The sequence below is a fragment of the Erwinia sp. L03-1 genome, assembly GCF_058686115.1.
This window is the reverse complement of the sequence record NZ_CM178762.1, coordinates 4,363,874-4,421,544: the sequence shown is the minus strand read 5'-3', so window position 1 is coordinate 4,421,544 and position 57,671 is coordinate 4,363,874. Positions and strand designations below refer to the sequence as shown.

General features: G+C 59.1%; 34 protein-coding genes and 1 pseudogene (2 of these 35 running past the window's edge). 14 read left to right on the top strand and 21 right to left on the bottom strand.

Annotated elements, in window-relative coordinates; genetic code table 11:
- The 3 genes in view from AC4PCC_RS20155 to AC4PCC_RS20145 are tightly spaced (at most 50 nt apart) and all read left to right on the top strand, a layout consistent with a single transcriptional unit that may run on beyond the window.
- Positions 1 to 967 carry the 3' portion of a type IV secretory system conjugative DNA transfer family protein gene (locus AC4PCC_RS20155; protein ID WP_492125711.1) on the top strand. It extends 779 nt beyond the left edge of the window, so only the last 967 of its 1,746 coding nucleotides appear in the window; its start codon lies off the left edge, out of view; the stop codon is at positions 965 to 967.
- Between the two features lie 8 nt (positions 968 to 975).
- A complete protein-coding gene (gene mobC, locus AC4PCC_RS20150) occupies positions 976 to 1,728 on the top strand; it encodes a MobC family replication-relaxation protein (protein ID WP_492125710.1) in 753 nt (250 codons plus the stop codon).
- Positions 1,729 to 1,778: 50 nt separating this feature from the next.
- A complete protein-coding gene (locus AC4PCC_RS20145; RefSeq protein WP_492125709.1) occupies positions 1,779 to 2,261 on the top strand; it encodes a thermonuclease family protein in 483 nt (160 codons plus the stop codon).
- Positions 2,262 to 2,279: 18 nt separating this feature from the next.
- Here the strand turns inward: AC4PCC_RS20145 and AC4PCC_RS20140 are convergent, their stop codons facing one another.
- From AC4PCC_RS20140 to AC4PCC_RS20130, 3 genes are all read right to left on the bottom strand, one after another.
- The gene (locus AC4PCC_RS20140; RefSeq protein WP_492125708.1) at positions 2,280 to 2,543 is read right to left on the bottom strand and encodes a hypothetical protein; all 264 of its coding nucleotides are present in this window, start codon (positions 2,541 to 2,543) and stop codon (positions 2,280 to 2,282) included.
- The gene (locus tag AC4PCC_RS20135) at positions 2,540 to 3,169 is read right to left on the bottom strand and encodes a nucleotide-binding protein (protein ID WP_191924919.1); all 630 of its coding nucleotides are present in this window, start codon (positions 3,167 to 3,169) and stop codon (positions 2,540 to 2,542) included. The genes AC4PCC_RS20140 and AC4PCC_RS20135 overlap by 4 nt, the downstream gene beginning before the upstream one ends.
- A 105-nt stretch (positions 3,170 to 3,274) precedes the next feature.
- Positions 3,275 to 4,057 (bottom strand): SprT-like domain-containing protein, encoded by a 783-nt coding sequence (locus tag AC4PCC_RS20130; protein WP_492125707.1) that lies wholly within the window; start codon positions 4,055 to 4,057, stop codon positions 3,275 to 3,277.
- 705 nt (positions 4,058 to 4,762) lie between these two features.
- On the opposite strand from AC4PCC_RS20130, the gene AC4PCC_RS20125 reads away from it, so the two are divergent.
- From AC4PCC_RS20125 to AC4PCC_RS20110, 4 genes and pseudogenes are all read left to right on the top strand, one after another.
- Positions 4,763 to 7,720, top strand: a complete 2,958-nt coding sequence (locus AC4PCC_RS20125) for an RHS repeat domain-containing protein (protein ID WP_492125706.1) — start codon at positions 4,763 to 4,765, stop codon at positions 7,718 to 7,720.
- A 144-nt stretch (positions 7,721 to 7,864) separates the two neighbouring features.
- The gene (locus AC4PCC_RS20120) at positions 7,865 to 8,425 is read left to right on the top strand and encodes a recombinase family protein (protein ID WP_492125705.1); all 561 of its coding nucleotides are present in this window, start codon (positions 7,865 to 7,867) and stop codon (positions 8,423 to 8,425) included.
- Positions 8,409 to 9,814: pseudogene (locus AC4PCC_RS20115) on the top strand (transposase family protein). Before AC4PCC_RS20120 ends, AC4PCC_RS20115 begins: the two are co-directional and overlap by 17 nt.
- The gene (locus tag AC4PCC_RS20110) at positions 9,747 to 10,772 is read left to right on the top strand and encodes an ExeA family protein (protein ID WP_492125704.1); all 1,026 of its coding nucleotides are present in this window, start codon (positions 9,747 to 9,749) and stop codon (positions 10,770 to 10,772) included. Before AC4PCC_RS20115 ends, AC4PCC_RS20110 begins: the two are co-directional and overlap by 68 nt.
- A gap of 206 nt (positions 10,773 to 10,978) precedes the next feature.
- On the opposite strand, the gene AC4PCC_RS20105 is transcribed toward AC4PCC_RS20110, so the two are convergent.
- Both AC4PCC_RS20105 and AC4PCC_RS20100 read right to left on the bottom strand, forming a co-directional pair.
- Positions 10,979 to 11,278 (bottom strand): type II toxin-antitoxin system RelE/ParE family toxin, encoded by a 300-nt coding sequence (locus tag AC4PCC_RS20105; protein WP_492125703.1) that lies wholly within the window; start codon positions 11,276 to 11,278, stop codon positions 10,979 to 10,981.
- A complete protein-coding gene (locus AC4PCC_RS20100; RefSeq protein ID WP_492125702.1) occupies positions 11,268 to 11,531 on the bottom strand; it encodes a plasmid stabilization protein in 264 nt (87 codons plus the stop codon). Before AC4PCC_RS20100 ends, AC4PCC_RS20105 begins: the two co-directional genes overlap by 11 nt.
- An 81-nt stretch (positions 11,532 to 11,612) precedes the next feature.
- On the opposite strand from AC4PCC_RS20100, the gene AC4PCC_RS20095 reads away from it, so the two are divergent.
- The 3 genes from AC4PCC_RS20095 to AC4PCC_RS20085 all read left to right on the top strand — a co-directional run bounded on the left by AC4PCC_RS20095 (position 11,613) and on the right by AC4PCC_RS20085 (position 13,678).
- The gene (locus tag AC4PCC_RS20095) at positions 11,613 to 12,362 is read left to right on the top strand and encodes an SDR family NAD(P)-dependent oxidoreductase (protein ID WP_492125701.1); all 750 of its coding nucleotides are present in this window, start codon (positions 11,613 to 11,615) and stop codon (positions 12,360 to 12,362) included.
- Positions 12,363 to 12,365: 3 nt separating this feature from the next.
- Positions 12,366 to 12,596 carry a hypothetical protein gene (locus tag AC4PCC_RS20090; RefSeq protein WP_492125700.1) on the top strand — a complete coding sequence of 77 codons (231 nt, stop codon included), beginning with the start codon at positions 12,366 to 12,368 and terminating at the stop codon, positions 12,594 to 12,596.
- 752 nt (positions 12,597 to 13,348) lie between these two features.
- Positions 13,349 to 13,678 (top strand): hypothetical protein, encoded by a 330-nt coding sequence (locus AC4PCC_RS20085; protein ID WP_492125699.1) that lies wholly within the window; start codon positions 13,349 to 13,351, stop codon positions 13,676 to 13,678.
- Here the strand turns inward: AC4PCC_RS20085 and AC4PCC_RS20080 are convergent.
- The 3 genes from AC4PCC_RS20080 to AC4PCC_RS20070 all read right to left on the bottom strand — a co-directional run bounded on the left by AC4PCC_RS20080 (position 13,656) and on the right by AC4PCC_RS20070 (position 16,485).
- Complete coding sequence (locus AC4PCC_RS20080) at positions 13,656 to 14,474, bottom strand: DUF4225 domain-containing protein (RefSeq protein ID WP_492125698.1); 819 nt, start codon at positions 14,472 to 14,474, stop codon at positions 13,656 to 13,658. The genes AC4PCC_RS20085 and AC4PCC_RS20080 overlap by 23 nt on opposite strands.
- A gap of 18 nt (positions 14,475 to 14,492) precedes the next feature.
- Entirely contained in the window at positions 14,493 to 14,954 is a 462-nt protein-coding gene (locus AC4PCC_RS20075; RefSeq protein ID WP_492125697.1) for an Hcp family type VI secretion system effector, read from the bottom strand.
- Positions 14,955 to 15,900: 946 nt separating this feature from the next.
- Positions 15,901 to 16,485 (bottom strand): hypothetical protein, encoded by a 585-nt coding sequence (locus AC4PCC_RS20070; RefSeq protein WP_492125696.1) that lies wholly within the window; start codon positions 16,483 to 16,485, stop codon positions 15,901 to 15,903.
- A 1,076-nt stretch (positions 16,486 to 17,561) separates the two neighbouring features.
- Here AC4PCC_RS20070 and aceB point away from each other — a divergent pair.
- From aceB to aceK, 3 genes are all read left to right on the top strand, one after another.
- Complete coding sequence (aceB, locus tag AC4PCC_RS20065; protein ID WP_492125695.1) at positions 17,562 to 19,160, top strand: malate synthase A; 1,599 nt, start codon at positions 17,562 to 17,564, stop codon at positions 19,158 to 19,160.
- 32 nt (positions 19,161 to 19,192) lie between these two features.
- Entirely contained in the window at positions 19,193 to 20,497 is a 1,305-nt protein-coding gene (gene aceA, locus AC4PCC_RS20060) for an isocitrate lyase (RefSeq protein WP_492125694.1), read from the top strand.
- A 131-nt stretch (positions 20,498 to 20,628) separates the two neighbouring features.
- Entirely contained in the window at positions 20,629 to 22,386 is a 1,758-nt protein-coding gene (aceK, locus tag AC4PCC_RS20055) for a bifunctional isocitrate dehydrogenase kinase/phosphatase (RefSeq protein WP_492125693.1), read from the top strand.
- On the opposite strand, the gene AC4PCC_RS20050 is transcribed toward aceK, so the two are convergent.
- Together AC4PCC_RS20050 and edd are read right to left on the bottom strand one after the other, a co-directional pair.
- Complete coding sequence (locus tag AC4PCC_RS20050; protein ID WP_492125692.1) at positions 22,338 to 22,973, bottom strand: bifunctional 4-hydroxy-2-oxoglutarate aldolase/2-dehydro-3-deoxy-phosphogluconate aldolase; 636 nt, start codon at positions 22,971 to 22,973, stop codon at positions 22,338 to 22,340. The genes aceK and AC4PCC_RS20050 overlap by 49 nt on opposite strands.
- A gap of 12 nt (positions 22,974 to 22,985) precedes the next feature.
- Positions 22,986 to 24,806 carry a phosphogluconate dehydratase gene (gene edd, locus AC4PCC_RS20045; RefSeq protein WP_492125691.1) on the bottom strand — a complete coding sequence of 607 codons (1,821 nt, stop codon included), beginning with the start codon at positions 24,804 to 24,806 and terminating at the stop codon, positions 22,986 to 22,988.
- Between the two features lie 347 nt (positions 24,807 to 25,153).
- On the opposite strand from edd, the gene AC4PCC_RS20040 reads away from it, so the two are divergent.
- Entirely contained in the window at positions 25,154 to 26,548 is a 1,395-nt protein-coding gene (locus tag AC4PCC_RS20040) for an MATE family efflux transporter (protein ID WP_492125690.1), read from the top strand.
- Between the two features lie 66 nt (positions 26,549 to 26,614).
- Here AC4PCC_RS20040 and AC4PCC_RS20035 read toward each other — a convergent pair whose 3' ends face one another.
- From AC4PCC_RS20035 to AC4PCC_RS19985, 11 genes are all read right to left on the bottom strand, one after another.
- Complete coding sequence (locus AC4PCC_RS20035) at positions 26,615 to 27,217, bottom strand: MaoC/PaaZ C-terminal domain-containing protein (protein ID WP_492125689.1); 603 nt, start codon at positions 27,215 to 27,217, stop codon at positions 26,615 to 26,617.
- Between the two features lie 76 nt (positions 27,218 to 27,293).
- Positions 27,294 to 28,001, bottom strand: a complete 708-nt coding sequence (gene solJ / locus AC4PCC_RS20030; protein WP_492125688.1) for a solanimycin biosynthesis MBL-fold hydrolase SolJ — start codon at positions 27,999 to 28,001, stop codon at positions 27,294 to 27,296.
- Complete coding sequence (solI, locus tag AC4PCC_RS20025; protein ID WP_067710175.1) at positions 27,994 to 29,271, bottom strand: solanimycin biosynthesis cytochrome P450 SolI; 1,278 nt, start codon at positions 29,269 to 29,271, stop codon at positions 27,994 to 27,996. Before solI ends, solJ begins: the two co-directional genes overlap by 8 nt.
- Positions 29,264 to 34,147, bottom strand: coding sequence for an amino acid adenylation domain-containing protein (locus AC4PCC_RS20020; protein WP_492125687.1), 4,884 nt, complete (start codon positions 34,145 to 34,147; stop codon positions 29,264 to 29,266). The genes solI and AC4PCC_RS20020 overlap by 8 nt, the downstream gene beginning before the upstream one ends.
- Positions 34,144 to 37,635 carry a solanimycin non-ribosomal peptide synthetase SolG gene (gene solG, locus AC4PCC_RS20015; protein ID WP_492125686.1) on the bottom strand — a complete coding sequence of 1,164 codons (3,492 nt, stop codon included), beginning with the start codon at positions 37,633 to 37,635 and terminating at the stop codon, positions 34,144 to 34,146. The genes AC4PCC_RS20020 and solG overlap by 4 nt, the downstream gene beginning before the upstream one ends.
- Positions 37,636 to 37,738: 103 nt before the next feature.
- On the bottom strand, positions 37,739 to 43,552 hold the full coding sequence (locus tag AC4PCC_RS20010; RefSeq protein ID WP_492125685.1) for an amino acid adenylation domain-containing protein: 5,814 nt from the start codon (positions 43,550 to 43,552) through the stop codon (positions 37,739 to 37,741).
- Positions 43,549 to 45,534, bottom strand: a complete 1,986-nt coding sequence (fabD, locus tag AC4PCC_RS20005) for an ACP S-malonyltransferase (RefSeq protein ID WP_492125684.1) — start codon at positions 45,532 to 45,534, stop codon at positions 43,549 to 43,551. Before fabD ends, AC4PCC_RS20010 begins: the two co-directional genes overlap by 4 nt.
- A gap of 70 nt (positions 45,535 to 45,604) precedes the next feature.
- Positions 45,605 to 45,886: an acyl carrier protein gene (locus tag AC4PCC_RS20000; protein WP_492125683.1), complete on the bottom strand. Its 282-nt coding sequence runs from the start codon at positions 45,884 to 45,886 to the stop codon at positions 45,605 to 45,607.
- A 22-nt stretch (positions 45,887 to 45,908) separates the two neighbouring features.
- Positions 45,909 to 47,153, bottom strand: coding sequence for an aminotransferase class I/II-fold pyridoxal phosphate-dependent enzyme (locus AC4PCC_RS19995; protein ID WP_492125682.1), 1,245 nt, complete (start codon positions 47,151 to 47,153; stop codon positions 45,909 to 45,911).
- Positions 47,154 to 47,173: 20 nt separating this feature from the next.
- Positions 47,174 to 48,193 (bottom strand): NAD-dependent epimerase/dehydratase family protein, encoded by a 1,020-nt coding sequence (locus AC4PCC_RS19990; protein WP_492125681.1) that lies wholly within the window; start codon positions 48,191 to 48,193, stop codon positions 47,174 to 47,176.
- A protein-coding gene (locus AC4PCC_RS19985) for an SDR family NAD(P)-dependent oxidoreductase (RefSeq protein WP_492125680.1) crosses the window boundary here: on the bottom strand, positions 48,190 to 57,671 show its 3' portion. The gene runs 6,934 nt beyond the window's last position; the window shows 9,482 of its 16,416 coding nt (coding positions 6,935-16,416); its start codon lies beyond the right edge, outside the window — the gene reads right to left on this strand; its stop codon occupies positions 48,190 to 48,192. Before AC4PCC_RS19985 ends, AC4PCC_RS19990 begins: the two co-directional genes overlap by 4 nt.

The following is a 57,671-nucleotide window of genomic DNA, read 5'->3' as shown; positions in this document are numbered from 1 at the left end:
ACTGGCGGGGATATCACGCGAGCAACTGGAAGAGTTATTTAACGCAGGGTTTAGCCTGGCGAAAAAAGGGGAAGGTTCAGATTTTTATCGCATCGCTGATCGCCGGGCTGCAAGAAATACAGCAGCGACTCACCAACCCGGAATGACATTACGCGATTTATTTAATACTGACTTTGTAAAGTCATTGCAAGAAAACGTCCCGGCATTTTATGGTGAATTGGAAGAAATAGCGTTAGTAAATTCTATTAATGCCAATGACGGATTTTCTCTGAAAGAGATATTTGATGAAGGGGGGTGTTGTTATATTGTGGGTTCCATGCGAAACCAAAAAATCATATCGGCGCAACGCATGATATTAACTCGCCTGATCCAGATTGCTGAAACCCGCGACAGAATAAATAGCAAGCCCCGGACGGTCGCTATATTCCTCGACGAATTGAAATACCACCTTTCCCGCCCTGCACTGGAAGGACTTGGCGCAGCCAGGGACAAAGGGGTGCATATATTTATGGCATTTCAAGCTATCGACGATTTGCGCGATTGTCCGTCTGATTTAAATCCTGAATCTGTTATTGGTGCTGTGGTTGAGAATGCGAAATTTAAATTGGTGTATCAGCTACAAAATCCAGAAACAGCCGAATGGGTGGCGAGAATGACGGGTTCAATTTTGGTCGATGATGAAATGAGGAAAGTTAAAACAGACCTGACGCTAACGGAAAAGCTGGAAACTGACAGGATGATCCGCCAGGCGGAAAGGTATTATATCGACTGCAATATGCTGTTAAATCTGCCGCCGTTCGTGGGTTTTGTTTTCACACCAACCGATCTTGCCAAAGCCACAAAGCTTTCCCATATTGTCGTTAAAAAATCGCATATCAATACGCTTTCTTTTGGAAGCCATGAAATGGTACGCCCAGTGCCCTCGGACGAAACTACCGAAGATAATAAACCTTCCGTCAATGTATGAGGTAACACATGCTGATCCACGATGTAGCAAAACGAAAAGAAGCCGCCGCCAACCGGATGCTATTACTGCTGAATTTTCTTAAAGAAGAAACCTATTCCGATTTTGCCACTTTGCGAAAAGCACTTGGGTTTAAAGGGAAAACTAATCAACCAACCTATGAATTGCTCAATAAGGCTATCTATATGGGCTTTATCATCAAACATGAATACCCGGTATTAACCGGAAAAAAGTCCCTGTGGGGCATAACCATGCAGGGGCTGGCGATGGTGGTCACGGCGGATGATGCGGTTTTCCCTGGCTACTTCGAACCGACCAAATTGCGCTATTGGGTGCTGGAGCATCATTTGCTCAATCAGCGAGTGCGGCTCAGTCTTGAGGCAAAAGGCGGGAGCCAATGGGTCAACGGCGACCGGAGCGGATTTTTAGCGCGTTACCCTGGCGTAAAGCACAAGCCGGACGGCGTGATCACAATGGACAACGGCGCAGTCATCGCAGTTGAAACCGAGCGTTCGATGAAGACCCGCGCCCGCTATATCAACATCATCAACAGCCACCTTGAGGCCAGCGATGCCGGACGTTGGCACTATGCCATGTACGTTATGCCGGACGAAAAAAGTAAACAGTCCCTGATGAAGCTGTTTGACGGCATTAAAACGGTGATCAGGAATAATATTCCCGTACCATTCGATGCAAAACAGCGGGAAATGTTTCTTTTCCGCACGGCTGACGAGCTTGAGCTGGGATCGTCACATGGTGACTAACTGAGATATCTATATAAAAAGATATCTAACTATCTTGATAAGGGATTTGTATGTTCCGTAATTTCCGTTTGATGGTTGTCTTTCCCCTGTTGCTCCCTTCCCTCTGCCTGGCAGATTTTTCCGGGCGCGTGGTTCGCGTCGTGGATGGGGATACTGTCCAGGTACTGGCAGATGGCAAAATGCAGAAAGTTCGTCTTAACGGCATCGATGCCCCGGAGTCGGGGCAACCGTTCGGCCAGCGGTCAAAGCAGAACCTGTTGAAACTGGCCGCACAAAAACAAACAGAAGTCATCGCCAGTAGCACAGATCGCTATGGCCGCTGGCTGGGAACGCTGATTATTGACGGTATCAATATCAACGCTGAACAGGTTAAAACGGGTATGGCATGGGCTTACCGCTACCGTGGTCATGCTACCGATAGCAATATGCTCCGACTCGAAACCGCCGCAAAGGAAAATAAGGTGGGGCTATGGTCAACCCCTGAACCCATTGAGCCGTGGAAATGGAGGAAAAAAACAAAGATAGAAAGATAAGTTGTTATAAAGATATCTCTATAGTTTTAGGTAATCCCGCAGTAATTTCTCCACTATCTCCGTTTCCGTTGTCCTGACCCCGGTTTCCGCTTGCTGCCTGGCGACATGCAACTTTAATTCGTTCACAACTTCAACTGACAGCCTGAATATTTTTTGCTGCGAAACCGGCTTATCAACTTTGTCCTTTTGTGGTGCTCTCCCTTTTTCAGCGAGATCCGCCGCCCCGCCTTCCAGAAAACTTGTTGGGTCTTTAAAATTGGCCAAATCAGGTTTTTTCTTCACGCTGTAACCTCCCGGAAAACACTTTCTATTTCAGCAATCGCGGCATTGTCTTTGCCGAACTCCAGCACAGTAGCCCCCTCCCCTATCGCTCGTCGGTACGCAACCCGCTCACAAACCTGACTGTTCAGAACAGGAAGGTTTTGCTCGGTGAGGAATTCCAGCATGTCGGCAGCGTCCTTTGTCCGCGAATCTACACGGGTTAAAAGCACTTTGACGTCCAGCTCAGGATTGTAGTCACGCGCAAGCTCCACGACCTCTAACAGGTCGGTCATTGCGGCTGCGTCAAGGTTGGATGCACCAACAGGAATAATGGCTCTGTGAGCTAACAAAAGCGCTGAACGCAGCCCGGTAGCATCTCTCCCCCCCACATCGACAACAACGTTGTCGAATCCGCCGGCTAACGCTTTTCCCTCATTAAAAATCGCTTTACCCGTCAGGCAGGTAGTTGTCGGACTTGGATCGTAAGCCGGATTGTCACGACGCCAGGCTGCCCAACTGGCAGCGCTGGCCTGTGGATCACCATCGATAAGCAATGCCGTTCCTGTGCGGGATAACATTGTAGCCAGATGAACGGCAGTCGTGGTTTTTCCTACACCGCCCTTGGTATTCACTACAGCATAAATCATACCGCGCCTCCTTTTGATATAATGATATCAATATATCACCATCAAGAGATTTATCAAGATATAGTGATATCTAGATAATTAGATATCACTATATCAAAAAGTAAGTTACTCCTGCGGATCTAGCTGGCACTGGCATTCACCACAAATGAGAACGGCGGAGGGTTTCGCCCAGGCGTTCAGCCCGCACTCCGGGCAACTAAATTTTGTCCGGGTTCCGGTGCCTTTAACCGGGGGTTTAATCCCGTTTACAGCATCGTCTTCGTCAGGAGTTTGTCCGGGACGAGATTTACTAATTGTCAGCGTTAACCGATTAATCAGGTCAGTATCATTCTTGTCTGTGGCCGCAAGCCAGTCCTCCAGAATATCGCTATTGGTCTTCGAGGTGACGCTTGTTCCCGTTGTCCAGCGGTCATACCAGGAAATGGAAAAGCCGTTTTTTAGCAGGTCATACACGGCTTTCTGAAACCTGCCACCGCGAATGATGTAATGCGTCATTTGCTGCCCTGTCTTTTTTCCGCCCGGTCGGCCAGTATTTGACGGCATCAGACCCACGTCCTCCATTTTTGCCCCCCAGACCCGATCGTGATATCCGCCCCGGCACTTTTTGACAGGGGTATAGTGTTGCCACACATGCACCATCTCATGAACCAATGTTGACAGCATGTCAGCCAGAGAACGGCCACCGAAGTAATCAGGGTTCATCGCCAGCTCTGAAATACTCGATTCGCCTGTAAACCGTTCAGGGGCAAAATAGCCGAAGGTATTTCTTCCACGTTGTAACGTGATCAGGAGATCCGGCAACGCCTTTTCAAACAGGACGACATTAAACCAGTCATACGCTTGTTGAAGCTCGCTGTAGGCTTTGATTGCGGGTTTAATCGTATTCATAACTCCCTCGCGTTAATTGTATTGTACAAAACAATTATACTCTAACGAGCGGAGACTGGCGTGACCTTCATCACAAAAGATATCAATATATAAAGATATCTAGCTATCATTATATAAAGTGTTCTTTTAACCCTTGTTACGCAGTGGGGAGGGCAACTCTGAATTTGTTAAAAATGTTTCATGAATGTTTGAATTTAACATTTATTAAACATGCACTTTTATGGCCATTTCCCAGGAGAAAAGCCTCTCGAATAGGAGTTATTGTCTTCCTGTTTCACGAAACTGATGTTTTTCTACGTAAAATCATTGATTTAACATAAAAGGCATTTGGCGAACCAAATTTTGGGGAGGGCAGAAACAAAAAAGAGGGGAGGCGGTGTCCACCTGGCTATCGGTGGCCTGAGCGCCTAGCTGTAAGGGCTCGCAATTGAAATCCCTCCGACTCGCAATCAGCGCAGATTTCGGCTCACATTAACTGCAAATGAAAAACGCCACCGGCTCACATTAAGTGATAATGGGCTCGCATTTATCCAGCCCGGCCCGCAATCCATTTCGATGGACTCACATTAACTGCAAATGAAATTTAACTGCCAGCGTCTTTCTCCAATCCCACCCTTATAGCGCCTGTCTAGGCGAAATTATCCTGATTGCTGTATGATTTTCTTTGCAGCCTGAACGGCTGTACAACATAAACAGGAGAATATCATGAGCACATCGCTGTTCATCAAAACCCCGACGGTCACGGTTCTCGATAACCGCGGCCTGACCGTGCGCGACATCGCGTACCATCGCCATCCCGGCTCCCCAGACGTTACCAGTGAGCGCATCACCCGCCATCAGTACGATGCCCGCGGCTTTCTGACGCAGAGCGCCGACCCGCGCATGCACGACGCCGGGCTGGCGAACTTCAGCTACCAGACCGACCTGACCGGCAACGTTCTGCGTTCACAGGGCGTGGATAATGGCATCACCGTGGCGCTGAACGGTGCCGCCGGCCGGCCGTTTCTGGCGGTCAGCAACATCAGCACTGCCGGTGATGGCACAGAGGACAGAAGTCAGGCGGTGACCCGCAGCTGGCAGTATGAGGACTCAGAACTGCCGGGCCGCACGCTGAGCATTATGGAACAGGCTACCGGGGAAGCCGCCCGCATCACGGAGCGCTTTGTTTATGCCGGTAACTCTGTTGAGGAGAAGGCCCTGAACCTCGCCGGGCTGTGCGTCAGGCACTACGACACGGCAGGCCTGATGCAGACCGACAGCGTGGCACTTACCGGCGTGCCGCTCTCCGTCACTCGCCGCCTGCTGAAGGACGCGGACAATCCTGACGCCGTGGCTGACTGGGAGGGGACAGACGCCTCCGTCTGGAACGACCTGCTTGATGCTGAAACATACACCACCCTGTCCACGGCAGACGCCACCGGGGTGATGCTGACCACCACGGATGCGAAGGGAAACCTGCAGCGGGTGGCCTACGACGTGGCGGGCCTGCTGTCGGGCAGCTGGCTGACGCTGAAGGGTGGAAAAGAGCAGGCTGTCGTGGCTTCGCTGACGTACTCGGCCGCCGGGCAGAAGCTGCGGGAAGAGCACGGCAACGGCGTGGTGACCACTTACACTTACGAGCCGGAAACACAGCGCCTGACCGGCATTAAAACGGAACGTCCGGCAGGACACGCCTCGGGTGCGAAAGTGCTGCAGGACCTGCGCTACGAGTATGACCCGGTGGGCAACGTCCTGAAAATCAGCAACGACGCCGAGGAGACCCGCTTCTGGCGCAACCAGAAAGTGGTGCCGGAGAACGCGTACGTTTACGACAGCCTGTACCAGCTGGTCAGCGCCACCGGGCGCGAGATGGCAAATGCCGGTCAGCAGGGCAGTAGCTCACCGACCACCACCGTGCCCCTTCCCACCGACAGCTCTGCGTTTACAGGCTATACCCGCACTTACAGCTACGACAACGCCGGCAACCTGACGCAAATCAGCCACAGCGCACCGGCCACGAACAACAGTTACACCACAAAAATAACCGTCTCTGATAAAAGCAACCGGGGCGTGCTGAGCACGCTTACGGAAAATCCCTCCGACGTGGATGCGCTGTTCACGGCGGGCGGGCAGCAGAAACAGCTGCTGGCGAGTCAGAGTCTTGTCTGGACGCCGCGCGGTGAACTGCTGAAGGTGACGCCGGTGGCGCGTGACGGCGGTACGGATGACCGCGAGAGCTACCGCTACGACGCGGGTAGCCAGCGCATCCTCAAGGTGAGCGCGCAGAAAACGGGCAACAGCACGCAGACGCAGCGTGCGCTGTACCTGCCGGGACTGGAGCTGCGGACGACAGAAACCGGCGATACGCTAACGGAAAGTCTGCAGGTGATTACCGCGGGCGAGGCGGGCCGGGCGCAGGTGCGGGTGCTGCACTGGGAGAGCGGCCGGCCTGCAGAAATCACGGGCAACCAGGTGCGTTACAGCTACGATAACCTGACGGGCAGTAGCGGGCTGGAGCTGGACGGCGACGGCAATATCATCAGCATGGAGGAATATTATCCGTACGGCGGCACGGCGGTATGGACGGCCCGCAGCGCAGTGGAGGCGAATTACAAAACCGTGCGCTACTCAGGCAAGGAGCGAGACGCGACGGGGCTGTATTATTACGGTTACCGGTATTATCAGCCGTGGGCGGGACGCTGGCTCTCTTCAGACCCGGCGGGCCCGGTGGACGGCCTGAACCTGTTCAGCATGGTTCGGAATAATCCCGTCACGCTGTTCGACAGCAACGGGTTGATTAGTACTGGCCAGGAAGCCAGAAAATTAGTAGGCGAAGCATTTGTTCACCCTTTGCATATGCCTGTCTTCGAAAGAATTTCTTTAGAGGAAAATCTCTCAATGAGCGTAAGGGAGGCAGGCATTTATACTATCTCTGCACTGAGTGAGGGTGCTGCAGCAAAAGGCCATAATATTCTTGAGAAGACCATTAAACCTGGTTCACTGAAGTCTGTCTATGGCGATAACGCTGATTCGATTCTTGGGATGGCAAAACGTAGCGGTTTCGTTGGCCGAGTCGGTCAGTGGGATACATCTGGTGTAAAAGGAATTTATGCACACAACAGACCGGGTGGTGAGGATTTGGCTTATCCAGTCAGCCTACAAAATACTTCTGACAATGAACTTGTTAATGCATGGATAAAACACAAAGTCATCACGCCCTATACCGGTGATTATGACATGCACGACATTATTAAGTTCTCTCATGGGAAAGGGCATGTACCCATGGCGGAAAGTAATGAGGAAAGAGGAGTAAAGGATCTGATTAATAAAGGTGTTGCGAAGGTCGACCCTTCCAGACCCTTTGAGTATACAGCGATGAATGTTATTCGCCATGGTCCTCAGGTAAACTTTGTTCCCTATATGTGGGAACATGAGCACGATAAAGTCGTCAAGGATAATGGTTATCTGGGTATAGTAGCCCGTCCGGGCCCATTCCCTGTGGCAATGGTACATCAGGGCGAATGGACTGTTTTTGACGATAGTAAGGAGCTGTTTCATTTCTATAAATCTACAAACACTCCTCTTCCAGAACACTGGTCCCAGAATTTTGTTGACAGAGGGAAAGGAATAGTTGCAACTCCCCGACATGCTGCAATTCTTGATGAACGGCGAAGCATGCATTAATCATAACGACTTCACGCATTATTAGAGTAGACCCAAAACAGTCAACCCGGTGAGACAGTTATTCTGTCTCATTTGGGTTGTTTTCGTCTCATCCCGGTGTTACGTTTTCATCATCTAGAGTTAAACGAGACAGTTTTCATCATTATGGCACTATACGGCTATGCCCGCGTTTCAACCAGCGACCAGGATCTTACCTTGCAAACACAAATTCTTCGTACTGCCGGTTGCGAAATCATTCGTGCAGAAAAAGCCAGTGGAAGCAGCCGGACCGGAAGGAGCGAGTTGCAGCTATTGCTGGAGTTCCTGCGCCCCGGTGATACGCTGATGGTGACCCGCGTGGATCGTCTGGCCCGCAGCATTAAGGATCTCCAGGATATCGTATATGCTCTGAATCAGCAGGGTGTAACCCTCAGAGCCACAGAACAGCCAGTGGACACGTGTTCGGCAGCAGGTAAAGCCTTCCTTGATATGCTGGGCGTTTTCGCTGAGTTTGAAACCAATCTGCGACGGGAACGCCAGATGGAGGGGATTGCCGCGGCGAAAGCACGGGGCGTGTACCGCGGAAGAAAGCCCTCAATAGATCATGCTGAGGTCTGGCGCCTGTACACCACGGAGAAAATGGGGGCCACGGCCATAGCCCGTCAGCTCGGGATCGGGAGGGCGTCAGTGTACCGTGCGCTAGGAAATTATGAGCAGTCGGCGTAGCACCATCCCGTCAGATTCCCTGTTGCAACTACGGCAACGGCTCGATCGCCTGCCGCCAAAAAGCCCTGAACGTGCCAACCAGATTGCCGCTGCCGCTCAGTTGTATGGTATTTCAGTCACGACGGTCTATCGTGCCCTACGTCTGGTTCTCAGACCACGCACAGCCCACCGCCGCGATCATGGTCAGCCACGGATACTCCCCCCATCTGAACTGGAACATTACTGTGAACTGATTGCCGCGCTAAAACTGCGAACCACGAATAAATCCGGTCGCCATCTGTCGACCGGCCGGGCAATACAGTTACTGGAAGAGCACGGTGTAGAAACCCCTCAGGGACTGATAAAAAGTCCCAGGGGTTTGCTTCGTAAGCAGACCGTTAATCGCTGGCTTTCCCGCTGGCGTCTCGACCAGCCCCGCCTGTTACGGGAGCCGCCGGCGGTAAGATTTCAGGCTGAAAACAGCAATGACTGCTGGCAGTTTGATATATCACCGTCCGATCTCAAACATATTGAACGGCCTGACTGGGTAGATCCTGCCCGTGGCGAACCCACGCTGATGTTGTTCAGCGTGGTGGATGACCGGAGTGGTGTCGCATACCAGGAATACCGGTGTGTGTACGGCGAGGATGCGGAATCAGCGCTGCGATTTCTCTTTAACGCCATGGCGCCAAAAGCCAGATCTGATTTTCCTTTCCAGGGCCGCCCGAAAATGCTGTACCTCGATAACGGACCGGTGGCCAAAAGCCATGTATTCCAGAATGTGATGCAGTCCCTGAAGGTTGACTGGCTGACGCATACACCGGCAGGCAAGGACGGAACCCGTACGACAGCACGGTCCAAAGGTAAAGTCGAGCGTCCTTTCCGGACCGTCAAGGAGGCGCATGAAACCCTGTACCATTTCCATAAACCGTTATTCTGCTGTGGGGGCTGTTTGACGAAGAGATGTATGTGGAGTTTACCGGTGAAACATGGGGGCCTTATTATCCTGTATCGGGGCCTGTGCCACTACACCGTTACCGGACGTTCAGGCGTGGCAAAGCGGCTGAACGGGCCGATCGTATTCATGCTCTGGCCAGACAGCTGAACATCCCCATCTGCGCGTTGTCCGGAAGCGATCTCCGCGTGATCAGTGATGACACCCAGCAGCGCATTGATGAATTGCCACATCAGCCCTTTGATGCCCGAAAATTTGAATACCACTTTCCCACCGTTATTGCGGCAAAACTGGCTATTGCCGACGATCTGGCCATACCACTGGCCAGAATGCCGGATGAAGACCGGGCGTTTATCGACAGTATTCTGGCTGAGACGCTGAACCGTAATGAAGTACTCGCCCGCATTAGAGACTATTTTCGTAACAGACAAGCAGGAGAAGACCATGCGGGTTGAAGTGATGGAGCATTATGGACTGACGCAGTCTATTGAACAGGCAGGGTATTATGAAACTGCTCACCATAAGCAGTTGATGAAAGACATTAAAGGGGCGATACGTGAAGGACGACTGATAGCCGTCTGTGGCGTGGTCGGAAGTGGCAAAACCGTCACCCTGCGGCGTCTGCAGCAGCAACTGATGGATGAAAACAAAATTATTGTCGCCCGCTCCCTGTCGGTGGACAAACAGAATGTCCGGCTCGCCACGCTGATTAACGCCCTGTTTTACGACCTGGCGCAGGATAAGCAGGTGCAGATCCCCAAACAGGGTGAACGGCGCGAGCGGGAACTGCAGGAGCTGGTCAAAAAAGGTAAGCGCCCGGTGGCACTGTTTGTCGATGAGGCGCATGACCTGAACGGTAATACACTGACGGGGCTCAAACGGCTGATGGAAGTGGTTGAAGACGGCGGTGGACGGCTGTCTGTCGTACTGGCTGGTCACCCAAAACTGCGTAATGACCTGCGTCGTCCGACGATGGAAGAAATCGGTTATCGTACCGATATTTTTACGCTGGACGGGATCACCGGCAGCCAGCGCGAATATATCCAGTGGCTGCTGAAGACCAGCACCGGCAAGGGTAAGCCGGAAGATATTCTGACGACCGAAGCAGTTGACCTGCTGGCGATGAAACTGCGTACCCCGCTGCAGGTTCAGTTGCACCTGACGCTGGCGATGGAAGCAGGATACCAGACAGGTGAAAAACCGATTACCGCCACGCTGGTTGAATCCGTGCTGTCACGTCAGTTGGATGACCTTGAGCCGACACTCACGCGGCATGGTTACCGGCTGAAAGATATGGTGGAGCAGTTCGATGCAAAACCTGCTGAAATCAGGGCATTATTTAACAATCAGTTAGACCCTGCCCGCACAGCCGAGCTACGCGACAGAATGCTGGCGGTCGGCCTGCCGATATGACGATGTCTATTTGCAGTTATTGTGAGCCCGGTGGACTGGATTGCGAGCCGGGCCGGATAAATGCGAGCCCATTGTCACTTAATGTGAGTCGGGGGCGTTTTTCATTTGCAGTTAATGTGAGCCTAAATATGCGCTGATTGCGAGTCAGAGGGATTTCGATTGCGAGCCGTTACAGCTATCGGTGGCCTGAGCACCTAGCCGGATACTCAGAGAGCAAATCGGGGATTCTGACGCTGACCTACAACCGCCAGGATATTGACGCGCCGGGCTTCATCATTCACTTCGTAAAGCACATGCTGGCCAAGTAAGCTAATACGGCGAACACCTTCACCATAGCGTTCATCGGTTTCGTACAGGCGAGGGTAATCCGCCAGGCGCTCGGTTGCAGCGATCAGGCGATCTGTCACGTTCCTGGCATCCCAGAGAGACGCATTCTCGGCCAGATATTCAAACAATGCCGCAATATCCTCGACTGCTCCAGGACGCCATTCTATTTCATAGATCATCGCGCAATTCCTGATAACGCGCCTGTAGCTGCTGGCGCAGGTGCGCGGTATTTATTCCCGGCCGTTTATCTGCGCGAGCTACGGCGACCTTTGCACGTACCTGTTCGTCGTATTCCGCCTGAGCCAGTTCTTCATTAGCGAGGCGTTGCAATAGTGCGGCCTTGTCCGCGCTACCTTCCGGCAGAATACGGGGCAGGCTTTCGGCCAGTTCACGCAGGAAATTCGCATTCTCGTAGTGCGTGGTGCTATTCATAGTAATACTCCAGTTTTCCGCTCCCTATGGACTCATAGTATATACTCACGATCACTTACAACCCACCATGAGGATTTTAAGATGTCAGCAAAAGTAGTGGTTATTACAGGTGCCCTTTCAGGTATTGGCGAAGAGTGCTGTCGCCAGTTTGCAAAAAATGGTTATAACGTTGTCTTCTCTGGTCGAAAAGCTAAACGTGGTGAAGAACTACAAAACGAATTACGAAACCTCAATCCCCAGTGTCATTTTGTCCTCGCAGACGTTGTGATTGAAGACCAGGTCGCAGCCTTGATAGAAAAAACCCGCCAACTGTACGGCAAGATTGACGTACTGATTAACAGCGCTGGAACAGAGGGACAGCCCGCACCGCACGACCAGACTACCGTTGAAGACTTTCACCGAGTATTTGATGCTAACGTACTGGGAACACAGCTTGTAATGAAACATACGTTGCCAGTTATGAGCAAACAGGGTTCTGGCAGCTTGATCAATATTTCGTCGCAAGCTGGGCTGGTTGGTATCCCAGGAGGAAGTGTATACGCTGCCAGCAAACACGCGGTTAATGGACTGACGCGCTCCGCAGCGCTTGAAGTTGCAGCCAAAGGCGTTAGGGTTAATGCGATTGCACCTGGTCCCGTAGAGACTGATATGTTTGACCGTTTTGTTGGTCGTGATGCAGCCGCAAAAGCAGAATTCCTCAGTAGAATGCCGACAGGGCGTATAGCCACAACGGGAGAGATTGCAGCTACAGCGCTGTTCCTAGCCTCGGATGCAGCCCGCTCAATCGTTGGACAGATCATTACGGTTGATGGCGGATATTCGGTCGGTTAATTGATGATCTGGCGCTGGGAGTCCGCTACCCGCTGGTATGAGGCCGAGCTAATGAGTGACCTGTTTGGTGACTGGCTGGTTGTTCGTCGATGGGGAGGACTTTACAGCGAACGTTACGGCACAAAAACGGATGTTGTGCCTGATTTGTTTTCTGGCGTAGCGCTGCTGTTTGAAATTGACCAGGAACGGCAGCGCCGTAATCCTCCTTACACCCTGCGCAACAAATCGCTGTGAGCTTCTTTCGTCTTCGACCGTCCGGATTTTTCATTGAGGATGGACCGAAAAGCAGGGCTGCGCACGGCTCGCCCTGCCTTGAAACCCGCTTTGCAGGGAGCGGGATTTGAGGGCCAGCCGTACGAAAACGTACGGTAAGCGAAAAATGAACGTCTGAAAAATCGATTAGTAGACAATACTGTCCGTTAAATGCCATATTTCGATCAAAAAGACACCATTTTGAGGGCATTTTCATAAGTCCATTATGTTCGATATATCAGACATTTACTTCACTAACGTACGTTTTCGTTCCATTGGCCTTCAAACCCCTCTACTGAGCGTCAGACTCTTTTTTCAGGGGATGAGAACGATCCACAGGATTTTCTCCCGAAATTTTGCTGAGAGGCCTGTACTCAAGGGTAGCAATTCCGTTTTTATCACCTGATATCCTGCGGGTGTGCTTTTTGTCCCGCGTCGGCCACCAGATGAGAATGTCAGACAACAGTTCAAGTATATTAAGCATCAGGAATACTCCCCTCAGAGGACGGCAGGATATGCCATGCAGGGGCTCTTTAGGTTACCTGCAATGCATAACAGCGTTATCGTAACTTTACAATGCGAGCAAACGAAGCTTATGTGGCGCCGGACTATACTATCGTTCAGTGAAAATTCCTGTTGCCCGGCAGCCAATGGCAGGACAACATCGGGGCCCGACTTGGGCCACCGTCATGATAAAATTAACACCAATGATTCAATTTTCATAAAGGATTGACATGAAAATTACCGAAGAACAGCTTTTGCAGTCAGGATTCAGCCACGCTGATTTGCAAAAACTGAAAAACAATATTGCTAACTATGGCGGATCGCTGGATTCCGTGACCCATGCTCTTGCTAACCGCTATAACGCCTCAAAATGGATTACTGTCGTTGCCTTTACTGTACTCGCTCTCACGATGATGCTGGCATCAATTGATACCATCATCACGCTTGCAGCCACGCTTGCTATTGTATTGCCATTTATATGGTACCTGGCGCCAGCAAAACTTGCATACAGGTCATGGCGCTATCGCAAGTTATTCATTAATACTGAACAGCGCCGTTAACCGATAACAGGTCAATTATGACCTTGGTTTTAACGCCATAACCGACGATTTTCATCGTGAGTTTCGGACGGCTCATCGTACTTACCTTCCTGTAATAATCTGCAGGCAGATATCGAAATAAGCGCCAGGTTCCCGGGCGCCTGAACAGACCGAATACGCTGTATGCATTTGCCACAAGCGAGACTGATTTATAGATCCCCAGTCCGCTGTTACGGCTGAACCCCATGAATTCAGCCGTGGACATTGCAGCATCAGCAACCAGCCCTTCCGAGTTCTTGTTATCCATTACCTGGTACGCAATTTCTTTGCTTATCCCGTTTGCACCATCAGTAACCAGAACGGCACCGGCCAGAACGCCCAAAGGCGTCATAGAACTGATAAGCGTTAAACCAGCAGCTATTTCGATGCCGGACAGAACCACGTTAACAGCAGAAATGACGTAGCCCACAATTTTATTGTTTTCCCGGACGAACTCGACCTTCGCATACAGCCTGGCGGCCTTCATGCGCAGCTGCCGGTCCTGCTCCTTCAGATTTTCCAGTTCGGACCTCAGAACGGAGATGCAGGCCACACATTCTTCATCCGTCTTTGCCCGGCGGGTTGTGGAAAACTGCTGGTCGATAACGCTCTTGATCTCTTCCACAAACTTCACGCGCGTCAGCCCGTCGCTAAGGTGCATGCCGGCCAGCTGATTGGCCAGGCTGACCAGCTTGCGGGCTTCCAGGTTGACCATGGTTTCAGCCCAGGCCCGGTTTCTTCCGCCCGACCGCATCATTGATAACAGCGCTGTATCCATCTGAAAATCTCCCTGTGCTCAGAATGATGATGTGTTATTTTTGATATCCCAACCGGAGCGTGTTTCGGCGCCTTTCCCGCCCGCAGTTCCCTGCTCCCAGTACTGGATTTTTACGGCGTCCGCCTGAAATTCATATTGTACAACTGAAGTTTCTCCGCAGTCCGTCAGCATAACCCCGGCTACAAAGACGTTCTCCAGCGTGATGCGATAATATTCCACCTGAGTACCGCCCGCCTTGCAGGCGGAAATCTCGACTTTTCTGATCTTATTGCCGTTTGAGCCGTATAAGAAAATCGTTGGCGTGGATTTATCAACGGCGGCGTGAACCATAAGGTTCTGGTGGTTAGCACCCTTGTTACCGGCTTCGCTCCGGCTCACGCCCCAGTGACATGACTGAATATCCGTCCAGCCTGAATGACCGGCATCTCTGGACTCACCGGAAACGTTATCAAGTTTCATGAATAAATTGTTCATGGCCATATCCTGCGAATTTTATTAATTTTTCTAATATACCACCGGACCTGAAAAGTTGAACCCTGACGCATCTTTTCTGATGCGCGTTAGCGCATGAAGGCGCCAGCAGGAGCTGAAAATAACGCAGTCGCCAGCTGGTGCCGGTGACGCGGCGTCAGCTGGCCTGCATTGATAGATATCACCAATCCTACCTCCAGCCCTGCTAAACCAGACCAGCTACCAGCGATGAAGAAGCTTAATCTGCGCTGTCGGAGTGATCCGGTCGCAGACCGGGCGTATTTCCGCGTTAGCGCCTCTAGCGCTTACGTGAGTGTAATCAGTAGCCCAAGCATTACTCCTGAAGCGATATCGATGTTTAGTTACAGGACGCATTATAAAGCCACTCTTTTCCGGGCCTATGGCCCGGAGCGGCGAGGCTTTTCAGTAGGGCTGAGGGTTATCTGAAGCTGAAGATACCTTTTTTTGCTTTTATCAGACGCCCTGCTGGATACATGAGATGAGTTCCTGCCACGGCTTGTCCGTGGTGCTGCTTCTTCTTTTTACGAGTGTGGTTTTGTCGCTGTAGCAGCCGCATAGTTTGCCCTGAACGAAGCGAAGGGAGCTATCCGGATGCCCTGCGTAGCGGGCTCCGAATACTCTTTCTTTAGAAAGCATGTTTTGTTCAGAAGTAACGTTCGAAATTAACAGATTCAAAAGGATAGATTTCGAAGTCAACTGCTGTCTATTGCGTCGTAACATACAGGTTTCGAAGTTAACTGATACTGAAGAAAAACTGGCAGGGCATTTAGCTGCACGAGTAGAGAAAATTAACTGCGGATGAGGGCTGTGGGATGGGTTTTGTCCATATTGCGCGCAGGGGTCATCCTGCCGGGCACCCGGAGACCGGAAAGTGCCAGCATAAGATGCGCGAAAATCGCGGGGATGTGAAGGGTAAGTCAGGAACCAGAGTTGATCAGGACAGCGGTACGCCGGCACGCTCAAGCAGCAGGCGGTAATACTTTTCTGCATCAGTCACCTGCAGCTGCGGGAATTCAGCCCTTAGGTCCTGTTCCAGTTTCATCTGCATAACCATCGTCAGTTCGCCGCCGGCAGTATAGCGACGCCAGGCATTCTGATAACGATCGGAGCCTTTGCGCGGGCTCAGCTTGTCAGCTTGTCGGTCAAGCGCGCGCTCAATATCGGAGGTAACGCGCTGTTTCTCTGCGCGCAGGTCAGCATTAACCACCCAGCGTTTTATCTGCTTAAGGCGGTTCTTCAGAGAGTGGTGGCTGTCGATACTAATGCCCATACGGGCCATCCTGAGCTGGTGACGGGCGTATTTGTCGCGCCTCGATTCGGCCACACCTGAAGCAACCGCCCACTGTCGGTATTTGTGCAGCCACTCACGGATATTCTCTACGGACATGCCGCGGGTGGTAAAGAAGGTTTCAGTGAGAAAGATACGCATCGGCTTGTTCTGGCCCGAGTCCGTGTCACGATCGCGATGGATAACAACATAGTCCAGCTGCTCAAGAACTCTCAGAGCATTAAGCGCCACGTCGTACGGGTTTAAAGCCCAACCGTGCGAGATCGTACGCTAAGTGCATTTTTTGAGCAGGTTGAGCGAGTAAAGATAACGAGAGTTTTGTTTACTCTTTCCGTTGATACCAGTAATCATGCAGTTTTCGGCACATCTTGTGTTGATAAATCCGTTAATCAGATCAACGTAAATCTGACTGACAATGCCACGACTTTACGGACTAAAAATCATATGGCTAGGTTCTTATCATAAGTTTCCGTTTAACTGGGCTTTAAACGCCGTTTACCCCCATGTCAGGGGCTGCCTCGATCATACCCACTGTTTTTGGCTAATCTGCTTAGCCACATCAAACAACAAAGAATCTAACTATCAATGGCTTAACTTACAGCCAGCATATTGCAAAAGGAATGTCCTAAACCACTTCAACCCACAGCCAGCACAATGCAAAAGGAATATCCTGAACCGCTTCAACCCACAGCCAGCACGATGCACAAGGAATATCCTGAACCGCTTCAACCTACAGCGAGCATATTGTAAAAGGAGCCGGCGGGAGGGGCCCGGTGACAGGCAATCCGCAGCGTAGAGCGCAGGGAGGAAGACCCGGATGGGCCAGCAGGGATGCTGGCTCAAGGGCATGCCGGGACAGGGACGTCCCGTCATGCCCGGTCCGAAAGGTCGACGAACGGAGCGAAGGAACCGCGCCACGCGCGGCGCGAGGACCGCCAGGCACCGGGCCCCTCCCGTAGGCGATACCCCCGAACTTTGCAGCTCCCCGGACCTTTGCAGCACCAGCCAACCCGGCCAACGTCAGAGCCCTTTCCCTTGCTTTTTTCTACTTATCCCCGGCCCGAACGCAATGACCCTGACGCCCCCATGACCGCGATCCCCTTATATGAAAACACCTTCCTTTCATAAATAAACTTTATTAATCCCAAAATCATAAAGTTACAACGATCACCAATTAAAAATGGAAATAGTTTTTGATTTTAGAAATCGAATGATTATATTTGGAACAGCCGGTCAATAAATACACAGCGGCAAAACAGGCCCGCGTCGGGACGCAGGCAAACAGCTTAGATGACGGGAGTGGAGCTATGACACAACAGGTTATCAGCCGGGAACTGGCGTTCCAGCGCCCCTTCGGCAGGGCCGAAAAGGAAATCCTTACCGATGCGGCCATCGACTTTCTTAGCGCGCTGGTGGAGCAATTCACCCCCCAGCGGAATGCGTTACTGGAAGAAAGAGAACGAACGCAGGCACGTTATGATGACGGGGAGCTGCCAGGCTTTCTTTTGGAAACGGATTCCATTAAAAACGCCGACTGGAAAATCCGCCCAATACCGACCGATCTTCAGCGTCGCCGGGTGGAAATTACCGGGCCCGTAGAACGCAAAATGATTATCAACGCGCTAAACGCCAACGTTGACGTCTTTATGGCAGATTTTGAGGACTCCCTGGCACCCAGCTGGGAAAAAGTGATAGAGGGACAAATCAATCTGCGTGATGCAGTCAACGGCACCATCAGCTACAGCAACGAGGCGGGCAAAATCTATCAGCTCAAGCCCGACCCTGCGGTGCTGGTATGCCGCGTCCGTGGCCTGCACCTGCCGGAAAAGCACGTCACCTGGCAGGGCGAGCCGATCCCCGCCAGCCTGTTCGACTTTGCGCTCTACTTCTTCCATAACGTCGAGGCCCTGCTGGCGAAAGGCAGCGGCCCCTACTTCTACCTGCCAAAAACCCAGAGCTGGCAGGAGGCCGCATGGTGGCATCGCGTCTTTAGCTACGCTGAAGATCGTTTCAGCCTGCCGCGCGGCACCATCAGGGTCACGCTGCTGATTGAAACGCTGCCCGCCGTATTTCAGATGGATGAAATCCTGTTTCATCTTCGCGATCATATCGTCGGTCTCAACTGCGGCCGCTGGGACTATATCTTCAGCTACATCAAAACCCTGAAAAACCACCCGGATCGCGTCCTGCCCGATCGCCAGCTGGTCACGATGGATAAAGGCTTTCTTGATGCCTACTCCCGCCTGCTGATTAAAACCTGCCACCGACGCGGCGCTTTTGCGATGGGCGGCATGGCGGCGTTTATCCCCAGCAAAGATACCGAGCGTAATCAGTGGGTGCTCAACCGCGTGCGGGCTGACAAAGCACGTGAGGCGGCTAACGGACATGACGGCACCTGGATTGCCCATCCGGGACTGGCGGACGCCGTCATGACGCTCTTCAGCGACGCGCTGGGTGACAGGCAAAACCAGCTCGACGTGCTGCGCGAGGACGATCCCCCGATTACCGCGGAACAGCTTCTTGAACCCTGTGCCGGTGAGCGCACGGAAGCGGGGATGCGCGCCAACATCCGCGTGGCAGTGCAATACATCGAGGCCTGGATCTCGGGTAACGGCTGCGTGCCGGTTTACGGCCTGATGGAAGATGCCGCGACGGCTGAAATCTCCCGTACCTCAATCTGGCAGTGGATCCGCCATGGCAAAACGCTGCAAAGCGGCGAGGTGGTCACCGCTGCGCTGTTCCGCCAGATGCTGGCAGAAGAGATGCGCGTCATTCAGGACGAGCTGGGGGACCAGCGCTACTGCCAGGGGCGCTTTAGCGAAGCGGCCGACCTGATGGAACACATAACCACGGAATCCGGGTTGATCGAATTCCTGACGCTGCCGGGTTATCGCTTACTTCACTGATCTCCCACGTTAATCAAAAAGAGGCACCCGCTATGACTTCTCGCACCCAACAGACTGAACAGATAGAACAGAACTGGCAAACCGCACGCTGGAAGGGCATTACCCGCCCCTACAGCGCAGAGGAAGTGGTAAAACTGCGGGGATCGATCGTCCCGGCCTGTACGCTGGCGCAGCTTGGCGCGGAAAAGCTCTGGTCGCTGCTGAACGGCGGCGCAAAGAAGGGCTACATCAACAGCCTGGGCGCGCTCACCGGCGGGCAGGCGCTCCAGCAGGCGAAAGCGGGCATTGAAGCGATCTATCTCTCCGGGTGGCAGGTGGCAGCAGATGCTAACCTCGCTGGCAGCATGTATCCCGACCAGTCCCTCTACCCGGCCAACTCGGTGCCGAACGTGGTCGAACGAATCAATAATACCTTTCAGCGCGCCGACCAGATCCAGTGGGCCAGCGAAATAGCGCCGGAGGATCCGCGCTACGTCGATTACTACCTGCCCATCGTGGCCGACGCCGAGGCGGGATTTGGCGGCGTGCTCAACGCGTTTGAGCTGATGAAAGCGATGATCCAGGCCGGTGCCGGCGGCGTCCATTTTGAAGATCAGCTCGCCTCCGCGAAGAAGTGCGGCCATATGGGCGGTAAAGTATTAGTGCCTACCCAGGAAGCGATCCAGAAGCTGGTGGCGGCCAGGCTGGCAGCCGACGTGATGGGCGTGCCGACGGTGCTGATAGCGCGTACCGATGCCGATGCCGCCGACCTGATCACCTCCGACTGTGACCCGTACGACGGCGAATTTATTACCGGCGAGCGCACGCCGGAAGGGTTCTTCCGTACGCGGGCCGGGGTGGATCAGGCGATCAGCCGCGGGCTGGCCTACGCGCCCTATGCTGACGTGCTGTGGTGCGAAACCTCCACGCCCGACCTGGCGGCGGCGAAGCGCTTTGCAGAGGCCATCCATGCGCGCTTCCCCGGAAAACTGCTGGCTTATAACTGTTCGCCCTCGTTTAACTGGAAGAAAAATCTTGATGACAGCACCATCGCGCATTTTCAGCAGTCGCTGGCGGAGATGGGCTATCGCTTCCAGTTTATTACCCTGGCAGGCATCCACAGCATGTGGTTCAACATGTTCGACCTGGCGCAGGCTTACGCGCAGGGCGAGGGGATGCGCCACTACGTTGAAAAAGTGCAGCAGCCGGAATTTTCCGCGCGCGAGCAGGGCTACAGTTTCTCCTCGCACCAGCAGGAGGTGGGCACCGGCTACTTCGACAGCGTCACCACCATTATTCAGGGGGGCGTCTCCTCCGTGACCGCGCTGACTGGCTCAACCGAAGAGCAGCAGTTCTGACGGAGACAGCGGGGCGCTCAGGCATATCCGCGCCTGATATCCCAGCGCCCGCAGGCATGACGGATTACAAACGTAATCGCGCATGGCCGGCTGACCCAAAGCAGCCGGCCAGACAGGGTAGAGGGGGAGCTATGGCACACCTGGAAACGCTGGTCGCTCAAACCATTCTTCAGGGATTCGATGCGCAGTATGGACGCTTCCTGGATATCACGGCGGGCGCTCAGCACCGTTTCGAGCAGGCTGACTGGGTGGCCGTTCAGGCGGCAATGAAAGCGCGTATTCATCTTTACGATCGCCACGTTGGGCTGGTGGTGGAACAATTACGCTGCATTACCGGCCAGCAGGCCTTTGACGGTGATTTTCTGCTGCGGGTTAAGGCGCTGTACACCGATATGCTGGCCGACTACCCGCGTTTTGAGATCGCCGAAAGCTTCTTCAACTCGGTTTACTGCCGCCTGTATGGCCATCAGCTGCTGACGCCCGAGCGGCTGTTTATCTTCAGTTCCCAGCCGGAGGGGCGCTTCCGCGCTATTCCGCGTCCGCTGGCAAAAGAATTTTCCGCTGAAAACGGCTGGACGTCGCTGCTGGAAGGCGTGCTGAGCGAGCTGCCCCTGCGTCTGCCCTGGCAGGACAGGGCGCGGGACATTGCTTATGTCGTCGCGCATCTGCATGAAAATTTCCCGGCGCAGGAGCTGGCGTCAGGGCGGTTGCAGGTTTTTCAGGAGCTTTTTTACCGTAACAAAGCCGCCTGGCTGGTAGGTAAACTGCATCTGCCCTCCGGCGTGTACGCCTTCCTCCTGCCGCTGCATCGCAGCGAGGCGGGGGAGCTGCTGATTGATACCTGCCTGACCCGCAAACGTGAAGCGAGCATCGTCTTTGGCTTCGCCCGCGCCTACTTTATGGTCTATGCCCCGCTGCCTGCGGCGCTGGTGGCGTGGCTGCGGGAGATCCTGCCGGAAAAAACCACCGCCGAGCTGTATATGGCCATCGGCTGTCAGAAGCATGGCAAAACGGAGTGCTATCGCGAATATCTCACTGCGATCGCCACCACCCAGGATAAATTTGCGATTGCGCCTGGCGTCAGAGGGCTGGTGATGCTGGTATTTACCCTGCCGGGTTACGATCGGGTGTTCAAAGTGATTAAGGATCGGTTTGCCCCACAGAAGGAGGTGACCCCGGAGCGGGTGCGGCAGTGCTACCAGCTGGTGAAGGAGCACGATCGGGTAGGCAGGATGGCCGACACGCAGGAATTTGAACATTTCGCCATCGAACGCGCGCGAATAAGCGATGAGCTGCTGGCTGAAATGCAGGCGATCGCCGGGAAGCTACGCATTGACGGCGACAGACTGATTATCAGCCACCTTTATCTGGAACGACGGATGACGCCGCTTAACCTCTGGCTGGAGCAGGCCAGCGGGCAGCAGCGGCGCGATGCCATTGAGGAGTATGGGAATGCGGTCAGGCAGCTGGCGGCGGCCAATATTTTTCCTGGCGACCTGCTGTATAAGAACTTTGGCGTCACCCGCCATGGCCGGGTGGTGTTTTATGATTACGACGAGATCAGCACGATGACGGAGGTGAACTTCCGCGATATTCCGGCGGCCCGCTACCCGGAAGATGAGCTGAGTCACGAGCCCTGGTATAGCGTGTCGCCGGAGGATATTTTCCCGGAGGAGTTTCGTCACTATCTCTGCGCCGATCCCGCCATCGCCGCGCTGTTTGATGAGATGCACGGCGATCTGTTTAGCGCGTCCTGGTGGCGGGGCGTACAGCAGCGCATCCGCGAAGGCCACATTGAGGATGTCTACGCCTATCGCCGTCGGCAGCGCTTCTGTCAGCGCTACGCTGCGCCAACCGCCTCACGCGCCAGCGTGGTAATCCGCGCGTAATCGCCCGACTCCAGGGCGCTGGCGGGCACCAGCCAGGATCCGCCGATGCAGAGCACGCTTTTCAGCGCCAGATAGTCGCGGTAGTTGGCGGGAGAGATCCCCCCGGTGGGGCAGAAGCGCACCTGCGGGAAGGGGCCGGCGATGGCCTGGAGCGCCTTAACGCCGCCGTTAGCCTCGGCCGGGAAAAACTTAAACTCACGCAGGCCATAATCCATGCCCAGCATCAGCTCTGAAACGGTGCTGATCCCCGGGATCAGGGGGATCGAACCGGCACAGGCGGCGTCAAGCAGCGCCGGGGTCAGGCCGGGACTGATGGCGAACTGCGCGCCCGCCTCCGTCACCTGGCGTAGCTGCTGCGGATTGATCACGGTTCCGGCCCCCACGATCGCCTCAGGCACCTCGTGGGCGATGGCGCGAATCGCCTCCAGGGCGCATGAGGTGCGCAGGGTCACCTCCAGCACGCGCACGCCGCCCGCGACCAGCGCCCGGGCCATCGGCACCGCATGCTCCAGCTTATTCAGGACTATCACCGGTACGACCGGACCGGCGGTCAGGATGGTTTCAGCACTCGTTTTCCAGTTTTTCATCTGATGGTTCCCTTAAAATTTGATGCAGCAGGCGCCCTGTTCGGCCCCGGAAAGCTGGCTGCGCAGCGCGCCAAACAGCTCGCGGCCACAGCCAATATGTTCTGCGCTGAGGTCGGGTTGGTCAGCTTCACGCGCGGCCAGCTCCGCGCCACTCACCAGCAGCGTTAACTCGCCCGTGCGGCCATCCACCCGGATGCGATCGCCATTGCGCACTTTCGCCAGCATACCGCCACTACAGGCTTCCGGCGTAACGTGAATGGCGGAAGGTACCTTACCCGATGCGCCGGAAAGACGTCCATCGGTCACCAGCGCCACGCTAAATCCGCGATCCAGCAGCACGCCCAGCGGTGGCATCAGCTTGTGCAGCTCCGGCATACCGTTGGCCTGCGGACCCTGAAAGCGCACCACTACCACGCAGTCCTTATTCAGCTCGCCCGCCTCGAACGCGGGCTGGATATCGTGCTGACTGTTAAACACCACGGCGGGAGCTTCAATCAGCTGATGGTCTGCCGGGACGGCGGAGGTTTTCATCACCGCGCGGCCCAGATTCCCCGACATCACCTTTGTCCCGCCGTGCTGTTCAAACGGCGCTGCCACGCGGGCAATCACCTTATCGTCCAGCGATGCCGTCGGACCGTCGCGCCATGCCAGCTGACCCTTCTCGAGCCATGGCTCCTGGGTATAGCGTTCAAGACCGTAACCGGCCACGGTATTGACCTCGTTATGCAGCAGCCCGTGGTCGAGCAGCTCGCGAACAACCAGCGCGACGCCACCCGCCGCGTGGAACTGGTTAATATCCGCCGGGCCGTTAGGGTAAATCCGACACAGCAATGGCACCGCTTCTGACAGCTCGGAGAAGTCGTCCCAGTTAATCAGTATGCCTGCGGCCTGCGCCATGGCAACCAGATGCATGGTCAGATTTGTCGAGCCGCCGGTTGCCAGCAAACCAACAATGCCGTTAACGATGACTTTCTCATCCACCAGCCTGCCAACGGGCATATAGCTGCCCGCACTGCTGGTCAGACGGGTAACCTGGCGGGCAGCGGCATCGGTCAGCGCCTCGCGCAGTGGCGTATCAGGATGCACAAAAGAGGCACCGGGCAGATGCAGGCCCATCATCTCCATCACCATCTGGTTGGAGTTGGCGGTGCCATAAAAGGTACAGGTCCCGATACCATGATAGGATGCCGCTTCGGCGTCAAGCAGCGCGCGGCGGTCGACCTTACCCTCCGCATAGAGCTGGCGAATGCGGACTTTCTCTTTATTGGGCAGGCCGCTGTTCATTGGGCCAGAGGGTATGAACACCGCCGGAAGATGGCCGAAGGAGAGTGCGGCCATCACCAGGCCGGGAACAATTTTGTCGCAGATACCCAGGAACAGCGCCCCGTCGAACATATTATGAGAGAGGCCTACCGCGGCGGACATCGCGATGATATCGCGGCTCATCAGCGACAGCTCCATCCCGTCCTGGCCCTGGGTCACGCCGTCGCACATCGCCGGTACGCCGCCAGCGACCTGGCCAACCGCACCCACCTCGCGCAGCGCACGCCGGATTTTCTCAGGATAGTGTTCGTAGGGCTGGTGGGCAGACAGCATATCGTTGTAGGCGGTAATGATGGCGATATCGCTGCGAACCAAATTCTTCAGGGCCGCCTTATCATCCGGCTGGCAGGCCGCAAACCCGTGGGCCAGATTGCCGCAGGTGAGCATGGATCGGTGAACGGTATGGTCGCGCGCAGCGTCTATACGGGCGAGGTAGCGGCTGCGGGTGGCGGCAGAGCGTTTGATAATACGCTGGGTAACGCGGTTTAGCGTGCTGTTAAGAAGGTTCATTGCCCGGCTCCCCTAAGGAAAAAGCATAATGCCCCGGCCTGTTTGTTACCGGTAACATTTAGTCATGACTATTGTTGTAGGAAAGTTCGCCGTGTGCAATCGGAAGCGATAACCAATCGACCTCTTTATGATCTTGTGCAAGTTTTCGTGCAGCAGATATCGAAGGGGGCACATGCCGACGCTATCTGGGCTAATGCGACAGCGCCCTCATAAATGCATTTAGGATCAATAACGCATTCAGTAGTGGCAATTTATCAGAAATACTTCAATATTCATGAGGTTTACTGCTGCTCCGCTCGCCACCGTGCGGGGCGATTCGCTACTATTACAGGTTAAGGAATTGACTCTTGGCTTCCGCCGTTACTGACAATGCACCGAATACTCTGCTGGAAGGATCGATACTGCGCTCCCTGCTGAAAATCGCCATACCGGTTATTTTATCTAATCTTTTACAGTCCGGGTATATCACGGTGGACGCGTTCTGGGTCGGGCGGCTGGGCGATAAGGCCGTGGCGGCGATCTCGGTCAGTCAGCCGATCTTCTTTCTGGCTTTTGCGATGGGAATTGGCCTGAGCGTGGCCGGATCGACGCTGGTGGCCCAGTGCATCGGTGCCGGTCTGCAACGTCTCGCCGATGAGATCGCCGCTCAGGTGCTGCTGCTGGCGTGGCTGTTTGCGCTTCCCGTCTCGCTGGCGGGCGAGCTGCTGGCCCCGTGGATCCTGCACCGGCTGGGCACCGAGGCGGATGTGATGGCCGCAGCGCTCAGTTTTTTGCGCATTACCCTGGGTGGTCTGGTCTTTACCTTTGGTTTTTCAATGCTGCAATCACTGATGCGCGGAGCAGGCGAAGTGCGTATCCCGCTGTTAATCACGCTCGGCACGCTGATCCTTAATGCGATTATCGCGCCGCTGTTTATTTTTGGCTGGGGCATTATCCCCGCCTTTGGCGTGACCGGCGCGGGCATCGCCACGCTGATCAACCAGTGCCTTGCGATGGGGGTAGGGCTGCTCTTTGCGCGCTATGGCCGGGTGGGGATCACCATTCACCTGCGGGCGATGAAGCCCCGGCTGGAAACCATCAGCCGCGCATTTCGCCTCGGGCTGCCGTCATCCATTGAGCTGGTGACCTATGCGCTGAGCGCCAACGTGATGATGTTTATGGTGACGCTGCTGGGCACGGTGGTGACCGCGTCCTACGGGGTGGTAAACAATATTAATGCGCTGGTTATCGTCCCGGCGATTGGCATGTCGATAGCCACCTCTGCGCTGGTTGGGCAGAACATCGGGGCCGGGCAGTTTGAGCGCGCGCGCGCCATCGGACGCCTGAGCGCGATCATTTCGTTTTGCGGACTAAGCGCCGTCGGCCTGCTGGCGTTTGTCTTTGCGCCCTCTCTTATCGCGTTCTTTACGCCCGGTCAGCAGAGCATCATCCATTATGGCTCGCAGTTCCTGCATACGATTGCCCCCAGCTACGGGTTGATTGGCCTGCAAATGGCGCTCTGCGGCACCTTCCGGGCGGCAGGGCGCACCATGACCACCATGACGCTGGCAATGATTTCGCAGTGGCTGGTTCAAATCCCGCTGGCGTGGGTACTGTCGCACAATACCGCGCTGGGTATTGCCGGGCTGTGGTGGGCCTTTCCGCTCACCAACCTGTTTATGGCGGTGATGACCATCCTGTGGTTTAACCGAACGGACTGGCAGAACACGCAGGTCATCAAATACGCGACCGCAGACGAGTAGCTTCGCTGACGATCGCGCGGGCTGATATTGCTGAGATTAACCCGCCGCGTCTCTGCGGCCGATGGGCTATTTCAGGATCAGCAGGTTCCCCATCAGATCCTGACGCAGCCGGTTGTCCTGCCCGAAGGTGCAGATGTGAATTTTCACTCGTGCCCTGTCCAGCCGCAGCGGACAGGGCGCAATCTCGGTGATTTTAGCTTTAATACGCAAAATATCGCCGGGCCGCGTCGGCCTTGGCCAGCTAATTTTTTCCACCCCGGTCCCGATAATGCCGTTCGCCAGCGGCAGACTTTTTACCAGCAGATTCATGGTAATTCCCACGGTATGCCATCCGCTGGCGGCCAGGCCATTAAAAATAGAATCCCTCGCCAGCTCGTCGTCCATATGGAAGGGTTGGGGATCGTATTTTTTTGAAAATTCGATGATTTCATCTGCGCCGACGTAATACTCAGCGCTGTGAAACACCTGGCCTACGGTAAGATCGCAAAAATGCAGCCGGGGCGGGGCGGGGTCAGTCGCCGCCGCCAGACCTGCTGCCGTCACCGGGTTTCTCGCTGTCGCCGCACTCCCTGCCGCCAGCGGGTTTCCCGTGGTCGGCGCACTCCCCGTCGCGCCGCAATTACCACGGCCTGAAGCCATTTTTACCGCATTTTCCCCACGTATGTTCACGATCAAAACCCCTTAAAAGTATCCCCTAAATAACCACGCGTAATACCGCTGCGCACTGTTTGTTGCCCGCCCCCTGCTATGAAAAGGCCATCCAGCCCGCCTTTGACTGTCCCGGGCGCAGGCGAAAGTTGGCAAACACCTCCGCGCTGCTAAACGATAAATAGAGGTTAAAATCAAACATCTTTTCAAAGGTCAAACCCGGTGGCTGCACGTAGCTGTGCCCGGGGTAAATGCGTACCCCGCCGGGCAGGAGCGTCTTAAGTCGCTCCAGGCTCGAATACATGCTCTCTGCGGCGGCGCGATCGGGGCACAGGCCACACCCCTCGATAAACAGCGTATCGCCGGTAAAAAGCGCCTGACCGATCCAGTAGCAGGTGCTGCCGGGCGTATGGCCCGGCGTGATAATGGGGCGGATCGGGATGCCCCCCACTTCCCAGGCGCACTCTCCGAAAGTGCGCATAGTGGGAACGCGGAATCCCGACGACTCCGCTTCCTGATGTGAGATCCACACCGGGCAGCGATACCGTTCGGCCAGCGGTGCGGCCAGATCGGTATGATCGGGATGGGCATGGGTGATCAGGATCCCCGCAAGCTCTGCGCTGGCCGCCTCCATCGCCCGTTCATAGGCCGCCATTTCCCACGCCGGATCAATCAGTAATGCCTTTCCCGTGCGCGGATCCAGCACCATATAGCTGTTATTAATAAAGGGGTCACGACTCACCTTGATGGTGGTGATCGTCACCTCTGCGGCCGGGTTTAGAGGGTCACTTTCAGGCTTATTCATGGATAATTACCGGCAGACTCTCAAAGCCGTGCAGAAAGTTGGAGTAGTTACGCGCAGGCTCGCTCAGGACCTCAATACGCCTGAAGCGCCTGAGGATCTCCTGCCAGATAACCGTTAGCTGCATCTCGGCAACCCGGCTGCCGACGCAGGCGTGTACCCCCACGCCAAAGGAGAGATGTCGGCGAATCCGCTCCCGGTCAATACAAAAGGTATCGGGATCGTCAATGGCCGAGGCGTCGCGGTTGCCGGACAGATACCACATCACCACGCGGTCACCCTCGCGGATCGTTTTGCCGCGTATCTCTACATCCCGCGTTGCCACGCGGCTCATAAACGAAATCGGCGTCTGAAAACGCAGGGTTTCCGAAATCATCGGCAGCATCAGCCTGGGATTGGCCCTCAGCTTCGCCAGCTCCTGGGGATACTTGTTCAGCCAGTACAGGCTGGCGGAGAGGGTGTTTCGCGTGGTGTCGTTACCGCCGATAATCAGCAGAACAAGGGTGCCGCGAAACTGCTCCAGCGACATGTCGCGCGTCTCCGGGTGATGGGCGAGCATCGAGATCAGGTCATTCCCGGGCGGCGCATGACGGCGCTGCTCCCACAGCGCCTCAAAGGCGTGATAGCACTTAATGGTCTCTTCGGCCTTGTGCTCCCAGCTCTTAACCGGGCCGTGCCCCGGCTCGGCCATCAGCATATCTGACCAGAACGTTAATTTGCGGCGATCCTCAAACGGGAAATCGAACAGCGTCGCCAGCGCCGTTGCCGTCAGCTCCTTGGAAACCCGATCCACCCAGTCAAAAGGCTCGCCGACCGGCAGCGCATCCAGGATGCCGCCCGCCCGCTCGCGCAGCAGCGGTTCCATGGTCGCCAGCATTGAAGGCCCCATGCCGGGTGCCACCGCCTTGCGATGCCGGGTATGCTCCGGCGGATCCATGGTGATAAAGCCGATGCTTTTTCGCCGCTCATGGCCCAGCGCTTTTAGCGCGGCATCAAGCTTGTGCTTCTCTTCAAGCGATTTGAGATCGATATTATGCGTGGACGTAAAGTCGCGGTGGTTGGTGCCCACCGCCCGAATGTCGTCCCACAGCGTCAGCGACCAGTAAGGCCCGAATTCACTTTCGGCGGTGAAATGCACCGGATCTTCGCGGCGTAAACGCGCGAAAACCGGCAGCACGGTATCACTGGCGAAACGATCCCTGCGCGCCGGGTTAAGCTGCGCCAGCGGGATGGCATTGATATCCTCCGCCGCAGCCGGTGATTGCTCAGTCATGTTCACTTACCTGTTGATTGAAGGGGGATAAAACCGGTGTCTGACCCGCTGCCGTCGAAGAAAGGGGCGTCGCGCGGCCCGCGACCGCCAGCCGTGAAAGGGGGCTGAATGGGGCGTCGGCGACGGCGGCAAGCGTGGCAAGAAAACCGGCCGCCATGCGCTCCGCCGTCTCACGGGTGAAGAGGTCGGTTGCGTACTCCATAATCCCCTCCATGCCGAGCGCCTCACCCGTCGGGGAGAGGTTTTCAAACAGCGTGTAGTAGATATCCCACTTGGCGTTACCGCTGTGCGCAGGCAGCACGCTGGCCTTCAGTCCGGGCACATTGAACAGGGCCGGCGGCGTATTCTGGAGGATCAGCATGGTCTGGAAGAGTGGATAATGCGACGGTGAGCGCACGGGCAGCAGCTCGCTGACCAGTTTCAGGTAGGGAATATCCTGGTAGTCATACGCGGTCAGTGCCTGGGTGCGCACCCGATCAAGCACCTCGTTGACCTGCGGGTCACCCGAGGTATCGACGCGCATCACCCACTGGGTCAGGAAGCAGCCCACCAGATCGTTAAGCGCTTCATCGCTGCGTCCGGCTGAAATCGCGCCCAGCGGGATATCGTCGCCCGCGCCCAGCAGGCTGTACCAGATGCCCAGCGCGGCCTGCAATACCATCGACAGCGTCATATTACGCTCGCGCGCCAGCCCGGCCAGACGCTGATGCAGCGCCGGGGTAACCGACAGCGGCAGCATGTTGCCGCGATAGCTCGGTTTGTCCGGGCGGGGGTGATCCAGCGGTAAATTCAGCGTGGCGGGCAGGCCGTTAAGGGTATGCTTCCACCAGGTCAGCTGCTGCGAAAAGAGGCTGGCGGCATCATCGGGATCGCCAAGCAGCCTGCGCTGCCAGACCGCATAGTCGGCATACTGTACGGGAAGCGGCGGGAATGCCGGTGCCTTACCGGCCAGCCGCGCCTGATAGGCGAGGGTGAGATCCCGCGTCAGCGGTGCCAGTGAAAAGGCGTCGCAGGCAATATGGTGGTGCAGCAGTACCAGAATATGGGACTGCGGCCCAAGGCGCAGCACGGAAGGGCGGAACGGCAAATCCACCGCCAGATCAAACACCGAAGTGATGGCGTCAAACACCGCCTGTTTTGCCTGCTCTGGCGCAACGTCGGTACAGGGAATGGTGAGACTGATGTCGGTAAAGGGGACGACGAGCTGCACCGGCTGGCCCTGCACCGCCGCAAAGCGGGTGCGCAGCGTTTCATGACGCTCCACCAGGTCACCGAGCGCGGCCCTGAGCGCAGGCAGATCCAGCTCGCCCTCCAGCGCGACAACAATCGGCGTATTCAGCGACGCGTTATCGCCACGGGTATTTTGCCCGACCCACATCAGCTGCTGGCCATAGGAGGCCGGGAGCGGATCGGGACGCGGATCCAGCCGACGCACCGGCGGACGAACCTGAGCCTGGGCGTTGAGCTGCCCGGCAAGGCGCGCCACCGTCGGGTGCTCAAACAGCACCCGTACCGACAGCTCCACGCCGAGCCTGGCGCGAATACGACCAATCAGGCCGGTGGCGAGAATAGAGTGGCCGCCCAGCGCAAAGAAATCATCATCAATCCCAATCTGCGGCTGCTCAAGCAGTTCGGCAAACAGCGCGCAGAGCACCTCTTCGCGCTCGTTGCGCGGCGCACGCTGTATTCTGTCGCGAATGTCAGCGGCGGGCAGCGCTTTGCGGTCGACTTTACCGTTGGCGGTCAACGGGAACCGATCCAGGGTCAGGATACGCGCAGGCACCATATAATCAGGCACACGTTCGGCAAGCCAGGCCTGTAACCCGGCTTCCGCATCCGACCGCTCCGGCGCAACCACCCAGGCGATAAGACGCTTGCTGCCGTGATGATCCACCGCCAGCACCAGCGCTTTCTCCACGTCGGGGTGGTCAGCCAGCTGCGCCTCTATCTCACCCAGCTCAATGCGAAAGCCCCGCAGTTTGACCTGCTGGTCGTTACGCCCGATAAACAGCAGGTTGCCGTCCTCCTGATAGCGCACCAGATCGCCGGTGCGGTAGAGCCGCGCCTGGCGGTCGGCGACAAAGGGATCGGCGATGAAGCGCTCGGCGGTCAGCGCCTCCTGATGCAGATACCCCAGCGCGACGCCGTCGCCGCCAATATACAGCTCACCGACCGCGCCCAGCGGCACGGGATGGCGATGGCTGTCCAGCACGTAGACGCGGGTGTTGCCGATCGGACGCCCGATGGGAATGCTGGCGGCACCGGCTGTCGCCTGCTGAACGGGAAAGGTGGTGGCAAAGGTGGTCGTTTCGGTCGGACCATAACCATTAATCAGCCGGGCGGGTCTCGCCCCGCGCAGCACCTGAGCGATGATGCCCGGATCCAGCGCGTCGCCGCCGACAAAGAGATTCTCCAGCTGTGGCATCACCGGGGCCAGATCGCGCCAAATCTGGTTAAACAGGCCCACGGTCAGCCACATCTGATTCACGCGGTGCTGCTTCAGCGTGCGAACCAGCGCGGGGGGCGAGAGCAGCGTATCGCTGTCGATCACCACGCAGCTGCCGCCGTTGAGCAGGGGTGCCCAGACCTCCAGCGTACTCGCGTCGAAGGCCGGGTTAGCGGCCAGCGCCATGCGATCGCCTGGTCCAAAATCGGCAAAGCCGTTATTGATCGCCAGCCGTGCGATGGCGCGATGTGGCACCAGCACGCCTTTCGGCAGGCCGGTAGAGCCGGAGGTATACATTATACAGGCCGGGGCCGTCGCGGAACACGCCGCAACCGGCGGCGCATCGCTGGCGCGGGCCACTTCCGGGCCGTCGGCGTAGAGAACCGGCAGGGCAATCGCCTCCACCTTTTCCTGCTGCGCGTCAGTAATCAGCAGTCGGGCGGCGCAGTCTTCCGCCATCCAGCGCAGGCGCTCGCCCGGCGCCTGGGGGTCCAGCGGGGCACAGGTGGCCCCCGCTTTCAGGACCGCCAGCAACGCTGCCAGCAGCGCCCGGCTGCGCGGTAGCAGGATCGCCACGAAGTCGCCCGGCACCACGCCCTGCGCGACGATCGCCTGTGCCAGGAGGTTAGCCTGCCGATCCAGCTGGCGATAGCTTAGCGCGATCTCGCCTTCGAAAACCGCAGGGGCGTCTGGCGTGCGCGCCACCTGCTGCGCGAACAGCTGGTGGACCGTCTCATTCGCAGGCCAGGGCCTGGCCGTCTGATTCCACCCGACCAGCAGCCTGCGACGCTCGCGGGCAGGCACGATGTTCATCGCGTGCATCGGTTGGGCGGGGGCGCTATCCAGCGCATCGGCCAGGCTGCTCAGCGCCTGCTGAAGATAGCCCGCCAGGCGCGCTGCCGGAAGCGGTGCCGCGGCAAGCACCTCCAGACGCAGCAGCTCGCCAAAATCATCGACGGATACCGTCAGCGGATAATCGGTGCGCTCCTCAAAGCCTTTCCACTCGACCGCATCGCGCTCACCGGCGGGCGTCGCGTTTTCACTCTCCCGCTGGCGGTTGTGACGATAGTTAAACAGCGTCGTGAACAGCGGCGTGGGCGGTGCAATCCCGCTGCATCGCTGCGCCAGGCCGAGGGACGCATGCTCATGGTTAAGCAGGGCGGCCAGACGGCGGTGCGTTATGCGTACGCTCTCCTCAACCGGGATATCCCCCAGATCAAGGCGAATGGGCAGCGTATTAATAAACGGCCCCATAATCTGATCGGCGCCTTCGCCCGCCTGCAACCGCCCCAGCAGCACGGTGCCAAACACCACGCTGTCGCTGTCGGCTGACCGCGCCATCACCTGTCCCCAGGCGAGGTGGCAGATGCTGCCCATACTGACGCCAAGACGGCGTGCGTGCGTGCGCAGGCGCGCAACCACCGCCGGGTCAACGTCCTCACGCTGCGCGACCACGCTGGCGTGATCCACTCCGGCGCTGGCCAGGCCAAAAGGCAGGGTTGGAGCGTCGATATCGCCCAGCATCTCGGTGAAAAAACGCGTCTGCTCTGCATCAGAGGCGCTGCTGCGCACCTTAGCAATTAAACGGCGAAACGGCTGCGGCGGCGGAAGCAGGCCGCCCCGGCCCAGCATAAAGGCGGCGATCTCCTGGATCATGATCTGCATCGAGGTGATGTCATCGATCAGATGGTGCTGCATCATCAGCATTTCAAAGCGGCCGGTCTGCGGATCCTGCGCGGTAAAGAGATTCAGCAGCGGGGCCTGGGTGAGATCGACCCGGAAGTGCGACGGATCGTACCGACTGACCAGCTGATCCATAATCGGCCCGTCGGCAGGATCGAGCAGCACTTCGGTGACCCGCACCCTCGCCTGGCGCAGAACGACCTGCGCGGGCGTGGACAGTCCCGTCCAGAAAAACGCCGTGCGCAGAATGTCGTGCCGCTCCACGGTCCGCTGAACGGCCCCGACGTAGTGCGTCAGCACGGCACGGTCGGTCAGCGACACTTTGGCGAACTGCAAATAGGGGTCGCCCGTCTCGTTCATCTGGTGCAGAAAGAGGATGCCTTCCTGGAGCGGCGTCAGCGCGTAGATATCCTGCACGTTGGCCAGACCGCCCGGCACCTGGGCAAGCAGATGGTCAATATCCTGCTGGGTAAGATCAATCAGCGGCAGCTTCTCCGGGGTAAGCCGGGTCATCTCCGCCGTGATGCGGTTAGCCGGGACGCCGGAACCCTGGCCCCCCGCCCGCGTGGAGAGCGGTTTCCCCTCGCGCAGCAGGGCGACCAGCGCCGCCTTGTGCTCCCGCAGCGCATCTTTGATCGCCGGGGTTAAAGCCCCCTTCGGGGCTTTGATAACCAGTGACTCACCCTCGAGGCTCAGCGCGATGCTGGCCTCGTCGAGGGCGGTTAAGAGTGGATCCAGATGACTCATAGTCTCATCTCATCGAGTTCAATGGTGCGGGCAGAAAGCTCGGCCAGCGTTGGACTCTCGAACAGGGCGCGGATCTCGGTACTTAAATCGCGCTGGCGCAGCAGCTCCATCAGCTGCACCGCCAGCAGCGAGTGGCCGCCCAGCTCGAAGAAATTGTCATGACGGCCTACGCGCTCAACGCCCAGCAGCGTCTGCCACAGCTCAGCCATGGCAATTTCGACGTCGCCTTCGGGGGCTTCAAAGGTGCGGCGGCTGAATGAGGCATCATCCGGCAGCGGTAGCGCCTTGCGATCCAGCTTGCCGTTGGCGGTCAGCGGCAGCGCGTCCAGCAGGACGAACGCCGCAGGCACCATATAGTCCGGCAGCTGCGCGGCAAGGGCGGTACGCCACCGGGCGATGCGCACCGGCGTGTCGAGCTCCCCGGCTTCGCCCTCTACTTCCGGCACCACATAGGCCACCAGACGCAGCTGGCCCTGCACATCATCGCGGGCCACGACCACCGTTTCACGAACACCGGGCTGATTCAGCAGCGCGGCGTCAATCTCGCCCAGCTCGATGCGGAACCCACGAATTTTGACCTGATTGTCGTTGCGCCCCAGGTACTCGATATCGCCATCGGCCCTATAGCGCGCCAGGTCGCCGGTGCGGTACATCCGCGCGTCAGCCTGCGGCGAGAAGGGATCCCGCAGGAAGCGTTCTGCGGTCAGGTCAGGGCGGTTGAGATAACCCCGCGCCACCCCGACGCCGCCTATATACAGCTCACCCGTTGCCCCCTGCGGCACCGGACGCTGGTGTCCGTCGAGCAGATAGATGCGCAGGTTGGCGATGGGGCGACCGATTGGCACGCTGGCAGACGAAGGCATATCCCGCGGGCAGGTCCAGGCGGTGACGTCGATGGCCGCCTCGGTAGGGCCATAGAGATTATGCAGCTGCGTGTCCGGCAGTACGCTGTGACAGAGCTGCACGCTGGCGGTGCTCAGCGCTTCACCGCTGCACATAATCTGACGCAGGGAACCGCAGGCGGCGGCATCCCCGCTGTGTAAAAACAGGTTCAGCATCGAGGGGACAAAGTGGAGGGTGGTGATACGGTTCGCCTGAATCACCTGCGCCAGCGCCTGAGTGTCCCGATGCGCGCCCGGCGGTGCCATCACCAGCGTTGCACCTGCCGAGAGCGGCCAGAAAAACTCCCATACCGAAACGTCAAAGCTGAAGGTGGTTTTTTGCAATACCGCATCGCGATCGTCGAGCTGATAGGCCTCCTGCATCCATTGCAGTCGGTTGATCAGCCCGCGATGTTCGTTCTCCACCCCTTTTGGCTTACCGGTTGAGCCGGAGGTGTAGATCACATAGGCCAGGTTTCGCGCGGTCAGTCCCACCGCCTCCGGTGGCAGCGGTGAAGCGGGCAGGGATGACCCGGCCAGCTGCGCGGCATCCAGACTGAAGGTGGCGATATTGCGGGTGTTGAGCGCTGCCGTAGCATCGCGGCCGCGATTGTCGAGCAGCAGCAGCTTCGGCTGCGCATCTTCCAGGATCCAGGCGAGGCGATCGACCGGATAGTCCGGATCGAGCGGAACATAAGCGCCCCCCGCTTTCAGAATGCCCAGCAGGCCAATCACCATTTCAACGCTGCGATCGAGGCAGAGCGCGACGCGATCGTCCGGCCTCACCCCCTGCTGGTGGAGATAGTGCGCCAGCTGATTCGCCCGCGCGTCCAGTTCGGCATAGGTGAGCTGCTGGTCTTCACAGCGTACCGCCGTGGCGGTCGGCGTCAGCCTGACCTGCGCCTCGAACATCTGATGGGTGTATGTCACCTGCGGATAAGGCCGGGCGGTATTATTCCATTCGTTTAGCAGCTGCTTACGCTCGGCGTCAGGCAGAATGGCGATCTGCTGAATTGGCGTATGCGGCGCATCATCCAGCGCCCTGGCGATACTCTCAAGGGTCTGCTGCATATAGGCGAACAGGCGCTCGGGGTCGAGCGACTCCACCACCTGCACGTTCAGGCCCAAACCATCGCCATAATCGTCCACCGACAGGGTAATCGGATAGGTGGTGCGCTCCTCAAAGCCATCCCACTGATCCGCGCCCGGCGAGGCGAAGTCCAGCGCGGTGCTCTCAGATTCGCGGTTATGGCGGTAGTTAAGCAGCGTATTGAACAGCGGGGTGGCACCAGAAATACCGCTACAGCGCAGCGCCAGCGCCAGCGAGGCATGTTCATGGCTGAGCAGTTCCGCCAGGCGCTTGTGGGTGGTGCGCACGCTCTCCTCGACGCTGGCACCCGACATATCCAGGCGCAGCGGCAGGGTATTGATAAACGGCCCCATAATCTGGTCGGCCCCTTTCCCGGCGTGCATGCGGCCAAACAGGATGGTGCCGAAAACCACCGCGTCCTGCCCGCTGATACAGGCCAGCACCTGGCCCCAGGCGAGATGGCAAATGCTGCCAAGACTGACGCCAAGCTGGCGGGCCTGAGCGCGCAGGCGGTCGTTCAGGCGCTGCGGCACCTTACGCGTGACCTCGATAATGGCGGAATCGTCGAGCATATTGACCAGGCCGTAGGGCGCGGTGGGCTCTTCAATATCGGACAGCGTGCTGCGGAAATAGCGCTCATGCTCTTCCGGCGTCTTGCCCAGGCGCACCTGAGCGATCAGGCGGCGGAAGGGCTGCGGTTCGGGCAGCATCGCCCCCCGTCCCGCCAGGAAGGTGTGAATTTCAGCGGAGAGGATCAGCACTGAGGAGATGTCGTCAATGAGATGATGCAGCAGACGGTACATCTCCCAGCAGCCCTGACGCTCGTCCCAGGCAACAAACGCATGCAGCAGCGGCGGCCTGGCGAGATCCAGACGGTAGTGCTGCGGGTCAAAGCGGCTGGCAAGCTGTTCGGCAGCCGGGCCGTCGGCGGGGTTCAGTTCGACCTCGTGGACGTGCAGGCTCGCCTGCCGCTGTACCACCTGGCAGGGGGTGGAGACGCCTTCCCAGTAAAAGCCGGTGCGCAGGATATCGTGGCGATCGATAACCTTCTGCACGGCGGCCAGATAGCTGTCGACCTTTTCACGGCTGTCAAAGGTCATCCTGCCGGTTTGCAGGTAGGGGTCGCCCTTGCTGGCCAGCATATGGTGGAAGAGGATCCCCTCCTGAAGCGGGGCCAGCGAATAGATATCCTGAATATTGCTCACACCGCCGCGCACCTGGTCAACGACGTAGTCGATATCAGACTGGGTAAAGTCGATCAGCGGCAGCATACCGGGGACGATCGCCTGGGTATCCGGGGTTATCTTGTTGGCCGGTACCACCACCTCAAAGGCATTGGACAGCCGTTTGCCGTTGCGCAGCGCATCAATAAACGTCGGCTTATGCTCGCGCAGGGCGCTTTTTATCTCGCTGGTCAGGGCACCTTTCGCCGCCGTGATAACCAGATCGTCGCCGTCCAGCGAAATCGAGATCTTAGCTTCCTCAAGCGCAAGCAGTAACTGGTCGAAATCGCTCATGCCTGTTTATTCCTTTTAATATTCATGGGGTTATTTCTGCTCTCATCATGCAACGTTAGGAAGCGAGTACGCTCGCGGGTCAAAAATGCTGGGATCAGGGTCTTCATAAGCGCGTCTCCGTCAGCTCAACGGTTCGGGCCGCGAGGTCGGCCAGAACCGGGGTATCGAAAAGCGTGCGTATCTCGATGCTCAGCCCGCGCTGGCGCAGCTGTTCGAGCAGCCGCACGGCCAGCAGCGAATAGCCGCCGAGTTCAAAAAAGTGATCCTGCCGTCCCACCTGCTCCACGCCGAGCAGCGTTTCCCAGATGGCGGCCAGGGTGGTTTCCATCGCGCCCTGCGGTGGCTCGTACGCGCGTCGGGCAAAGGCGGTATCATCCGGTAGCGGCAATGCGCTGCGATCCGTCTTGCCGTTGGGGGTCAGCGGCAGGGCGTCGAGCGTCACGAAGGCCGCCGGCACCATATAGTCCGGCAGCGCCGCCTGTAGCCAGTGGCGTAGCGCCAGGCGGCTGAACGGCACCCGATCTCCGTCGGCCTGGGCCAGCACCGTATAGGCCACCAGCTGCGGCTGGCCGCCGGTATCGGGTTGGGTTACCACCACGGCGTCACGTACGCCAGGGTAGCTGAGCAGGCGGGCTTCGATCTCCCCCAGTTCAATGCGATGCCCGCGCAGCTTCAACTGGTGGTCGGCGCGGCCCAGGTAGACCAGTCGGCCATCCGGCATAAATTTTGCGAAGTCGCCGGTGCGATAGAGTGACGCGCCGGTGGCAAAGGGATTGGGGATAAACCGCTCCGCCGTCAGATCGGGGCGCTGATGATAGCCGCGCGTCACGCCCTCGCCGCCGATATACAGCTCGCCCACCGCCCCGGCTGGCACCGGCTCGCCGTGCGCGTCCAGGAGATAAACCTGGGTGTTGGCGATCGGATGACCAATCGGCTGGCTGAACAGCGCCACATCCTCTGCCTTTACGCGATTACAGGTTGACCAGATGGCGGTTTCCGTCGGCCCGTAGAGGTTCCACAGCGACGCCCCCCAGGCATAAAGGCGCGTGGCGAGATCGCTCGGCAGCGCCTCGCCGCCGCAGAGAATTTTCAGCTGCGGGCAGGGGGCGGCGCGGGTATCCAGCAGCGCACGCCAGGTGGTCGGCGTGGCCTGCATAAGGGTGATGTCGGCGGTGGTCAGCAGATGATGCAGCGCCCAGGGGTCCATCCCCTGTTCGCGGCTGGCCAGCACAACGGCTGCGCCGGTCATCAGCGGCAGGTAGAGTTCCAGCGCGGCAATATCAAAGGAGATGCTGGTGACGGCAAGCAGCCGATCCGCGGGCGTCAGGGTAAACAGCGTCTGCATGGCGGTGAGGAAATTCACCACCTGGCGATGCTCCACCATCACCCCTTTTGGCCTGCCGGTCGAGCCGGAGGTGTAGATCACATAGGCCAGATGGCGGGCGTTCAGCGTCTGCACTTCCGGGCAGGTGACGGGCAGCGTAGACCAGCGATCGCCATCCTGTGCCAGGTCGACCAGCCTGACGCTCGCCGTCTGCGCCGTCTGCGCCGTCGCGAGAAGCTCGCGCCCGCGTGCATCGACCATCAGTACGGCGGGCGCGGCATCCTCAAGGATCCAGGCCAGCCGCGCGGGGGGATATTCCGGGTCGAGCGGCACGTAGGCCCCGCCCGACTTGAGCACCGCCAGCAGTGCGACCAGCATTGATTCACTGCGCCCGGTGCAGACCGCAATACGCGTATCCGGCGTGACCCCCAGCGATATCAGGTAGTGCGCCAGCCGGTTCGCCCGCTGGTTAAGTTCATCGTAGCTGATCCGGCACGCCCCCATTTGCAGGGCGAGAGCCTGGGGCTGGCGCGCGGCCTGCCGCTCAAACAGCTGGTGGACGGTGGCATCCGTCGGGAAGGGCGCGGCCGTATCATTCCAGGTTTCCAGCAGCCGCTGACGCTCCTCCGGCGGCAGAATGTTCAGTCCGCACACTGGCGTGTGGCAGGATGCTGCCGCAGGCGGGGCAATGCCCCCGGCTTCCAGCGCCGCTGCCAGGCTGAGCAGGCTCTGTCGGTAATAGCCAAAAATGCGCTCTGGGCAGAGGGTGCCGACCGCCTGCACGTTAACGGTAAACCCATTGCCCGCGTCATCGACGGAGAGAGTCAGCGGGTAGTGCGTGCCTTCGGTAAAACCGTGCCAGATTGCACCTCCCTGCTCGAGAGTGCCGGTCACGCTGGTCTCTGTGGGACGGTTGTGGCGATAGTTGAAAAGGGCGCTGAACAGCGGCGTGGGGGCCGCGATACCGCTGGCCTGCTGGGCAAGCGACAGGGGCGTCTGCTCATGATCCATCAGCCCGGTCAGGCGTGCATGGGTTTGATGGACGGCGCTAACGGCGTCCACGCCGCCCAGGTCGAGCCGCAGCGGCAGCGTATTAATGCACGGACCCATAATCAGCTCGCCGTCCGCCAGCTGCATACGGCCGGAGAGAAGGGTTCCGAAAACCACGCTGTCGCGGTTGCTGGCGGCCGCCAGAACCCTGGCCCAGCCCAGATGGCACAGGCTGCTGACGCTTACGCCCAGATGCCGCGCCCGTTCGCGCAAACGCGCAGCCAGGGGGGCCTCAAGCGCGCGGCTGAACTCAACCAGCCGCTGCCCGTCAGCATGGCCGCTTTGCAGATCAAACGGCATCGTCGGTTCATCAATATCCGCCAGCAGCTGCGCAAAAAACAGCTGCTGACGCCGGGCATCATCGTGCAGCCGCAGCCTGGCGACCTGCTGACGGAACTGCCGGGCGGGCGGCAGTGCGTCGCCCTGGCCGTGAAGAAATACCTGAATATCGGCGAGCAGAATTTGCAGTGAAAAGATGTCATCCACCAGATGGTGGATGGAGAGCAGCATCTCCCAGCGGGCCTCTGTCGGGTCGTAAGCCACCGCGACGTGCAGCAGCGGGGGCCGTGACAGGTCGATGCGGTTTTCCAGCGGATCGATGAGGGACCTGAGCTGCGCCACGGCGGGGGTATCGGCAACCGCGCTCAGCTCGGTGACGTGCAGCCGTGCGCTGCGCAGCACCACCTGCGCGGGCGTTTCCAGCCCCTCCCAGATAAAAGCGCTGCGCAGGATGTCATGTCGGTCAATCACCCGCTGGATCGCCGCCAGATAGCGCTCCAGGGTATCCCGCCGGGTAAATGAGAGATGGCCCACCTGGAGATAGGGGTCGCCCTGCTCATTCAGCAGGTGATGGAACAGAATGCCCTCCTGTAGCGGCGTCAGCGCATAGATGTCCTGAATGCTGGCCACGCCGCCCGGGGTCCGGGCCACAATCAGGTCAATCTGCCGCTGAGTGAGATCGATAAGCGGCAGCAGATCGGGGGTGATCACCGTCGTTGAGGGAGTAATCAGCTCAGGCGGCAGGACATCACCCAACGGCACCGCCTCCTGCTGACGGATACGTCCGGCCAGGTCCGCCAGCACCGGGTAAGCAAACACCGTTTGCACGTCGGTATGCAGGTTCTGCTCACGCAGCCGGGCGGAGAGCTGCATCGCCAGCAGCGAATGGCCGCCCAGCCTGAAAAAGTGATCCTGCCGTCCCACCTGGCGGATGCCGAGCAGCGACTGCCACAGATCCGCCAGGGTCGATTCGATACCGGCTCCGGGCGCCTGATAGTCCTGGCGTTCCCGGTCGTTCTCTCCCGGCGCGGGCAGGGCTTTACGGTCAATCTTGCCGTTGGCGGTCAGCGGCAGCGCGGGCATCAGGACAAACGCCGCCGGGATCATATAGTCCGGCAGCCGGGTCGCCAGCTCCTCGCGCCAGCGGGCGACCGGAGGCTCTCCGTCGGCTGACGCCGGCACAACCCAGGCCACCAGGCGCATCTCCCCGTCTGCGGCCGGAAGGGCCAACACCGCGGCCTCACTGACCGTTGCAAGCGCGGCAATCTGCGACTCGATTTCACCCGGCTCCACGCGGAACCCGCGCAGCTTGATCTGGTGGTCACGTCGCCCGATGAATTCAATGCGGCCATCGTCCAGCCAGCGGCCGGTATCGCCGGTGCGGTAGACCTTTCCGCCGCTTATCCAGGGATCGGCAATAAACAGTTCTGCGGTCAGCGCCGGGCGATTGATGTAGCCCGGTGAAACGCCTTCGCCGCCGATCCAAATCTCACCGGTGAGGCCCGGCGGGCAGAGCTGGCCCATGCTGTCGACAATATAGAGGCGGGTATTGGCAATCGGGCGGCCTATGCTCAGGCGGTTATCCCCGCCCTGCTCAAAGCCCTGCATCCACGCCGAGGACATAATTGTGGTTTCGGTCGGGCCATAGCCGTTGATATAGCGGCAGCACCCGCTCCACTGTGCGATCAGCTCGGCGGTGGGGGCCGAACCGGCGGTCAGGATGGTCATGCCCTGCGGCACGCGGGCCGGATCCAGCTGACGCAGATAGGAGGGAGGAAAGGCAGAAAAACGAATAGCGTTGGCGACCATGTACGCCATCAGATCCGGCGGATTATGGATCAGCGCATTCGACAGCAGATGCAGCTCGCAGCCGCGCGTCAGGGTGCCGAAAATTTCGCCCGCTGACGCATCAAAGGTGTAGGGCGCGAACTGGGTGATCGCCTCTCCGGCGGTGAAAATGCCGGTGCTGTCGCACCAGGCGCAGAAGTTAATCAGGTTGCGGTGGGTGATCTCCACGCCCTTCGGGGTGCCCGTGGTACCTGAGGTATAGATGATATAGGCCGGGGTGTGCGCATCAACGGCGTCCCGCGTGTTCACCGCGATTTCTTCCTGCGTCTCTTCGGCGTAGTCATCGACAAACAGCAGGGTGTGGGCGTCATCAGCGGCAAAATGTGCCCGGTCGGCGCGGCGCGTCAGCGTCCAGTTGACCTGCGCATCACGCAGAATAAACGCCCGCCGTTCGGCAGGCGCGTCCAGTCCTACCGGCACATAGGCCGCGCCGAGTTTGATTATCCCCAGCATTGCGGCGATCAGCTCCGGCGTTTTCTCCATGCTCAGGGCCACGCGCTCGCCCCTGACCACGCCGACGCGGCTAAGCCCTGCTGCAATCTGCCCGGCACGGTCGGCAAGCTGGCGATAGCTGAGACGGAGATCGCCCGCCACCAGCGCCGTCGCCTCGTTGCGGGCCGCGGCCTGTGCCGCAAATAGCGTATACAGCGAGCAATCCCGCGCGATATCCAGCCCGGTTGCGTTCCAGTCATGGATCGCCCGCGCCGTTTCTGCCGCGTTCAGCAGCGACAGCTCGCCGACCCGTTGCCCGGCGTCCTGCACCATGTTGGCGAGGAGCTGCTGCACACGCTCGAGAAGCATGCGCGCCCCGTCTTCGCTGAACGCCTCCCGGTCATAGCGCAGCGTCAGCGACATTGACGCCCCGGTATGCAGGGTAAGGTGGAGTGGCGCAGTGCTGGCGATGCCGTGGGGTGCTGGTAGCGGATCGTTATGCAGTGGCGCAGTGCTGGCGATGTCGTGAGGTACCGGAGGCTGGCCGTACAGTGCTTCGGCGCGGCTTCCGTTCCCGATGCTGACCCGCGAGGCGTAACGCATCGGCTCCTGGACCCCGTCGGCACGGTCCGGCAGCCCATCGGCGCTGCTGGCACGTCGCGGCGGATAAGGACGCAGCTGCGCGTCAATCTCCTGTAGCCATTCGGCCAGCGGACGGTTTGCCTCCGGACGCAGGCGCAGCGGGCTGGTCCCCGCCGTACCGGCAGCGGGATAGCCCAGGATCACCTCATCCTCGCCGCTATACTTGCTCAACAGCAGGCCCCAGGCGGCGATCAGCAGGGCGTCCAGCGCCATAGGTTCAGGATGCGCCAGTGCGCTCAGCGACGCCCGCAGCGCAGGCGACACCGGCATCGTCAGCAGCGGCATTGTTGTGGAGGAACAGGACGTATTCTGTCCGAAGGATGGATTCTGCTCGAAAGTCATGCGCCTTGCTCCCTCTCTGACCAGCCCGACAGGCTTTTAACGCTGTTCACCAGGGCAGAAACCGTTTCAACGTTTCTGCCGAACTGGTTGATCGCCGCGCGGTGCTGAAGACGGTCGGCAAAGCCATATTTAAGAAAGGTCGACAGGGTGCCCGCCGGGCCAAGATCGATGAAACAGGTATTCTCCCGTCCGGGCATCCCGTTGACTAAGCCATAGAAATCAGCCGGTTCCCGTACCACCCGCCAGAACCGGTTGCTGTCCCAGCGCTCAACGGACGTCCCCTGCATGGCCGAGTAAACCGGCAGTCGGGCCGGGTGGCAGGTCAGCGTGTGTGCAAAGGCGCAGAACGCCTGCTCAATGGCATCAACGCCCGACGAGTGAAAGGCGTGTTCAACCGGCAGCAGCAGCGAGACGATCCCCTGCTGGCTCAGGCGCTGTTTTACCGCCAGCAGGCTTGCCCGCTCGCCGCTAACCACAAAGTTTTTCTGGAAGTTAATGCTGGCCAGCTCACTTCCCTGATAAATTTCGGGGTGCTGGTGGAAGTGCGTCACGGGGCTGAGGACGCTTAGCATGCCGCCGTCCTGCGCGTGCTCTTTCAGCAGGCTCGCCTGGCACACCACCATATTCATCGCATCCTCAAGGCTGAGTACCCCGGCCACGGTCGCCGCGACGTATTCGCCCAGGCTGTAGCCCAGCACGTCGTCAGGTTCGATCCCTTCGGCCTGAAGCAGGCTGGTCAGACTGAAACCGAGGCTGAACAGCGCCGCATGGGAGAGCATCACATCAGAGAGTGGATTTCGCCGCCGGGCCTCGTCATAGAGCGGTGCCAGCAGGCTGCTGCCGGTATGCTGGCGAAACCGGGCATCACACCTCTCCATGGCGCTGCGGAACGCGCTGTTTTGCTGATAAAGTTCCAGGCCCATGCCGTAATACTGCGATCCCTGCCCGCTATACATAAACACCAGGCGTGGCCTGCCCGGCACGGCGTTGGCATCCGCTGCCGCTGGCTGCGTCGACTGGGCATTCGGTGCTGCTGCGCCCGCTGGCTGCGTCGACTGCGCACCCGGCGCTGCTGCGCCCGCTGACTGCGTCGACCGCGCATTCGGTGCTGCTGTACCCGCTGGCAGTACCATCGGCTGCGCTTTGATTTTTGCGAACAGCTGGGTCAGTACCTGACCCGGACCGATCTCGCTCTGCTCGACGTCACCCTGCGCCAGCAGGCGCGAAAGACTCTCGTACCAGCGCACCGGCTGGCTTATCTGCCGCGTCAGCAGCGGCAGATAATCAGTCTGCGGATAGGGGAGGGACGTGTAGTTGGAAATCACGCGCGCCGTGAGCGGATGAAAGGTAAAGCCCGAGGCCGCCTCGCTGAACTGCGCTTCGATATCGCGCATATAGCGCGAGTGAAACGCGGCGCTGACGTTCAGCTTCACAAAGCGCGCCCCGGCCCCGGTGAACAGCGCCTCACAGCCAGCGATATCGTCGTACAGGCCAGAAATCACCGTCTGCTGTGCGCAGTTTACGTTGGCGATATCAATGCCGGAAAAGGATGAGGAGGCCAGCAGTTCAGCCACCTGCTGCCGATCGATGCCGAGGATCGCCGCCATTGCGCCGCGCGGTGCCGCTGACATCAGCGCGCCGCGCGCCTTCACCAGCGCCACGCCGGTAGCAAAGTCAAAGGCCCCGGCGGCGAACAGCGCGGCAAACTCACCCAGGCTGTGGCCCGCGTAGGCGTCAGGCAACATCAGGCCCGCTTCGCGCTTTGCCAGAAACCCAAGCGCGGAAACTGCAAAGAGCGCGGGCTGGGTGAATGCGGTTTCGTTCAGCACGCCCTGCGGGTCATCAAGGCAGAGCTCGCGCAGCGAAAAGCCGAGCACGCTGTCGGCTTCGTCGACCCGCGTGGGAAAACGATCGAACAGCGCCTTTCCCATCCCTTTATGCTGCGATCCCTGACCGGGAAATACCCAAATTGAAGAAGACATGAGTCGCCTATTACCTTTTCCCAGAATAATAACCAGGCGCTGCCTGGTTATTCCGTCACTAGCCTGTGGCTCAGGACCCGAATGCAGAGGCTTGCGCCTCCGCAGGCAGGTGCTGTTGAATAACCCGAATCAGGTCGCCCAGCGTGTAGATATCCCGCTTCTCGCCATCATTGACTCTGATGTTTAGCTGCTTCTCGATGCCGTACCAGGCTTCGAGCATCTCCACCGAGTTCACCCCCAGCTCACCGCCGAGGAATGACGCCATATCCACCGTTTCGGGCGTAAAGCCGGTCTTCATAATCTCGTTGATGATGTCGAGCACTACGGCCAAAAGCTCCTGCTGACTGCGCATTTCAATCCCTCTTTATCAGTGTTTAAATCGCATCGAATTCGCGTGCGGCATCAAGGATGATCTCTACCGCCTGGTCTATCTCTTCCCGCGTATGGGAGGACATCAGCGACAGCCTCAGCCGCTCTTTATCGGGCGGAACCATCGGGTATTCCATGATGTTGGCGAACAGGCCTCGCTCATAAATCAGACGATTGATATTCCCGGCCACGCCGCTTTTACTGAAGAAAATGGGGATAATCCCGGCTTCGCCGCGAATGATATTGAAGCCGTTTGATTCCAGCCGATCCTGCATATAGCGGACATTCTCATGCAGGCGCGCCATGCGTTCAGGCTCGTTTTCCATCACATCCAGCGCGGCAGAAATGGCCGCCACGGTCGGCTGTGCCAGACCCGAGGTAAACAGATAGGGATAGGAGAAGTTACGCAGCATAAAGATGTACTCATTGCTGCCGGACACAAAGGCGCCCTGCGCGCCGAGCGACTTACTGCAGGTAGACATCCGCAGGTCGACCTGACCCAGCAGATCGAGATGCTCAAGCGTACCCTTGCCGGCGTCTCCCAGCGTACCCAGGCCGTGCGCGTCATCGAGGATGGTGATGATGTCGTTTTTGCGACAGATCCCGATGTAGCGCTTAAGATCGATGATCGAACCGTCCGTGGAGCGAACGCCCTCGACGGTAGAGAAGATCTGCGCACCCGGTTTGGATCGCTCACGAATTTTCGGCAGCAGCGCTTCAAATTCATCAAGACGTTCCGGATCGAAGGTGAAGAAAGGCACGCCGGTCATCCTGATGGCATTCACCACGCTGGCGTGGCTGTTCTGGTCATAGATGATGATATCGTTACGATTCATCAGCCCGTTCACCCAGCAGAGGTTGGCCATATAGCCGCTGGGTAGCAGTACGGCATCCTGATGCCCGGCCAGCGCGGCCAGGCGTTTTTCCAGCGCCTTATGCTGTCGGGTGTAGCCTGAAAAAGCGGGCGATCCCCCGGTGCCGATGCCATATTTCTCAACTGCGTCAATCACCTTCGCTTTGACATAGGGATGGTTAGCCATGCCAAGATAGCTGTTCGATCCAAATACCAGTACGTCGCGAAAAGTCTCGTCGCGCAGATCCTTATACTGCATCCTCGCATCGACCGGCCCCGAACCCTCACGCCCTATCATCAGGCCCTTTTCGACCTCTTTCTGCCAGGCGCTATATTTCAGTTCGACGCGCTCCCTGAAGGGTTTGCGCTCAAGTTCAATCAGTTCACGGAAATCCATTAATACGACACCTTAGAGGGTTACTCTTTCACGGAGGATGTTTCAGGTTGCCCGGATGCAATAAAGCCGTTGGCCTCATACCAGGAGGCACAGTCGCTTACCATTCGGCGCAGGGAAGTGGGCTGATAGCCCAGTTCGCGCTCTGCTTTGGCGCTGCTGAAGTAATAAACCCCGCCGAATACGCGCAGACGATAGGCATCGACGACCGGTTCGCCGCGCACCAGCCAGGGGAGTTTTTCCTGCAACAGCGTTTTCAGCCAGAAACGCGAATAATGGGTTTGCGGGGTATCCACCTTACGCAGCAGGACCGATTCGATTTTGGCGATCAGCTCGGTATAGTGCGCGTTGGTCCCGGCAATGATGTAGTTCTCGCCGCTGCGACCGCGCGTCAGCGCGCTGACGTGCGCCTGACCGACATCGGCGGCGGAGCAGAAGCTGGCGCCGCCCGGCGGCATAAAGGGGAGCTGGTTGTGGTAAACCGCCAGCACCATGCGTCCCCACTGCATGGAATAATCAAATGCGCCCAGCACTTCAGCGGGATTGAGGATCACCGCAGACAGCCCGCGGTCGCAGGCGCGGCGCACCAGCGTCTCGGCGCGGAGTTTGCTGATGGCATAGGGATTGCCCGCGCGAAAACCGCGCAGCGGCGTCTCTTCGGTCGCCAGGGCGTACGGGTCGTTACGGGCACCAATGGTCGACGTGGTGCTGGTATAGACCAGGCGTGCGATACCGCTCTCCAGCGCCGCGTCGGTGACCGCATGGGTGCCTGCAATATTCGCCGCTTCCAGCAGCGGCCAGTCACGACGGTTACTGCTGGTATTCCCTGCCGTATGGATCACGGCGTCATGCCTCTCCATCGCCGTACGCAGCGCCACCCGGTCGTGCAGCTCTCCCTGCAACAGGTCGACGCCGAGAGGCTTAAGGAAGGTCAGATTGGAGGTGGGACGCACCCAGGCCGTCACCTGATGACCCGCCGCCAGCAGCGCGGTCACCACGTTGAGTCCGACGAACCCGTTCGCACCCGTAAGCAATACTTTCATTGGGCCTGCTCCTGCGGATTAAGTTGTTCAAGCGTGTTCCAGAAGGCTTTTCGCCCTTCGTGTTTGCTGCGCATCGTCAGCGCTGCCGGGTTGCGGTCAGGGTGGCTGGCGAGTCCTTCAAGCAGGATCTCAAGCTGCTCCAGCAGCGGCTCCAGCGGTGCGGCAGGCAGATTGTCCGCCCGATAACCCAGGCGTAAATGCAGGCCATGTGCCTCAACCTGGACCCACAGCGCCAGATGCAGCGTGGGGTGAGCGGCGAAAAGATCATCAACCAGGCGAGCCTCACTGGCGCTGACAGTAGCCGTGGCGGGGACGGTGTCTGTGGCGGGGTCGGTCAGGATTAGCGCGCTTTCAAACGGGGCGATGCCGCGCGTCCACGGCGCAATCTGTCCTGGCGCGGTGCCAGCATGATCGAGGCGCTGTGCAAGCTGTTCCTCTATGGCCGCGAGCCAGGGGGCGATCTTCTGTCGCCCGACGGCCTGGATCCTCACCGGCAGGGGGGGTAGCGGCGATTCGCGATCCGATCCGGCGGATCGCAGCCAGCCGAACTCCGGGGCGGTGGCTTTCGTATGGCGGTTGATCAGCAGCGCCCAGCCTGCGGCGATCAGCGTTTCCAGGCTTATTTCCAGACGCTGCGTGCAGGCCTGCAGCACCGCCACGGTATCGCTACCCGGCTGCCGCTCCACCAGACAATGTCCGGCTAACGTGCGGAAAGCGTCCTCCTGGCTTTCCCCGGCGATAAGGCCCAGGGCGGTCAGCAGCGAGCCTGACTCCGTGCAGCTTGCTGTTTCGCTCGCCCAGAACGCTTTCAGCTGCTTTTTGCTCAGCGCCACGGCTTTGCGATCGCTTAGCCGGGAAGCAAACCACGCCTGAGGAAGCGCGGGGCCCTCAATCGCCCCGGACAGCGGAACCGGCACCGCAGCAGAGGCCGTTTCATCGGCTGCGGCCCGGCGCGGGGCGTCAACACGCAGGGCGGCATAGAGGTCGCACAGCTCGTTTGCGAAGGGATAGCCAGGAAAGGCCACGCGCTGACGCGGGGCATCGCGGTGTAACAGCATCCAGTCAACGTCACAGTCGCGGCACCAGAGCGCCGCCACGCGCGCAAGCTGCTGCGTTTGCACCAGTTCGCGGACAAAGCTTTTTCCTGCCTCACCGGCGATCAGCTGCGAGACTTCGCTCCGCTCGCGCACGTTGCCGCTGTAAATGTCAGGGTTTGCCTGGCCGGCGTCAGGGTCGGCAATAAAGGATCCCAGCTTCGCCAGCAGGTCACTGCTGCTGGTTGCCACCACCGCCAGCCGGTTTTCAAAGGCGACTCGTCCGGTCTGGCTGGTCCAGGCGAGATCGGCCAGATTCAGCCTGCTGCCCTGCACCTGCACAAAGTCCCGCAGGGCGCTGGCATAAGCGGTCAGGCGTTCAGCCCGGCGCGCGGAGAGCACCACAATCTGCGGGGTGACATCCCTGTCGCTGCCCGCAACAGGCTGCGGCGCGTCGGCCTCTGGCGACTCCACAACGACAAATGCGGTGGAACCGCCCATGCCGAAGGAGTTGATCCCCGCCAGGCGGGAACCTCGCGCATTGCGGCTCCAGTCGCACGCCTCACGCGGGAAGGTAAAGGGCGATCCCTGATGATCGAAAGACGCGTTGATGTGGGTCAGGTTTGCGCAGGGCGATATCCGCCCATGCTGCATACTTAACAGCACCTTGATCAGCGAACAGATGCCGGATGCGGCCTCCATATGCCCGAGGTTCGCTTTCGTTCCCAGCGAGCAGAACTGCGAGGCATCCGTCTGCCGACGCAGCGCATTAGCCAGCGCCTTCAGCTCAATGGGGTCACCCAGCTCGGTCGCGGCACCGTGGCTTTCGATATAGGTCAGCTCACGGATATCAATTTGCGCTTCGTTCAGCGCCCGGCTGGCCGTCTCTTCCATCACTGCCAGGCTGGGCATATATTGCCCGGCACCGGTACCCGCGTGGCCGATGCACGAACCGCGCAGCACGCCGTAGATATGGTCGCCATCCTCCCGCGCACGGCTGAGCCTTTTTAGCACCACCATGCCGGATCCTTCGCTGGGGATCAGCCCATCGGCCCGATCGTCAAAGGTGCGTTCGCTGCCGTGCGGCGACAGCACTTTCATATTTTGCAGCAGCATATATTTGCTGGGGTGCAGGCTGAGGTTGATGCCGCCCGCCAGCGCCATATCACACTCGCCGCCGAGAATGGCCCGCCGCGCAAGGTGCACGCTGGTCAGCGATGAGGCACAGGTGGCCGCGATGCTAAGACTCGGCCCGCGCAGATTCATCAAAAAGGAGATGCGGTTAGCCAGCTCGCTGACCACGGAACCCGCACCGGGATAGACGCCCGTTTCCGCATACAGGCCGGACATAATCCAGGTGAAGTCCTCGTTCATCGCGCCGACGTAAACGCCGACCCGCTGCGCCCTGAGCGACGATGGCGTATAGCCCGCATCCTCCAGCGCGTGCCACGCCGAGCGCAGCAGCACGCGTACCTGGGGATCAAGGCGGCTGGCCTCCTCAAGCGTCATGCGGAACATATCGGGATCGAAACGATCCGCATTGTCGAGGAAGCCGCCGCGATTGACGTAGCGCGGGTTCCCGTTATTATCCGCCCGGACCGTCCAGCGCGCCTGTGGAATGGCGCTGAGGCACTCTTTGCCCGCCTGGATGTTGTCCCAGAACGCCGCCAGGCTGTCGGCACCGGGGAATTCTCCGGCAAGGCCGACAATCGCCACCGCCTCGCTGTCGCTCTGCACGCTGGCGGGTAAGGAGGATGTCGGCATAAAGCGCGAACGCAGGATGTGGTCGGATTCGCTACGCTTACCGGCATTCTGTGCGATTTTCGCTGCGGTATCGCGGCGTTGTCCGACAATCTGTGCGGTGTCCGCTGCGGTGGCGCTTTGAGCCGCGGCCAGGGCGGCCTGTGGCTGTGCCGCCGCTGCTTGCGGTGGCAGGCCTGCGCCATAGCGCTGGTGCAGGTGTGCGGCGAGCTTCGAGGTGGTATCAAACTCAAAGGGTGCCGTTTTCGACAGCCCGTCATACTCTTTTTCCAGCAGCGCGCGCAGCTCCATCAGCATGACGGAATCCATACCCAACTGCTCAAAGGTGGCATCCACGGCGATCTCGCTGGCGGGCATTTTGGTGATCGCCGAGATATGCGCCCTGAGCGCGTTTTCAGCCTGAGTCAGGGCACGATGTTGTGCTGCCGAAGCTGCGTCGGTCGAAGCCGCCGCGCTATGCGATGCGGGCGCGGAGTCCTTATAAGCCACCGCGTTATGCGATGCGGGCGCGGAGTCCTTATAAGCCACCGCGCTATGCGATGCGGGCACTGAGTCCTTATAAGCCACCGCGCTATGCGCCGCCGCCGCCGAACCGCCATGAGCCACCGCGCGATCTCCCTGAGGTTTCGCCGTATCGGCCCGACGTGGATGGGCCTGGATACGCAGGGCGCGGGCGATTTTGACGCGGTCGCCGACCATCACCAGCAGCTCAGGGCGCTGTTCAAGCAGGGCGCGCCTGAGGGCATCAATACCGGCATCTGCCTCCAGCGCCGCCATGCCGGAAAACTCAAACAGCGAGACATCATCGGCGGTGATATCCATCTGCCCGCTGGCCCACAGCGGCCAGTTGACGGAAAGGCTCTGGCCGGAACGCAGGCCCTGACTGACCATTGCGGTACGCCAGACGGCATGACTGTCCATAAACCGGTTGCCTGCGGCATAGGCACCCGAGCCGAGATCGCCCAGCACCGCCGAGACAGAGGAGAAGTTGACGAACAGGGCGAGTGGCTCCTGCGCCGTAGCGCGATCGAGCGCGACCAGGCCATCGACTTTAGGGCCAATCAGCGCGGCAAACTCCGCATCGTCCAGCTCGGTGACAGGCGTGGCGCTGGCGACGCCCGCGCAGTGAAGCACGCCATTCAGCGAGCCAAATGTCGCTTTCGCCTGTGCTACCAGCGCGTCGGCACCGCCCGGCTGGGCGATATCCGCGGCGACGTAGCACACTTCCGCACCCTGCTCGCGCATCATCGCCAGCTGCTGCTGGACGGATTCACCCGGCTGGGCAGCGCGTCCGCTTAACACCAGGCGCGCCTGATAGTGTGACGCCAGATAGCGGGCCATCAGCAGGCCCAGCTTGCCTGCGCCGCCGGTGATCAGATAGCAGCCCTGACGGACAAATGGCAGGCGCGCATCGTCGCTTGCGACCGGAGGCGTTATTTCGCTGAGCTGGCGCTGGTAGCGTTTGCCGCTCCAGTACGCCAGCTCCAGCCCGGCTTCGGATGCGGGACGCTGCACGAACTCCCGCCAGACGCATCCGGCCAGCGCGGCGCTGTCCCCGGCATCGCTGCGCAGCGTAAACAGCTCAAAGCGGTGGTTGATGGTCAGCAGCGAGCGTGCATAGCCGCTCAGCGCGTCATTCTGCGGTTCGGCCCGGTGCGGCTGTGCAACATACAGGCTGGCGCAGCGCAGGGCCCGGCCCGGCTTCACCCGCTCCAGCGCAACGAACAGCGAGCGCAGCGTCTGCAGGCCGCTATGCAGCCGTGCGGCACAACCGTCGTCCAGCAACGGGTCAAAGTGCGTATCCGCGCCGGATGCCTCAACGATATGGCTGGGCCAGAGCTGCTGTGCGTCGAGCTGCGCGCACAGCGTCTGCATGCTGGCGACCGACAGCGGATCGGCGCTGAACCGGTGCGCATCATGCTGAACAAACTCACTGCCTGGCGTCACGGCAATGACCCTGGCGCTGTCGCCATAAAGCCCGCGCAGGGCCTCAGCCAGCGAGGGATCCTGACTGATGACCAGCACCTGAGGCACGGCGGCGTTACCGCTTCGCGAACAGGCCAGGTCACCGCCTGCCGACCGGGCGGCGGGCAGGGGCGATTCAACCCAGCTATAGCCATAGAACTGCACCGCCTGCTGCGCCGGAACGGCGTTCGCGCTGTTGCCATCGCTGCTAGTATTGCGTTCGCTGCTGACGTTGCTGACGTTGCTGACGTTGCTGACGTTGCTGACGCTGCTGTCACTGCTGACGTTGCTGACGTTGCTGACGTTGCTGACGTTGCTGTCACTGCTGACGTTGCTGACGCTGCTGTCACTTCTGTCACTGCTGTCACTGCCGGTCAGCATCCGCGCCGCAAAGTCCGTCAGTCGGGCCAGCACACGGCCTTCGGTATCCATCAGCGTAATATCGAACTTGCGCACGCTGCTGTTAAGGTCGTCGTCCTGGGGGCGCGACTGCGCCGGGGTGACCCAGGCATAACACTCACGGCCCAGCGGATGGCGCAGCGCCAGTTCGCCGAGGAAAAACGGCACCATCGGCAGGGTGTAGCCAGACGGCTCCAGCCCGACCGCCAGGCAGGTGCGCAGCGCACCGTCCAGCAGGGAAGGGTGCAGGTAAAACGCATCGGCCGTGGCGGCAGCGGTCTCCGGCAGGCAGAGGCGGCTAAGCGCCGAGTCGGCGAAGCGATAGCGCTCACGCGTCACCCGGTAGCTCGGGCCATAAGCAAAGCCCATTTGCGCAAATTCAGCGTAGAACGTGGCCTGGTCATCCTCGCGTTTCCCGGCGGCGCGCAGCGCGGCAAGGTCGATCCATTCGTCCGCGGCGTCAGACGCGTCGGGGTGATACACCACCTCCGCCTCTATGGCCAGCTGGTGGGTGGTGAGGTTTAGCACCTCCACGCGAACGCTTTCACCGCCCTGATGCGCCAGCCCGACGTCAATATCTACGGGCGTACCCTCTACCTCGACGGGCGTCATCCACATCAGATTGCGGATGGCGCCGACCTTCCAGCCGTTATCAATCGCCCGCTCGCCCGCCGCCCGCACCATTTCAAGCCAGGCGGAGCCAGGCAGTATCATCCGCGGCTCGCCGGTATCAATCACATGGTCGCGAAGATAGCTTTCCCGCCCGGTAAACTGCTTGCTAAATCCCTGACGTGAGAGCGTCGAGATATTTTCGTCAAGCAGCGGATGCAGCGCGCTGGCGCGGCCCTGACCGGGCTGAGCGGAAGGCAGTTCCAGCCAGTGCCTGCGCGTTATCAGCGGCAGCGGCGGGAAGGAGACGCGCCGCACCGCGCCCGGCGCGGAGGCGCTGTCAAACAGTGGCCTGGCGTAGCGATCCCAGCTGAGGTCCAGCGTGGTGGTCCACAGGCGGGCAAGCCGGGTCAGCTGCCGCGCCTGAACCAGGCTATCGACCAGTTCATCAAGCTGCGCCGCCGCCAGGATAGTATCCAGCCGGTCGTTGCTGCCGACCAGTCGCCCACGGTAGAGCTGCGTGGCCGCGCCTTTATCGCGGTACTGCTCAAGCTGCGTAAGGAGTTCTCCCGCGCTTCCCGTCACCACCGCCAGACGTTCGGTCATGGCATCCCGCCCAATCAGCGAGGAGTAAGCCAGCGACGCGAAGTCGGGCGCGGCGTCAGGGTCGCGTGCGATGCGGCTCAGAAAAGCGATCATCCGCTCCACATAGCGCGCCAGACGCGCGTCGCTGTCCGCCGAGAGGACAAACAGCCGGGGTTCAGCAGCCGCACAGGCGGATGGGGCAGGGCGCGGCCCCTCTTCAATCAGGACGTGCGCGTTTGACCCTCCGGCACCGAACGCGCTCAGGCCCGCTCGTCGCGGCAGATCGGGCGTCGACTCCCACTTCTCAAGCGCGCGTACCACGCGGAACGGCGAGGCGGTAAAGTTGATTTTCTGGTTGAGCCTGTCGGCATGCAGCGACGGCACCAGCCTGCGATATCGCATTTGCAGCAGGATTTTGGTCAGCCCGGCGATACCCGCAGCGGACTCCAGGTGGCCGATATTACTTTTCACCGATCCGATGCGGCACTGGCCTGGCTGAGGCTGCTGCGCGCCTTCCGTTTCAGCCGACATGCGCGAGAAAGCCTTCGTCAGACCGGCGATTTCAATGGGATCGCCCAGTGAGGTGCCGGTGCCGTGCGCTTCGATATAGCTCAGCGAGTCAGGCTGCCAGCCCGCGCGCTGAAACGCCGTACTGACGACCTGGCTTTGCGCGGCCTGATTCGGCACCGTGAAGCCGCTGGTTTTGCCGCCGTGATTGATGGCCGTGGCCTTGATGACGCCATAAATCTGGTCACCGTCTTCCAGCGCCTGCCGTAGCGGCTTAAGCAGCACGGCGCCCATGCCCTCTCCCGGCACGTAGCCATCGCCACCTTCACCGAAGGCGCGGCAGCGACCGTCGCTGGAGAGGAACTGGTTCTGACCCAGCTGGTAATATTTCATCGGATGGACGATGAGATTGACCCCACCCGCGATCGCCATGTTGCAGTCACCGCTGTGAATGGCCTGGCAGGCCATATGCAGGGCGGTCAGGGATGATGAACACATCGAGTCCAGCGCGACGCTGGGACCGTCGAGGTTGAAGTAGAAAGAGACGCGGTTAGCTACCGAAGAGTGCAGCGCCATCGCCCAGCCCGACTCGTGCTGTTTGGCGGTGGTCTCGATAAACTGATACTGGCCCCACATGACGCCAACGTAGACGCCGACCTGCGACCTGCTCAGCGCCTGGCGCGAATAGCTGGCATCGGAAACGCACTCCCATGCGGTTTGCAGGAAAAGCCGCTCCTGGGGATCCAGCAGCTCCGCTTCGCGCGGAGAAATATTGAAATACTGGGTATCGAACTGGTCGATATCGTCAATAAATCCGCCCCACTTGCTGTACACCGAATCCTTGCTTCCCCGCTCGGGGGAGTAGTGTTCGCTGACGTCCCAGCGCGACAGCGGGATTTCCGTGATGCTGTCCTTTCCGGCGCAGAGGTTGGCCCAGAACTCCTCAAGGTTGCGGGCACCCGGATAGCGGCCACTTAGCCCGATAACGGCGATATCCTGCCGGGCCTCCGTTTCCTGCGGGCTTAACCCGGCGTGTCGCTTCAGCGTGTCGGCACGGGATGAATTCAGCAGCTCCGCCAGGCTCAGCCGCAAATGCGGCGCAGACGCGGGCGCGCTATGCGCCGAACGCGTATTTGTTGCCGATAAGGCCGTGGCGGAGCGCGTCGTCTGCGCACTGGCTTTCGCCGGGTTATCGGCGTCAATCTCTGCCGCCCAGCTATCCAGGGTCGTGTGGAAATAGAGATGGTTTGCGCTGACGCCAGCGAAATGCCTCTCCAGCTCGGCCTGAAGCCGGATCTGGCTAATGGTATCCACCGGCCACAGGTGCAGCGGGGTTTGGCAGGTACAGCCTGCCGCCGCAGAGTCCAGCGCCGCCGTCATGGCTGCGAGCAGAATATCGCGCGTTCCGGTCAGCTCATCGGTGATGACAGACAGAAGATCGCGCGTTACGGGCAGGTCATCAGGCGACCCCGCCGCCCCTGATAATGGGTTCAGCGCCAGTTTATCCGCGGCCTCCATTGCTACCAGTGGCGACAGCGGTTTACCTACTGCCTCTGCTGCCTCTGCTGCCTCTGCTGCCTCTGCTGCCACCAGCGAAAGTACGGGTGCCGCTATCCTGGCGGCCTGGTCGCCGCAGGTCTCAATCAGGAAATCGGCCAGCGAGGCGAGGTCTTCGTATTCGTAGAACAGCGTTTGCGGCACCTCTCCGAACGCCGCCGTAAGCGTTTCGTTCAGTGCCAGAATCATGATTGAATCCAGACCGTAATCGGCGAGCAGCGTCGTGGCACTCACTTCTCCCGCATCAAGCCTGGTTACCTCAATAACCCTGGCGATCAGCAGGTTAAGGACGCTCTCGCGTATCGAGTCCGCCGCAGGCTGAACGGTGGCTTTCGCCTGCGGGGCCGCCGCCACGGCGTGAAGCGGCGCAGCCGCCGTCGCGCCAGGCGGTCGATTTGTACTGTGTGATATATCCGTGCTGACCGCGCGATCTATGCCGTGCGCGATGCCTGCGCTGACCGCCCGGCTGGCACTGTGCGATATGCCAGCGGTAACTGCCCGGTTGGCACTGTGTGCCGCACCCGCGCTGGCCTGAAGCCCCAGGTGGGGGGCGAGCTGGGTCTGTAGCCGTTCGATCCTGACCACCACGCCGCCTGCGCTATCGAGCAGATCGATATCGTAGTGGGTGGCGGTAGCGCCTGCCGCCTGGGCGGTATGACGGCGCGCCCAGCTATAGCAGACGGCGTTAACCGGGCCGAACACCTGCAAGCGCGCCAGCGCAACCGGGACCTCAATGACGTTTTTCGCCGCAGTGAGGCCACCGATGCCTAATACCGTACGGAATGCGCCGTCCAGCAGCGACGGCGGCAGAATAAACGGCTGTAGCAGGGGAACCCTGTTCAGACTGCCGGGGAATTTCAGCTCCGCCAGCGCCTCGTCGGCACTGAACCAGAGGCGTTCGAGGATCTGGAACGCCGGGCCAAAGGTGAAGCCACGCCGGGTAAACGCAGCGTCCAGCTCAGTGCGTTGCAGCATCTGGCCGCCGTCAAAAAAGCGATTCAGATCAACCGCCGGGGGCGGCGATGCGCCGCCGGGACTCAGCCGTCCGCGCGCGCAGGTGT

Coding starts and splice junctions, on each gene's coding strand:
- mobC (WP_492125710.1), top strand. CDS start 976: ATGCTGATCCACGATGTAGCAAAACGAAAAGAAGCCGCCGCCAACCGG.
- AC4PCC_RS20145 (WP_492125709.1), top strand. CDS start 1,779: ATGTTCCGTAATTTCCGTTTGATGGTTGTCTTTCCCCTGTTGCTCCCT.
- AC4PCC_RS20135 (WP_191924919.1), bottom strand. CDS start 3,169: ATGATTTATGCTGTAGTGAATACCAAGGGCGGTGTAGGAAAAACCACG.
- AC4PCC_RS20130 (WP_492125707.1), bottom strand. CDS start 4,057: ATGAATACGATTAAACCCGCAATCAAAGCCTACAGCGAGCTTCAACAA.
- AC4PCC_RS20125 (WP_492125706.1), top strand. CDS start 4,763: ATGAGCACATCGCTGTTCATCAAAACCCCGACGGTCACGGTTCTCGAT.
- AC4PCC_RS20120 (WP_492125705.1), top strand. CDS start 7,865: ATGGCACTATACGGCTATGCCCGCGTTTCAACCAGCGACCAGGATCTT.
- AC4PCC_RS20110 (WP_492125704.1), top strand. CDS start 9,747: ATGAAGTACTCGCCCGCATTAGAGACTATTTTCGTAACAGACAAGCAG.
- AC4PCC_RS20105 (WP_492125703.1), bottom strand. CDS start 11,278: ATGATCTATGAAATAGAATGGCGTCCTGGAGCAGTCGAGGATATTGCG.
- AC4PCC_RS20100 (WP_492125702.1), bottom strand. CDS start 11,531: ATGAATAGCACCACGCACTACGAGAATGCGAATTTCCTGCGTGAACTG.
- AC4PCC_RS20095 (WP_492125701.1), top strand. CDS start 11,613: ATGTCAGCAAAAGTAGTGGTTATTACAGGTGCCCTTTCAGGTATTGGC.
- AC4PCC_RS20090 (WP_492125700.1), top strand. CDS start 12,366: ATGATCTGGCGCTGGGAGTCCGCTACCCGCTGGTATGAGGCCGAGCTA.
- AC4PCC_RS20085 (WP_492125699.1), top strand. CDS start 13,349: ATGAAAATTACCGAAGAACAGCTTTTGCAGTCAGGATTCAGCCACGCT.
- AC4PCC_RS20080 (WP_492125698.1), bottom strand. CDS start 14,474: ATGGATACAGCGCTGTTATCAATGATGCGGTCGGGCGGAAGAAACCGG.
- AC4PCC_RS20075 (WP_492125697.1), bottom strand. CDS start 14,954: ATGGCCATGAACAATTTATTCATGAAACTTGATAACGTTTCCGGTGAG.
- aceB (WP_492125695.1), top strand. CDS start 17,562: ATGACACAACAGGTTATCAGCCGGGAACTGGCGTTCCAGCGCCCCTTC.
- aceA (WP_492125694.1), top strand. CDS start 19,193: ATGACTTCTCGCACCCAACAGACTGAACAGATAGAACAGAACTGGCAA.
- aceK (WP_492125693.1), top strand. CDS start 20,629: ATGGCACACCTGGAAACGCTGGTCGCTCAAACCATTCTTCAGGGATTC.
- AC4PCC_RS20050 (WP_492125692.1), bottom strand. CDS start 22,973: ATGAAAAACTGGAAAACGAGTGCTGAAACCATCCTGACCGCCGGTCCG.
- edd (WP_492125691.1), bottom strand. CDS start 24,806: ATGAACCTTCTTAACAGCACGCTAAACCGCGTTACCCAGCGTATTATC.
- solJ (WP_492125688.1), bottom strand. CDS start 28,001: ATGAATAAGCCTGAAAGTGACCCTCTAAACCCGGCCGCAGAGGTGACG.
- solI (WP_067710175.1), bottom strand. CDS start 29,271: ATGACTGAGCAATCACCGGCTGCGGCGGAGGATATCAATGCCATCCCG.
- AC4PCC_RS20020 (WP_492125687.1), bottom strand. CDS start 34,147: ATGAGTCATCTGGATCCACTCTTAACCGCCCTCGACGAGGCCAGCATC.
- solG (WP_492125686.1), bottom strand. CDS start 37,635: ATGAGCGATTTCGACCAGTTACTGCTTGCGCTTGAGGAAGCTAAGATC.
- AC4PCC_RS20010 (WP_492125685.1), bottom strand. CDS start 43,552: ATGACTTTCGAGCAGAATCCATCCTTCGGACAGAATACGTCCTGTTCC.
- fabD (WP_492125684.1), bottom strand. CDS start 45,534: ATGTCTTCTTCAATTTGGGTATTTCCCGGTCAGGGATCGCAGCATAAA.
- AC4PCC_RS20000 (WP_492125683.1), bottom strand. CDS start 45,886: ATGCGCAGTCAGCAGGAGCTTTTGGCCGTAGTGCTCGACATCATCAAC.
- AC4PCC_RS19995 (WP_492125682.1), bottom strand. CDS start 47,153: ATGGATTTCCGTGAACTGATTGAACTTGAGCGCAAACCCTTCAGGGAG.
- AC4PCC_RS19990 (WP_492125681.1), bottom strand. CDS start 48,193: ATGAAAGTATTGCTTACGGGTGCGAACGGGTTCGTCGGACTCAACGTG.